General features: G+C 67.3%; 61 protein-coding genes, 3 tRNA genes and 1 pseudogene (2 of these 65 cut by a window edge). 42 read left to right on the top strand and 23 right to left on the bottom strand.

What is annotated here, in order from left to right; all coding sequences use genetic code 11:
* The 3 genes in view from AB0M48_RS08090 to AB0M48_RS08080 are tightly spaced (at most 11 nt apart) and all read left to right on the top strand, a layout consistent with a single transcriptional unit that may run on beyond the window.
* On the top strand, positions 1 to 236 hold the 3' portion of the coding sequence (locus tag AB0M48_RS08090; RefSeq protein ID WP_363837064.1) for a hypothetical protein. It extends 133 nt beyond the left edge of the window; 236 of the gene's 369 nt are visible here — the last part of the coding sequence; its start codon lies beyond the left edge, outside the window; the stop codon is at positions 234 to 236.
* Positions 233 to 667, top strand: a complete 435-nt coding sequence (locus AB0M48_RS08085; protein WP_363837061.1) for a minor capsid protein — start codon at positions 233 to 235, stop codon at positions 665 to 667. The genes AB0M48_RS08090 and AB0M48_RS08085 overlap by 4 nt, the downstream gene beginning before the upstream one ends.
* Positions 668 to 678: 11 nt before the next feature.
* Positions 679 to 1,188 (top strand): hypothetical protein, encoded by a 510-nt coding sequence (locus AB0M48_RS08080; RefSeq protein ID WP_363837058.1) that lies wholly within the window; start codon positions 679 to 681, stop codon positions 1,186 to 1,188.
* A gap of 39 nt (positions 1,189 to 1,227) precedes the next feature.
* On the opposite strand, the gene AB0M48_RS08075 is transcribed toward AB0M48_RS08080, so the two are convergent.
* The gene (locus tag AB0M48_RS08075) at positions 1,228 to 1,578 is read right to left on the bottom strand and encodes a hypothetical protein (protein WP_363837055.1); all 351 of its coding nucleotides are present in this window, start codon (positions 1,576 to 1,578) and stop codon (positions 1,228 to 1,230) included.
* A gap of 7 nt (positions 1,579 to 1,585) precedes the next feature.
* Positions 1,586 to 2,158: a hypothetical protein gene (locus AB0M48_RS08070; protein ID WP_363837052.1), complete on the bottom strand. Its 573-nt coding sequence runs from the start codon at positions 2,156 to 2,158 to the stop codon at positions 1,586 to 1,588.
* 111 nt (positions 2,159 to 2,269) lie between these two features.
* Between AB0M48_RS08070 and AB0M48_RS08065 the strand changes: the two genes are divergently transcribed.
* Positions 2,270 to 2,767 (top strand): hypothetical protein, encoded by a 498-nt coding sequence (locus AB0M48_RS08065; RefSeq protein WP_363837049.1) that lies wholly within the window; start codon positions 2,270 to 2,272, stop codon positions 2,765 to 2,767.
* A 37-nt stretch (positions 2,768 to 2,804) separates the two neighbouring features.
* On the opposite strand, the gene AB0M48_RS08060 is transcribed toward AB0M48_RS08065, so the two are convergent.
* The gene (locus AB0M48_RS08060) at positions 2,805 to 2,978 is read right to left on the bottom strand and encodes a hypothetical protein (RefSeq protein WP_363837047.1); all 174 of its coding nucleotides are present in this window, start codon (positions 2,976 to 2,978) and stop codon (positions 2,805 to 2,807) included.
* A 268-nt stretch (positions 2,979 to 3,246) separates the two neighbouring features.
* Here AB0M48_RS08060 and AB0M48_RS08055 point away from each other — a divergent pair, with 268 nt between their 5' ends.
* From AB0M48_RS08055 to AB0M48_RS08015, 9 genes are all read left to right on the top strand, one after another.
* The gene (locus AB0M48_RS08055; RefSeq protein ID WP_363837044.1) at positions 3,247 to 4,281 is read left to right on the top strand and encodes a hypothetical protein; all 1,035 of its coding nucleotides are present in this window, start codon (positions 3,247 to 3,249) and stop codon (positions 4,279 to 4,281) included.
* Between the two features lie 69 nt (positions 4,282 to 4,350).
* Positions 4,351 to 5,247 carry a hypothetical protein gene (locus AB0M48_RS08050; RefSeq protein ID WP_363837041.1) on the top strand — a complete coding sequence of 299 codons (897 nt, stop codon included), beginning with the start codon at positions 4,351 to 4,353 and terminating at the stop codon, positions 5,245 to 5,247.
* A gap of 58 nt (positions 5,248 to 5,305) precedes the next feature.
* Positions 5,306 to 6,118, top strand: coding sequence for a hypothetical protein (locus tag AB0M48_RS08045; RefSeq protein ID WP_363837037.1), 813 nt, complete (start codon positions 5,306 to 5,308; stop codon positions 6,116 to 6,118).
* The gene (locus AB0M48_RS08040) at positions 6,115 to 9,378 is read left to right on the top strand and encodes a hypothetical protein (RefSeq protein WP_363837034.1); all 3,264 of its coding nucleotides are present in this window, start codon (positions 6,115 to 6,117) and stop codon (positions 9,376 to 9,378) included. The genes AB0M48_RS08045 and AB0M48_RS08040 overlap by 4 nt, the downstream gene beginning before the upstream one ends.
* Complete coding sequence (locus tag AB0M48_RS08035; protein ID WP_363837031.1) at positions 9,379 to 9,951, top strand: hypothetical protein; 573 nt, start codon at positions 9,379 to 9,381, stop codon at positions 9,949 to 9,951.
* An 82-nt stretch (positions 9,952 to 10,033) separates the two neighbouring features.
* A complete protein-coding gene (locus tag AB0M48_RS08030; protein ID WP_363837028.1) occupies positions 10,034 to 10,174 on the top strand; it encodes a hypothetical protein in 141 nt (46 codons plus the stop codon).
* A gap of 2 nt (positions 10,175 to 10,176) precedes the next feature.
* Entirely contained in the window at positions 10,177 to 10,863 is a 687-nt protein-coding gene (locus AB0M48_RS08025) for a peptidoglycan-binding domain-containing protein (protein ID WP_363837024.1), read from the top strand.
* Positions 10,860 to 10,997: a hypothetical protein gene (locus AB0M48_RS08020; protein ID WP_363837021.1), complete on the top strand. Its 138-nt coding sequence runs from the start codon at positions 10,860 to 10,862 to the stop codon at positions 10,995 to 10,997. The genes AB0M48_RS08025 and AB0M48_RS08020 overlap by 4 nt, the downstream gene beginning before the upstream one ends.
* A 58-nt stretch (positions 10,998 to 11,055) precedes the next feature.
* Entirely contained in the window at positions 11,056 to 11,322 is a 267-nt protein-coding gene (locus tag AB0M48_RS08015) for a hypothetical protein (protein ID WP_363837018.1), read from the top strand.
* A gap of 54 nt (positions 11,323 to 11,376) precedes the next feature.
* Here the strand turns inward: AB0M48_RS08015 and AB0M48_RS08010 are convergent, their stop codons facing one another.
* The 5 genes from AB0M48_RS08010 to AB0M48_RS07990 form a co-directional block, all read right to left on the bottom strand.
* Positions 11,377 to 12,186, bottom strand: coding sequence for a phosphotransferase (locus AB0M48_RS08010; protein ID WP_363837014.1), 810 nt, complete (start codon positions 12,184 to 12,186; stop codon positions 11,377 to 11,379).
* Positions 12,187 to 12,294: 108 nt separating this feature from the next.
* Positions 12,295 to 12,486, bottom strand: coding sequence for a hypothetical protein (locus AB0M48_RS08005; RefSeq protein ID WP_363837011.1), 192 nt, complete (start codon positions 12,484 to 12,486; stop codon positions 12,295 to 12,297).
* Positions 12,487 to 12,492: 6 nt separating this feature from the next.
* The gene (locus tag AB0M48_RS08000) at positions 12,493 to 13,605 is read right to left on the bottom strand and encodes a radical SAM protein (RefSeq protein ID WP_363837008.1); all 1,113 of its coding nucleotides are present in this window, start codon (positions 13,603 to 13,605) and stop codon (positions 12,493 to 12,495) included.
* Between the two features lie 246 nt (positions 13,606 to 13,851).
* Positions 13,852 to 14,139 carry a hypothetical protein gene (locus tag AB0M48_RS07995; RefSeq protein WP_363837005.1) on the bottom strand — a complete coding sequence of 96 codons (288 nt, stop codon included), beginning with the start codon at positions 14,137 to 14,139 and terminating at the stop codon, positions 13,852 to 13,854.
* 40 nt (positions 14,140 to 14,179) lie between these two features.
* Positions 14,180 to 14,491, bottom strand: coding sequence for a hypothetical protein (locus AB0M48_RS07990; RefSeq protein WP_363837002.1), 312 nt, complete (start codon positions 14,489 to 14,491; stop codon positions 14,180 to 14,182).
* A 290-nt stretch (positions 14,492 to 14,781) separates the two neighbouring features.
* Between AB0M48_RS07990 and AB0M48_RS07985 the strand changes: the two genes are divergently transcribed.
* From AB0M48_RS07985 to AB0M48_RS07970, 4 genes are read left to right on the top strand one after another with little or no spacing between them, the layout of a single operon-like run.
* The gene (locus AB0M48_RS07985) at positions 14,782 to 14,994 is read left to right on the top strand and encodes a hypothetical protein (protein ID WP_363836999.1); all 213 of its coding nucleotides are present in this window, start codon (positions 14,782 to 14,784) and stop codon (positions 14,992 to 14,994) included.
* A complete protein-coding gene (locus tag AB0M48_RS07980) occupies positions 14,994 to 15,518 on the top strand; it encodes a DUF6879 family protein (protein WP_363836996.1) in 525 nt (174 codons plus the stop codon). Before AB0M48_RS07985 ends, AB0M48_RS07980 begins: the two co-directional genes overlap by 1 nt.
* 17 nt (positions 15,519 to 15,535) lie before the next feature.
* Positions 15,536 to 16,414 carry a helix-turn-helix transcriptional regulator gene (locus AB0M48_RS07975; protein WP_363836993.1) on the top strand — a complete coding sequence of 293 codons (879 nt, stop codon included), beginning with the start codon at positions 15,536 to 15,538 and terminating at the stop codon, positions 16,412 to 16,414.
* The gene (locus AB0M48_RS07970) at positions 16,415 to 16,612 is read left to right on the top strand and encodes a DUF397 domain-containing protein (RefSeq protein ID WP_363836990.1); all 198 of its coding nucleotides are present in this window, start codon (positions 16,415 to 16,417) and stop codon (positions 16,610 to 16,612) included.
* Positions 16,613 to 17,005: 393 nt separating this feature from the next.
* On the opposite strand, the gene AB0M48_RS07965 is transcribed toward AB0M48_RS07970, so the two are convergent.
* Complete coding sequence (locus AB0M48_RS07965; protein WP_363836987.1) at positions 17,006 to 17,941, bottom strand: tyrosine-type recombinase/integrase; 936 nt, start codon at positions 17,939 to 17,941, stop codon at positions 17,006 to 17,008.
* A gap of 119 nt (positions 17,942 to 18,060) precedes the next feature.
* Here AB0M48_RS07965 and AB0M48_RS07960 point away from each other — a divergent pair.
* Positions 18,061 to 18,145 (top strand) — tRNA-Ser (locus tag AB0M48_RS07960).
* Positions 18,146 to 18,203: 58 nt separating this feature from the next.
* Complete coding sequence (locus AB0M48_RS07955) at positions 18,204 to 18,848, top strand: GPP34 family phosphoprotein (protein ID WP_363836984.1); 645 nt, start codon at positions 18,204 to 18,206, stop codon at positions 18,846 to 18,848.
* 26 nt (positions 18,849 to 18,874) lie between these two features.
* Here AB0M48_RS07955 and AB0M48_RS07950 read toward each other — a convergent pair whose 3' ends face one another.
* Entirely contained in the window at positions 18,875 to 21,316 is a 2,442-nt protein-coding gene (locus tag AB0M48_RS07950; protein ID WP_363836980.1) for an endonuclease/exonuclease/phosphatase family protein, read from the bottom strand.
* A gap of 200 nt (positions 21,317 to 21,516) precedes the next feature.
* Here AB0M48_RS07950 and AB0M48_RS07945 point away from each other — a divergent pair, with 200 nt between their 5' ends.
* Positions 21,517 to 22,287 carry a maleylpyruvate isomerase family mycothiol-dependent enzyme gene (locus AB0M48_RS07945; RefSeq protein ID WP_363836977.1) on the top strand — a complete coding sequence of 257 codons (771 nt, stop codon included), beginning with the start codon at positions 21,517 to 21,519 and terminating at the stop codon, positions 22,285 to 22,287.
* Between the two features lie 60 nt (positions 22,288 to 22,347).
* Here AB0M48_RS07945 and AB0M48_RS07940 read toward each other — a convergent pair.
* Positions 22,348 to 22,431 (bottom strand) — tRNA-OTHER (locus tag AB0M48_RS07940).
* Between the two features lie 354 nt (positions 22,432 to 22,785).
* Between AB0M48_RS07940 and AB0M48_RS07935 the strand changes: the two genes are divergently transcribed.
* Together AB0M48_RS07935 and AB0M48_RS07930 are read left to right on the top strand one after the other, a co-directional pair.
* Entirely contained in the window at positions 22,786 to 23,007 is a 222-nt protein-coding gene (locus AB0M48_RS07935; protein WP_363836974.1) for a type II toxin-antitoxin system HicB family antitoxin, read from the top strand.
* Positions 23,004 to 23,225 (top strand): type II toxin-antitoxin system HicA family toxin, encoded by a 222-nt coding sequence (locus AB0M48_RS07930; protein WP_090097659.1) that lies wholly within the window; start codon positions 23,004 to 23,006, stop codon positions 23,223 to 23,225. Before AB0M48_RS07935 ends, AB0M48_RS07930 begins: the two co-directional genes overlap by 4 nt.
* Before the next feature lie 420 nt (positions 23,226 to 23,645).
* Here AB0M48_RS07930 and AB0M48_RS07925 read toward each other — a convergent pair whose 3' ends face one another.
* On the bottom strand, positions 23,646 to 24,572 hold the full coding sequence (locus AB0M48_RS07925; protein ID WP_363836969.1) for an NAD(P)-dependent oxidoreductase: 927 nt from the start codon (positions 24,570 to 24,572) through the stop codon (positions 23,646 to 23,648).
* A 43-nt stretch (positions 24,573 to 24,615) separates the two neighbouring features.
* Positions 24,616 to 25,413, bottom strand: a complete 798-nt coding sequence (locus AB0M48_RS07920) for a GntR family transcriptional regulator (protein WP_363836966.1) — start codon at positions 25,411 to 25,413, stop codon at positions 24,616 to 24,618.
* A 242-nt stretch (positions 25,414 to 25,655) separates the two neighbouring features.
* Between AB0M48_RS07920 and AB0M48_RS07915 the strand changes: the two genes are divergently transcribed.
* The 11 genes and pseudogenes from AB0M48_RS07915 to AB0M48_RS07865 all read left to right on the top strand — a co-directional run bounded on the left by AB0M48_RS07915 (position 25,656) and on the right by AB0M48_RS07865 (position 34,338).
* Positions 25,656 to 25,904 (top strand): hypothetical protein, encoded by a 249-nt coding sequence (locus AB0M48_RS07915; protein WP_363836963.1) that lies wholly within the window; start codon positions 25,656 to 25,658, stop codon positions 25,902 to 25,904.
* On the top strand, positions 25,904 to 26,323 hold the full coding sequence (locus tag AB0M48_RS07910) for an RRQRL motif-containing zinc-binding protein (RefSeq protein WP_363836960.1): 420 nt from the start codon (positions 25,904 to 25,906) through the stop codon (positions 26,321 to 26,323). The genes AB0M48_RS07915 and AB0M48_RS07910 overlap by 1 nt, the downstream gene beginning before the upstream one ends.
* Positions 26,323 to 26,739 carry an RNase adapter RapZ gene (locus AB0M48_RS07905; RefSeq protein WP_363836956.1) on the top strand — a complete coding sequence of 139 codons (417 nt, stop codon included), beginning with the start codon at positions 26,323 to 26,325 and terminating at the stop codon, positions 26,737 to 26,739. The genes AB0M48_RS07910 and AB0M48_RS07905 overlap by 1 nt, the downstream gene beginning before the upstream one ends.
* 54 nt (positions 26,740 to 26,793) lie before the next feature.
* The gene (locus tag AB0M48_RS07900) at positions 26,794 to 26,940 is read left to right on the top strand and encodes a hypothetical protein (protein WP_363836953.1); all 147 of its coding nucleotides are present in this window, start codon (positions 26,794 to 26,796) and stop codon (positions 26,938 to 26,940) included.
* Between the two features lie 89 nt (positions 26,941 to 27,029).
* Positions 27,030 to 27,371: a hypothetical protein gene (locus AB0M48_RS07895; protein ID WP_363836950.1), complete on the top strand. Its 342-nt coding sequence runs from the start codon at positions 27,030 to 27,032 to the stop codon at positions 27,369 to 27,371.
* Positions 27,368 to 28,216, top strand: coding sequence for an ABC transporter permease (locus AB0M48_RS07890; protein ID WP_363836947.1), 849 nt, complete (start codon positions 27,368 to 27,370; stop codon positions 28,214 to 28,216). The genes AB0M48_RS07895 and AB0M48_RS07890 overlap by 4 nt, the downstream gene beginning before the upstream one ends.
* Entirely contained in the window at positions 28,213 to 30,459 is a 2,247-nt protein-coding gene (locus AB0M48_RS07885) for an FtsK/SpoIIIE domain-containing protein (protein WP_363836944.1), read from the top strand. Before AB0M48_RS07890 ends, AB0M48_RS07885 begins: the two co-directional genes overlap by 4 nt.
* Positions 30,460 to 30,713: 254 nt before the next feature.
* Positions 30,714 to 31,724 (top strand): bifunctional DNA primase/polymerase, encoded by a 1,011-nt coding sequence (locus tag AB0M48_RS07880; protein WP_363836941.1) that lies wholly within the window; start codon positions 30,714 to 30,716, stop codon positions 31,722 to 31,724.
* Between the two features lie 17 nt (positions 31,725 to 31,741).
* Positions 31,742 to 32,842 (top strand): annotated as a pseudogene (locus AB0M48_RS07875) (DUF3631 domain-containing protein); the annotation flags it as partial.
* Complete coding sequence (locus AB0M48_RS07870; RefSeq protein ID WP_363836938.1) at positions 32,842 to 33,060, top strand: excisionase family DNA-binding protein; 219 nt, start codon at positions 32,842 to 32,844, stop codon at positions 33,058 to 33,060. The pseudogene AB0M48_RS07875 and the gene AB0M48_RS07870, both read left to right, overlap by 1 nt.
* A 9-nt stretch (positions 33,061 to 33,069) precedes the next feature.
* Positions 33,070 to 34,338, top strand: coding sequence for a site-specific integrase (locus AB0M48_RS07865; RefSeq protein ID WP_363836935.1), 1,269 nt, complete (start codon positions 33,070 to 33,072; stop codon positions 34,336 to 34,338).
* Positions 34,339 to 34,416: 78 nt separating this feature from the next.
* On the opposite strand, the gene AB0M48_RS07860 is transcribed toward AB0M48_RS07865, so the two are convergent.
* The 3 genes from AB0M48_RS07860 to AB0M48_RS07850 all read right to left on the bottom strand — a co-directional run bounded on the left by AB0M48_RS07860 (position 34,417) and on the right by AB0M48_RS07850 (position 35,468).
* Positions 34,417 to 34,501 (bottom strand) — tRNA-Ser (locus AB0M48_RS07860).
* A 32-nt stretch (positions 34,502 to 34,533) separates the two neighbouring features.
* Positions 34,534 to 34,965, bottom strand: a complete 432-nt coding sequence (locus AB0M48_RS07855) for a nucleoside deaminase (RefSeq protein WP_363838308.1) — start codon at positions 34,963 to 34,965, stop codon at positions 34,534 to 34,536.
* A gap of 14 nt (positions 34,966 to 34,979) precedes the next feature.
* On the bottom strand, positions 34,980 to 35,468 hold the full coding sequence (locus tag AB0M48_RS07850) for a tRNA adenosine deaminase-associated protein (RefSeq protein WP_363836932.1): 489 nt from the start codon (positions 35,466 to 35,468) through the stop codon (positions 34,980 to 34,982).
* Positions 35,469 to 35,528: 60 nt separating this feature from the next.
* On the opposite strand from AB0M48_RS07850, the gene AB0M48_RS07845 reads away from it, so the two are divergent.
* Genes AB0M48_RS07845 through AB0M48_RS07825 form a run of 5 tightly spaced genes read left to right on the top strand, consistent with a single transcriptional unit; the run spans position 35,529 to position 42,206 of the window.
* Positions 35,529 to 36,734, top strand: a complete 1,206-nt coding sequence (locus AB0M48_RS07845; protein WP_363836929.1) for a M20 family metallopeptidase — start codon at positions 35,529 to 35,531, stop codon at positions 36,732 to 36,734.
* Positions 36,735 to 36,759: 25 nt separating this feature from the next.
* On the top strand, positions 36,760 to 37,707 hold the full coding sequence (locus tag AB0M48_RS07840; RefSeq protein WP_363836927.1) for a prephenate dehydrogenase: 948 nt from the start codon (positions 36,760 to 36,762) through the stop codon (positions 37,705 to 37,707).
* Positions 37,708 to 37,716: 9 nt separating this feature from the next.
* On the top strand, positions 37,717 to 39,264 hold the full coding sequence (locus AB0M48_RS07835) for a hypothetical protein (RefSeq protein WP_363836925.1): 1,548 nt from the start codon (positions 37,717 to 37,719) through the stop codon (positions 39,262 to 39,264).
* Between the two features lie 19 nt (positions 39,265 to 39,283).
* Positions 39,284 to 41,002 (top strand): hypothetical protein, encoded by a 1,719-nt coding sequence (locus tag AB0M48_RS07830; protein ID WP_363836922.1) that lies wholly within the window; start codon positions 39,284 to 39,286, stop codon positions 41,000 to 41,002.
* A gap of 19 nt (positions 41,003 to 41,021) precedes the next feature.
* Complete coding sequence (locus tag AB0M48_RS07825; protein WP_363836919.1) at positions 41,022 to 42,206, top strand: thiolase family protein; 1,185 nt, start codon at positions 41,022 to 41,024, stop codon at positions 42,204 to 42,206.
* Here AB0M48_RS07825 and AB0M48_RS07820 read toward each other — a convergent pair.
* Positions 42,203 to 42,913, bottom strand: coding sequence for a helix-turn-helix domain-containing protein (locus AB0M48_RS07820; RefSeq protein ID WP_363836916.1), 711 nt, complete (start codon positions 42,911 to 42,913; stop codon positions 42,203 to 42,205). The two genes, AB0M48_RS07825 and AB0M48_RS07820, sit on opposite strands and share 4 nt — an antisense overlap.
* A 187-nt stretch (positions 42,914 to 43,100) precedes the next feature.
* On the opposite strand from AB0M48_RS07820, the gene AB0M48_RS07815 reads away from it, so the two are divergent.
* The gene (locus AB0M48_RS07815) at positions 43,101 to 43,700 is read left to right on the top strand and encodes a DUF4097 family beta strand repeat-containing protein (RefSeq protein WP_363836913.1); all 600 of its coding nucleotides are present in this window, start codon (positions 43,101 to 43,103) and stop codon (positions 43,698 to 43,700) included.
* A gap of 31 nt (positions 43,701 to 43,731) precedes the next feature.
* Positions 43,732 to 45,840: a prolyl oligopeptidase family serine peptidase gene (locus AB0M48_RS07810; protein WP_363836910.1), complete on the top strand. Its 2,109-nt coding sequence runs from the start codon at positions 43,732 to 43,734 to the stop codon at positions 45,838 to 45,840.
* Here the strand turns inward: AB0M48_RS07810 and AB0M48_RS07805 are convergent.
* From AB0M48_RS07805 to AB0M48_RS07790, 4 genes are all read right to left on the bottom strand, one after another.
* Positions 45,837 to 45,995 (bottom strand): DUF397 domain-containing protein, encoded by a 159-nt coding sequence (locus AB0M48_RS07805; protein ID WP_319990232.1) that lies wholly within the window; start codon positions 45,993 to 45,995, stop codon positions 45,837 to 45,839. The two genes, AB0M48_RS07810 and AB0M48_RS07805, sit on opposite strands and share 4 nt — an antisense overlap.
* A 13-nt stretch (positions 45,996 to 46,008) precedes the next feature.
* Positions 46,009 to 46,839, bottom strand: a complete 831-nt coding sequence (locus AB0M48_RS07800) for a DUF5753 domain-containing protein (protein ID WP_363836906.1) — start codon at positions 46,837 to 46,839, stop codon at positions 46,009 to 46,011.
* Between the two features lie 82 nt (positions 46,840 to 46,921).
* The gene (locus AB0M48_RS07795; RefSeq protein ID WP_363836902.1) at positions 46,922 to 47,563 is read right to left on the bottom strand and encodes a putative glycolipid-binding domain-containing protein; all 642 of its coding nucleotides are present in this window, start codon (positions 47,561 to 47,563) and stop codon (positions 46,922 to 46,924) included.
* Positions 47,564 to 47,734: an antitoxin gene (locus tag AB0M48_RS07790; RefSeq protein ID WP_363836899.1), complete on the bottom strand. Its 171-nt coding sequence runs from the start codon at positions 47,732 to 47,734 to the stop codon at positions 47,564 to 47,566. It abuts the gene before it with no gap.
* Positions 47,735 to 47,921: 187 nt separating this feature from the next.
* Here AB0M48_RS07790 and AB0M48_RS07785 point away from each other — a divergent pair, with 187 nt between their 5' ends.
* Positions 47,922 to 49,235, top strand: a complete 1,314-nt coding sequence (locus AB0M48_RS07785; protein WP_363836896.1) for a BNR-4 repeat-containing protein — start codon at positions 47,922 to 47,924, stop codon at positions 49,233 to 49,235.
* 78 nt (positions 49,236 to 49,313) lie between these two features.
* Here the strand turns inward: AB0M48_RS07785 and AB0M48_RS07780 are convergent, their stop codons facing one another.
* Together AB0M48_RS07780 and AB0M48_RS07775 are read right to left on the bottom strand one after the other, a co-directional pair.
* Positions 49,314 to 50,516, bottom strand: coding sequence for a thioester domain-containing protein (locus tag AB0M48_RS07780; RefSeq protein ID WP_363836893.1), 1,203 nt, complete (start codon positions 50,514 to 50,516; stop codon positions 49,314 to 49,316).
* Positions 50,517 to 50,827: 311 nt separating this feature from the next.
* The gene (locus AB0M48_RS07775; protein ID WP_363836890.1) at positions 50,828 to 52,033 is read right to left on the bottom strand and encodes a DNA cytosine methyltransferase; all 1,206 of its coding nucleotides are present in this window, start codon (positions 52,031 to 52,033) and stop codon (positions 50,828 to 50,830) included.
* A 62-nt stretch (positions 52,034 to 52,095) separates the two neighbouring features.
* On the opposite strand from AB0M48_RS07775, the gene AB0M48_RS07770 reads away from it, so the two are divergent.
* Positions 52,096 to 52,461, top strand: partial view of a hypothetical protein gene (locus AB0M48_RS07770; protein WP_363836887.1) — the 5' portion only. The gene runs 393 nt beyond the window's last position; 366 of the gene's 759 nt are visible here — the first part of the coding sequence; its start codon is at positions 52,096 to 52,098; its stop codon lies off the right edge, out of view.

Raw genomic sequence — 52,461 nt, 5'->3', positions numbered from 1 at the left:
ACCTGGCGCCGCTGGACACGGCGGCGTTGAGGAACTCGGCGACGGCAAGTCACGACCCCGAGGCGCTCACCGCGGCCGTTTCCTACGACACCCCTTATGCCGCAAGGCAACACGAGGAACTCGACTATCACCACCGCACCGGTGGGCCGAAGTACCTCGAACGCGCGCTCGTGTCCGAGGCCGACGTCGTCGCCCGCCTGGTGCAGTCGCAGATACGCAAGGCGCTCGGCACGTGAGCTGGACGCGCACTCTCGCGCACGGCCTCGCCGAGTACCTCGCAGCGGCGAGCATCGCCGTCTACCGGCCGACCGGCGTCTACCGCGACGACGAGGTCGGCATCGTCATCGGCACCGTGCCCGCCTCGCCGGCGCGCGTCCTGGTGCTCTCCCTCTATCCCCTGGTCGACGACGTCGACCAGGCCGACAGCGTGCTCGGCCTGCAAGTCCGCGCCCGCAGCGGCGGAGCGGACCCGCGCGAGGTCCTCGACCGGCTCGACGACGTGTTCGACGAGCTGCACGGCGCGACGCACCTCGACCTCGGCGGCGCCCTGGTCCACCTCGCGGTGCGCACCTCGTCGGTGCCGATGAGCCGCGACCAGCCCGGCCGCTACGAGCACGCTGACACCTACCAACTCACCGCCCACAGGCCCACACGACACCGCAGCTAGGAGGCCGCCTAGTGGCCCTACGTTCTTTGCTGGCAAAGGATTGGACGCTTGAAGTCGACACCCGTACCGCCGGCGCCACTGCCCCGCAGTGGACACGCGTTGGTGGCCTGACGAGCTTCACCGAGACCACCGACGACAACACCGAAGACGACGGCTCGTTCGATGATGACGGTTGGGGTAGTTCCGTTGTCACGCAACGAATCTGGTCAATTGAGGCCGAGGGCAAGCGCAAGCGCACTGACGCCCAAGCGTTCACCCCGGACCTCGGACAGGAAGCGATCCGCAAGGCCGCGCGCATCGTCGGGTTCGCCGCGAACCTGCGCGTCCGCTGGTACCGCAAGGACGGATCACCCGACGCCTACGAGGGCACGTCGACGGTGTCCGGGTTTACCAAGGGTGGCGGTAAAACCGACCTTGAGCCGTTCAACTTCACCCTGAACGGCCAAGGCGTACCGGTCGAGATCCCCAACCCTATCGCCACTCAGTCCGGCTTTCTCATCGAGCACAGCGAATCCGCCTGAGAGCATTCGATACCTGAGTCGACGGGATATGAGAGACAATCACTTGCGCGCAAGTTTGGCCAAAACGTCAGCTGTAATATTGCAGCGCTTCGCATTCGGGTCCGAGGAGAGCACCGAGGCGCCGCTATTTCCACCATGAACCAAGACGTCAAGCACTGCGGGGTTATCCTTGAGGGTCGCCTGGTAGTCCTTTAAAACGACGATGCAACTCGGCTGCTCCGGCGGCTTTACTGAAATTTTAGCTGCAACCTGAACCCCAATGAAACCCACGCCCGCTGCTGTGACAGCGCAGATCCCGGTGACCATTGCAGCCACCACGGCGGGCTCCTTGCGGACCGGCTTCTTCGCCTCCGGGACCGCAACTTTCGTGCGCGGCAGGATTCTGCGCATGGGCTGTTTACTCGGGGTCATGGCTGACCGCTTCGCCAATGCCAGAAGGACCTGTATAGCGGGCCATCCGCCCTGTTGCGTCGATCCCCAACAGCAAGTCCGTGTCAATGGAGGAACTGAGCTCAATCAGATTTCGACCAGCATTGCGAGCGCCGCCCGCTATTAGTCCATCGGCATACACCCTGGCGGTCGCAGCAATCTCCGTCATCTGATAGACGTAAGACCTACTAAAATCTCCGGAGCGCAACTTTTCGGACATGACTTCCAGTTGGTCAGTCAATCCATTGGCGGTCGCAAAGAACTCGACGTGCCGAAAATATGAGTAGGCAGCAAGCACCAGCGATGCGCCGGCGAGCACCAGAACGAAGGCGGCAAAGTAGAGCCAGTAGAGCGAGGCGCCAATAATAGGGACATATACAGCGAAGGCCGCCGAGACCAGCAGCCCAGCGAGACCAAGGATAAGCATCAATCGAAGCTCACCGCGACTCGCCGGAGCCTTCAGTGGCTTGACTACCACTTCCCGATAATCGTCGTCTCGCGCTTGGTCGCTAGCGACTTCAAAATTCTTGCCTATGGTCACGTCCCACCGCCCTTCGCCGTGTTGTCGTTCGGGCTCATGGGTCCGTTACCTCACAGGGATGACGGAGCCGCACGCCATCGATTGGCTTTCACGTAGACAGGGAGATTCTCAGTGGCGTTCATTGACTTGTCCGAGGTGCTCGACGCTGATCTGTCGTTGCCCTACAAGGGAAAGACCTACGTCGTGGCGCCGGTGGACGCCGAGACCGGTCTGCGGTTTCAGCGGCTCGCCGCCGTGGCGGCGCAGGCCGCGAAGGCAGCGGAGAACGGCGAGACGTTCAACCCGGACGACATCGCGCTCGACGACGACGAAGAGGCCGACCTGTTCGAGCGGGCGCTCGGCCCGGTATACGACGAAATGCTCGCCGACCGGGTGCCGTGGCCCGTGCTCAAGGTCGCGGGCATGACGGCGTGGCTCGATGCCGCGTTCAACCGGGAGACCGCAGAGGCCTACTGGAACGCGGCAGGCTCCCCAAACCAGACGGCCGGGAATCGGAAGACGCGACGCGCGGCGGACCGATCGACCCGGCGACAGGGCTCCGCGAGTGGTACGACCCGGACCCACTCGACCACGACGAAGGCGACGGCCACACGTGGGCGGAAGTCCTAGAACGCTGGCAGCTCGTCGAGGCCGACCTGCACCAGGTCTACGGCATCGACGTCGAGTCGGGCATCCTCGCCGCCCGGTCGTGGCGCTGGCTGCGGGTCCGCGTCGCCGGGCTGCTGTCCTGCGAGTCCCGGCTCGCCCGCGCGTTCGCACCACCTGAACGACAGCCGCGCCACCGGTAGGCGCCGACCAGCCGTCGGGGGTGATGCCCCATCGCGCTCACCATCGGCGAACTGGTCGGGTTCCTCCGGATCGACGGAAGCGGCTGGAATCGAGGCCTCGCGCAAAGTCGGGGCGACCTCGACAAGTTCAGCCGCGACGCCAACGGCCGTCTGCGCGACCTGCGCGGGCGGTTCGTCGCCGAGGGCGAGGCCTCGGGCAAGGGGTTCGGCGCCGGGCTGGGCAGGCTCGGCGAGTACGCCGGCAAGGTCGAGGACGTCGGCAACCGGGCGGGCGCGTCGTTCGGGCGCCTGGCGCTGTCGATGTCCAACGTCGCGACCGCGTCGTCGGTCGTGCACGGGGTCGTGCCGATCGTGGCCTCGCTCGGCGGCGCCCTGGCGCTGCTGCCCGCGATCGGTGTCGCGGTCGGTGTCGGCATGTTCGCGGCCAAGGTCGGCATGGACGGGTTCGGCGACGCCATGTCGTCAATGGACGACCCGGAGAAGTTCGCACAGAGCCTCGACAAGCTCTCGCCCGCCGCACGCTCGACCGCGCTCGCCGTGCGGGACCTCGCGCCGGCGTGGAAGGCCGTCAAGCAGGAGACGCAAGAGAACCTGTTCGCCGGGCTCGCCGACGATGTGCAGAAGCTCGGCACCGGCTACCTGCCCATGCTGAAAACGGGCCTCTCGGGGATCACCGCGGAGCTCAACACCGCCGCGCGTGGGACGGCCGGGTTCCTCGCCGAGGCCAACCAGGTGCAAACCGTCTCGGGGATCTTCGGGCAGGTCCGGACGTCGATTGGCAACACCACCACGGTGGTGCAGCCGCTCGTGTCGATCCTGCTCGACTTGGTCGCCGTCGGTACGACGTTCCTGCCGAGCATGACCGGCGGGTTCGGTTCGGCGGCACAGTCAGCGGCCGAGTTCGTAAGCGCGGCAAGGGAAAGCGGGCGTCTCGGCGAGTGGATCGCCGCCGGGTTGTCCACGCTGGATCAGCTCGGCGACGTGTTCGGCAACCTGTTCGGCATCGTGCGCGCCGTATACGGCGCGTTGGACACCGGCGGGGCGAGCCTGCTCGACACGCTCACGCGGGTCACCGGCATGGTGCGCGGGTTCCTGGAGTCGTTCGAGGGACAGCAGGCGCTCGCCTCGCTCGCGTCACTGCTCGGCACCGTCTCGGGCGTGGTCACCGGCGTGGTGATGACCGCCCTGCGGCAGCTCGCCCCGGTGGTCGTCGCGCTCGTGCCCGGTTTCGCGCAGCTCGCGACGCAGCTCGGTTCGGTGCTCACCGCAGCCCTGATCGTCGCTACTCCGCTGCTGCTGGACCTGGCGACGTTCCTCTCGGAAAACATGGTGTAGCTCGGCCCGCTCGCAATCGGGCTCTACGCTGCGGCACAAGCGTTTCAGGTCGTCGGTGTCGCCGTCCGCGTGCTGAACGTCCTCATGATGATCAACCCGTGGGCGTTGCTGATTGCCGCCACGATCGCACTCGTCGTGCTGATCGTGACCAACTGGGACACCATCGTTGCCGCCGTCGGCGCCGCCTGGGACTGGCTGGTTGCAGCCGGACGCACAGCGTGGGAATGGATCGTCAACGCGGTGCAGACGGCCGTCGACTTCCTGCTGTGGCTGTTCCTCAACTGGTCCCTGCCGGGCCTGATCATCAAGCACTGGGACACGATCGTCGCCGGGGTCCGGCTCGCCGTTCAGTGGGTGCTCGACGCGGTCGGCTGGCTCGGCTCCCTGCCCGGCAAGGTGGGCGCCTGGTTCGGGCAGGTCAAGGACTGGATCGTTCAGAAGTGGTCCGAGGCCGTCGACTGGCTGCGCGGCATCCCGCAGCGCATCCTCGGCGCGCTCGGCGACCTCGGCCGTCTGCTGCACGACACCGGCGTGAACATCATTCGAGGCCTGCTCAACGGCTTCTCCTCGATGGCGGGCGCCATCCGCGACAAGCTGCTCGGGATGGTCAAATCGGCGTGGGGCTCCGTGCTGGACTTCTTCGGCATCCGCTCACCGTCGCGCCTCGCCGCCGAGGCAGGCGTGCACGTCGGTGAAGGACTCGTCATCGGCCTAGGTCGCATGTCGGGTGCGGTGGACCGCGCTTTCCTTGACATGGCAGCGCTTCCACAGATTCCGAAGGTGGTCATTCCGGCGCCTCGGCTCGCTACGCCGAGCGGCCAGGGTTCGGGTTCGCTGGACCCGTTCGATGCTCGCCGCGCCTCGGGTCCGGTCGTGCACGTGACCAACCACTACCCACAGGCCGAACCGACCTCGACGACGGTCAACCGGTCGTTGCAGTACGCGGGTGCGCTGGGGGTGATCTGACCTGGCGACATACACAGTGGACGGTGTCCCGCTCGATCATCCTTCGGGCTGTTGGAAGTTGCTCACCGGGACGCAGGTCCGCCCGCTGCCCGGCGTGCGGGCCGCGTCCGTCGCGGTGCCCGGTCGGCCGGGTGTGCTGCCGATGGTCGGCGAGGACGTCGAGGCGACCACGATCGGCCTGCACCTCGGCGTGCGGGGCGTCGGCCCGGACGGCGTCGACCGTGGCGCCGCCGGGCTCGACGCCAACCTGCAAGCGCTGTACGCGCTGTTCGGTGTGCGGCACCGGCTGCTCGACGTCCGGTACAGGGCCGCGCCCGGGGTGGTCGAGGTCGCCGCCGAGGCCGCAGTGCTCACCGCGTCCGAACCGCAGGTGTGGATCGGCGCCGCCCGTGCCCGGCTCGCCGTGGTGCTGCGCGTGCCCGGCGTGTTCTGGCGCGATTCGACGCCGTCCGCCTGGTCCACGCGCACGGTCGGCGCAGTTCAGCGTGTTGACGTCCTCGACGGTGCGACCGCGCCCGTCGCCGACGCCGTCCTGCGGATCACCGGACCGGTGACCGATCTGCGGGTCACCGACACCGCTACCGGCGGTTGGGTCGGCTATCCCGGCGCGCTGCCGACCGGGCGGGCGCTGCGGGTGCACTGCGGGCGGATGGACGCGCACGAGGCGCCGTCGGTGTCGTTCGACGGCACCGAGGCGGGTGCGACTGGACGCGTCGTCACCGGTGGCCCTGGTTCGGGCTCGCGGTTCCTGGCGCTCACGCCGCGGGCGGTGACATCGGCGCACGACCGTGGTGTGCAGGTGCTCGTCGAGGGCACCGGCACCAGCGACACCACGCTCGTCGAGCTGCGAGCGAGAAGGGCGTACCTGTGAACTTCGACGTGCGTCTCGTCGCACACGCGCCGAACGGTCCGCGTCTCGGCGTGCTGCCGACGCCGCTCTCGCTCGACGTGGCCGTGCCGCTCGACGACGTCGGCTCGCTGCGGCTGTCCTACACGCTCGGCGCACCGGGCGCCGCACTGCTCGCGAACCCGGTCGAGGTCGCCGTCGAGGCCTACGACCCTTCTGCAGGAGGTTGGTCGGAGATCCTCGGCGGGCGGTTCCTGCGCATCAAGCGCACGGGCAACGTCGTCGACCCGACCGGCACGCGGTCGTTCGAGCTGCCCGCCTACGCGTGGATGCTGCGCAAGGCCCGGTTGTTCCCCTCCCAGCACGACAACGCCGAGGGCAAGCGCCCGTTCCTGTCGGCGACGGCGGGCACTGTGGTCGCGACGCTGCTCGGCGAGGCCAAAGCGCGTGGCGTGCTGCCTGGTCTGGCGGTCGACTTCACGCCGACCCTGGACAGCGCCGGGCAGCCGTGGGCGAAGGTGCTCACGATCGCGTACGAACCCGGTGTCGACGTGCTGACCGTGCTCGACAACCTCGCCGAGCAGGGCGTCATCGACTGGGTCATGACCGGCCGCACACTGCGGGTTTTCAACTCCGACACCGTGCTCGCCCGCGACCTCGCCGCCGGCGACACCCCTGTCGACCTGCGCCTCGGGCGCGACGTCACCGACGCCCCGGACGAGGGCACGTTCGAGGAACTCGCGTCCGCCGTCTACGTCAAGGGTGAGGGCACCGCCCGGCTCGAACTCACCAACCCGAACGCCCCAACCCCCTGGGGGCGTTGGGAATCGTTCATCACCCAAGGCGGTGTGCGCGATGAGGGCACGATGCAGCTGCTCGCGCAGGCCGAACTCGATCGCACCGGCCGTGAACGCGTGCAGATCACCCGCGCCGTGTCGTTCGGTGCCGCGAAGTGGTTGCCGCTACGGGATTACCGGCCCGGCGACTACGTGCTCGCGCCCGGCGACGGGGGCTCGCTCGCGTCGCTGCGGGTTCGGCAGATCACCCTCACCCGCGACCAGGCGGGCACGCTCGGCGGCAACCTCGTCTTGAACGACCGGTTCCTCGAACGCGAGCTACGGCTCGCCAAGCGCACCGCGGGCATCGTCGGAGGCTCGACGGCGAGCGGCGGCTCGGGCACCCGACCGGCACCGGAAGGACCGGACCCGCGCGACCCTGCCGCACCGGCCGGGCTGATCGTCGCGACGACCGCGTATCTCGACTCCGATGGCGCCGCACGCGGGCAGATCACCGCCACGTGGGGCACCGTCGACAAGGCCACCGACGGCACGGCGATCGAGGTCGCCCGCTACGAGCTGTACCAGCGGCCCAACGTCGCCGGGCTCACCTGGTCCAAGCTCACCGACACCCAGCACCCCGACAACACGGCGACCAGCTCGCCCTACGACGTCGGCACCGAATGGGCGTTCAAGGTCCGCGCCGTCAGCCGCGCCGGGGTCATCGGCCCGTGGTCGAACACCTACGCCGTGACCATCGCCGCCGATGCCGAGGCACCACCTCGGCCGTCGGCACCGCGCCTGTCGACCAGGCTCGGCGTGATCCATGTCGACTGGGACGGCAAGGGCGCCGCAGGCGAGGTCATGCCGCCCGACTTCTCCCACGTCGACGTGTGGATGCAGGCGAGCAGCGACGCCCCGATCTGGTCGGACACCTGGGCCTACAGCGGCAACAAGCTCGAACCGGCGCTGTGGACGGTCCTGCAATCGTCCAGTGGCGGAGCGCCCGCGTACACGGTGGCGGACAACAGGTTGACCATCACCGGCGGCTCGGACCTGTTGGCCACACGCGACACCGGCGCCCGTGACTACACGGTCACCGCCGCCGACCTGCGACTCGGGCAGCAGTACCGCGCCGGGGTCTACGCCCGATACGCGCCGGGACCATCGCAGGAATGGCCCTACAAGGAACGGGCCGTGTACGCGTTGGTGCGCCGCAGAGACGACGACCCGTTCACGCTCTACATCGACGCCGCGACCAGCAATCGCGAGGTACCGCTGACGCTGCCCGCCGGGGCGACGCCCGACTCGCTCACGCTCGCCCTGGCGGTGCGTGGCCGTGCCGTTGAGGTACTCGTCAACGGCGTCTCCGTGCACACCGACACGCTCACCGAGTCCGAGGTCGCCGAGCTAGACGGCACGGCCGCCGGGGTCTACCTCGAATGGCCGCAGTCCTCCGTCGGGCAGCTCACCGTCACCCCTCCCGCCGTCACCGCCCCGGCGAGGGTCGGGCAGTTGGAAGGCGCCGGGGGCATCGTCGTCACCGACCAGCCATACAACCAGGGCCGCCGCTTCCACCTCATCGCCGCCGACCGCAGCGGCAACACCTCGGCCGCCTCCGACCCGACGACGATCAGCACGCGCCCGCTCGTGCCGCCCGACCTCGTCGGCAAACCGATCTACGGCGACAAGATCGTCGCGAACAGCATCACCGCCGATCAGCTCGCCGTCGGCTCGGTCACCGCCGGAGCCATCCGCGCCGGGGCGATCACCGCGAGCAAGATCGCCGCCGATGCCATCGACGGCAAGACCATCACCGGCGCAACGATCCGCACCTCCGACGATGACCCGCGCGTGCAGCTCGACGAGGACGGCATTCACGCGTGGAACTCCGCGGGGACCCGAACCGTCGAGATTTCCGGGGCGACCGGCGCCGCCGACATCGCGGGCACCCTGCGCACCGGAACGACCGGCGTGCGGGCGATCGTCACGTCGAGCGCGTTCGGCGGCTATCCCGGCATCCACTTCACCGGCCTGTCTGGGACGCCGGGGTTCGAGCCCACCGTGCACGCCCGTGAAGACGGCACCCTGTGGGCGCTGTCCGCCGAGCAGACCGGTAACAGCTCGGGCCGCGTCGACCTGATCATGCGCAAGGGCGGCTCGTGGTTCCTGGGCAAGCAGTTCGGCGATGCGAACGCCTCGGCGAGCCTGAACGCCGAGGGCGGCGGAAAGCTGTTCATCGACGGCGTGATGCCGCGTGGCATGTCGGCAACGCGCATGATCGGCGTCGGTCTTCTGCACATCGCGCCGGGCGCCTTCTCTGTGCGGATCGACTACGGCGCAACGATCACCGTCGGCAGCCCGGTCCCGCACTGCTCCCTCATCACCGGCGCGCCGCAGGACGGCGTCACCTGGGGAGTCAGCCGCTACGACAACCGGGGTTTTCAGTTCAACTGGTCTCGCGGCGCCGAGATCGACATCCATTGGCTAGCCGTGAGGAGTGCCTGAATGCGCGTCGAGATCATCGGCACCGAGATCACCGACGAACCGGGCCTCGGCCCGTCCTACCGGATCACCCAGCGCACCGACCTCGGGATCGAGCTGTACGTGCTGCCACGTTCGGCCATCGCCGCCGACCTTGAGCTGTACGGCGTCGACGACCCGCTGCTCGTGCTCGACTGGCGCCTGCACGGCTACCGGGGCGAGCCGCTCCCGCCGGGCACGATCGAGGCCTCGCTCTACACGGCCGCCGAGGCGCAGCAGGCACGCGTGTTCGCCCTGTACGCGCGGGCGCATCTCGGAGGCGCCACGGCCGGCAGCGACACCGAAATCAGCTACGACCTGCGAGCGAAAATGACGCAGGAAATCGACCTCGCCGAGCAGGACGTCGAGGACCTCACCGCCAAGGCCCGCCGGATGCGCGCCGACGAGACCGACGCCATTCGCGCCACGGTGACCATCGTCGACGACCTCGGCCTCGCCGAGCTGCGCGCCCGCGTGCTCGCCGACGCCGCATACATCGACATCGACCGCGACATCGTGCGGCGGCAACTCGCGCCGAGCCTGCACACCGCCACCTAACCCGACCCCGCCGACCAGCCGACGCACGCCGTGCGTCGGCCGATGTCGCGCGCCTTCAGCAGTCCCGACCGGAGAGGAACTCATGACCGCACCGACCCCCGACACCGGCGACGTCGTCGGCCCCGACGCACCCGACGTCACGCCCGACCCGATCACCGACCCGGCTCACGCCGACTACGTCGAGCCGTTCGCCGACGCCACCCCCGCCACCGAGGAGGCCTGAGCATGGGCATCTACAGGGGATACGAGGGAGCGAAGTCCTGCACCGGCGGACCCACCAGCGGCGCACAGGCGCTCATGTCGTGGTTTCTCGGCGCCTACCGCGCGCAGGGCGGCTACAACCTCGGCATCTACAACTGCGCCATCATCCCCGGCAGCAACACGACCAGTCTGCATGGCGAGGGCCGAGCGACCGACCTCGGCGTGCCCGTCGGCGCCGGGTGGGCGCAGGTGCTCGCCGACAAACTGATCAACAGCTCGGCCGAGTTGGGCGTGCAGTGCGTCATCTACAACCGGCACATCTGGTCCGGCTCCTATCCCGACGCCGGGTGGCGCCCGTACAACGGCACCCACCCACACCACGATCACCTGCACGTCGAACTCTCGTGGAACTCGGCACGCACGCTCACGGCGCAACGCGTGCAGCAGGTCCTCGGTGGTGGTGGCGGCGGTGCGGCGACACCACCGGCGCCCGATCAGCGTCCGACGATCCGCCGAGGCTCGACCGGCCCGGCGGTGAGCGAGGTGCAGCGCATCCTCAACGTCTGGTACCCGGCACTGCCCGCGCTCACCGTCGACGGCGATTTCGGGCCGCTCACCGACGCTCGCGTGCGCTACATGCAAGGCCGCGCCGGGCTCGCCGTCGACGGCGTCGTCGGGCCGGCAACTTGGCGCCGCCTGCTCGGCGGATGACCGCCGTGCGCACCGCAGTCATTGCCGCTTTCGCCCTGGTCCTCGTGCTGCTCGGCGCGCACGTCTGGCGCCGTGTCGGCGAGATCGAGGAGTTGATTCGCGCGGCCGAGGAAGAACTCGCGCACCGCGACTGATCCGAAATCGCCGAGCTCACGTTCGCGCTCGGCAAAGCCCAACCGCAACAGGAGGACCATGTCCGACACCGTCATCGCGTGGCTTCGCACCGTCGTCCCCGGTGCCTGGGCCGCGCTCATCACGGGCCTGATGGGCCTTGGCGCGCCGGCGTACCTCACCGATGCTCTCGGTAATGCGACGAACCTCGTCGTACTGCCGATCGTGCTCGGCGTCGTGTACCCGCTACTGCGCAAGATCGAGGCGAACCTGCCCGACTGGCTGACCCACATCCTGCTCGGCTCCGCACAGCCGCCGACCTACCTCGGCAAGCACGAGACCCCGTAACGACGAACGCCCCGCGCCCATCATGGGCGCGGGGCGTTCTTCTCGTGTTCGAGATCAGGCAGAGGCGAGCTGTCCGTCTGCCCACTGACGGGCTGCGTCCGCCATGCGCTGCTTCCACGGCTTCGGGTCGCTGGTCGCGATGTCGGTCCACATGTCGACGTTGGCGCGGGCGAACACGCCTACCGCAGTACGGGGCGCAGACGCCCATGCGTGCGTGCGGCTCACGAGTTGCTCGGCCTGCGCGGCGGTGTGCCCGGCAGCGATCAGCCGCAGCGCGAGACAGCACGGGTCGATCCATGCGGCGCCACGCGTCGGCCATGCCCAGTCGATCATCCGGGCTGTGCCGTCCGGGGTGATCAGGATGTTGTCCGGGTTGTAGTCGGTGTGCAGCAACGTCTCGCCGCCGAGCAGCTCGGCCTCGGCGTCGTCGAGGTATCCGCGCCACCGTTGGCGTGCGTCCTTCAGCGGCAGTTCCGGCGCCGGAAGCGAGGCAAGGGTATCGACGGCCACGAGGACGGCGGAGAGGTCCGTCGAGCCGGGGGCATAGTCAGGGTGACGGCCCTCGACGTACTCAAACGCGAGCACGTCCCAGCCCTCGGCATCGTCGAGTCGCCACAACAGGGCGGGGGCCAGTGGCCGCACATGCGGGTTGATCGTCGCTTCACGTTGCTGCGCAACGACGCCAGGATGATCGGTGCGGATGCCTTTGACGAATACCTGCCCGCCGGGGGTGTCCAGCACGGCGGCGAGAGCGGAATTCATCCCCTGTGACAGGGTGCGTGCCGCCGTGATCTGCCCAACCTGCTCGCCGATTGCGTCGCGCAGCCCGGCGTCCAGGCTGTCCCACTCGATGCGTTCTTGCATGATCCTCAACCATCGTCGTTCACCCCTGAACGGGGCGAGGCTAGCCGACATGACAAAGGGTGGCCGGACGCGACGCGCGTCCGGCCACCCGGTTTGGCGACTACCCGATCAGTACGGGTTGTCGTCCGATGCTTCGCAGTTGCAGCGTGCGTAGGCGCCGAGCACCTCGACGTCGTCGAGCATCACGACGGCGTCAGGCGCGACGGTCATCTGCGCCGCCGCGTCCGTCTCCTCCGTCTCGTCGACCTCTCGGTCGGGAGCCGCCGAGGGAGGCAGCAGTTCCAGCATCACCACGGACATGTGTAATCACCTCCCCCCGTGTTGGCAGTAGCGCTCAAGGGGGGCGTTCGCCTGCTGGTACAGCTTCGCCAGAGGGCGACAGGTGAAACAGCTCCCCGACAACTTGCACCCCGAGCACCCGCCGGTGCGTCCCATCAGTGAGTCGGCGACTCCGGCGAGTTGGCGCAGCGCGTCGAGACCGTGTTCGACGAGCGAGAACTGTGCGTCGCGGCCGACCTTGCAAATGCTCGCCCGGCCGAACGGGTCCACGTGAAAGTGCGTGTGTCCGGCACCGCACCCGGTGAACGGCCTGCGAGTGCGCAGGAACTCGGATGACTGTGACGGCAGCGTTTCCGCGCCGCCGTAGATCGTGGGCGAGATGTTCGAGTACACGTGGTACGGGACGCCAAGGTCTCCGGCGAACGCCTTCATCTCGTCAAGTTCGTGGGCGTTCCGGTCCGTCATCACGAGGTTGAAGCGCAGCGGCAGCCCGTTTTCGTGGGCCGCCTTGATGCCCTTTGTGAACAGCTCGTGCGAGCCGGGCCGTTGAGTGACCTCGTCGTACACACTCGCGCTGGCACCGTAAACACTTACGGTGATCCGGTACGGACGTCGCTTGGTCAGCAGGTCGAGGATCGGGCGCGCGTGCAGGACAGACCCGTTCGTCGACAGGGTGATCATCATCCCGAAGTCCCATGCGGTCGTGTAGACCTGCGGGAACAGCTTGTCGACCGTCGGTTCGCCGCCGGTGATCTGAAACCACAGCGCCCCAGAGTCGCGGACCGTGTGCAGCATCTGCTCGCGCTCGGGCCAGTCGAGGCCCTCGAACGTCTTCGTTCCGAGGTAGCAGTGCGGGCACTTGTAGTTGCAGCCGAGGTTCACCTCGTACGACGCGCGGCCGTACCCGAGTGGCGATGGCTCGCGCACCTTGATTGTCTGCACGAGCGGCCTGCCCGTGATGTCGAGGTCCCAGCGGTCACGCGCTGCGTCTACAAGCCACTGTGGACATTCGGCATCCTCACGCGCCGAAGTAGCGAGCAACTCCTCAAACCTGGCAGAGCCAATCTTTATGGCTCGCTGGTCATCCGGTTTCAGCACTAGGTGGTCAGTCAGGAATGAACTTGCAATGAGTGCGTGCATCAACCTCTCCCGTGGTGGACGCTCGGCGTCCCGTGCACCTCAACCACCATTAGCAGCAAGGCAGGCGGGACAAGCATGTTCAGGATCGACCGGTCTCTTGGGCGAGTGGATCGGCACGAACGGTTCGCGGTCGCACAAAGGGGTGACTTCATTGCCAGCGATGGACCGTGCCCGATGTGAGTCGCCGTCGCGTATCGACGCGTTGTGCCACCGGTCGTCAGAGGCTTTGAGTGTGACGGCCATGCCTTAGGCCGCAACTAGTTCAGGCAGCGTCCACACAGATGCGGCCGGGTTGCTCGGAGGTGCAGGCGACCTAGGGAACGGCCTCTCCGGAGAGATCGGGCGAGTTGTCTCGACCAACGCCTCTACCTCGGCTTTGATCCGTTCCTCAAGGTCACCGACGGACATCGTTCCTTCCCCGGCTCCAGCGTGCTGCCCGTACGTCTTCGTGATGAACCACGACACCATCAGGGCAGCAACCGACAGCACTCCGAGCACGAAGACGGCCGTGAAGATCAGAGCGGTACCGAACACGTCGAAATCTCCTTATGTCCTAGGGACTGACTCATCGCGACTACTGCCGCAGGTGGTCGCCCGGCGGGGACCACTGGAAGCGCCGTTCAAACGCGACGGCGAGAGGTTCGAACGGCATCGGGCGGACCGCTGCCCCTGCCGTCGGCATCAGAGGGCTTTCCCACATCCGCTGAGGAGGCAATCGAGTCGCAACCGCGTAGTCCTCGTTGAAGACGGCGACAACGTCGAGGTACTGCCGGTCCGAGCCCCAGCGCCAGAACTGCAACGCGTGGTCCACACCGTCTCGATCGAGAAGGGGCAAGACGTCGAATCCGACGCGCAGAAGACGCTCGACATCTGGATGCGTGCTCACCGCGGTTCCCTTCGAGTGGCGTGCGTCATTGCCGGCGCAGACCGCTACGCCGGTGGAAGCGGAACTGGCGACCGCGTCCGTGTGCCCATCGCCAGTTCCGCCCGCTCACCATCCCGAACCCCAAGCGCGAAAGCAAGCAATCCGAGCAATCTTGCGCACACTTGCCCCAGTCGGCTTACGGGATGGCTACACAGAGCAGCATCAGAAGCCGCAGGTCACCCGGTGTGGCGTTGACTCGGGTAGCGATTGCGCAACAGGATGCTCCCAGTGCGCAATCCCTGGAGGAGATCATGAAACTGGAGTTCCTCGGCACGACCAGCAACAGCGGCTCGTGTCCGACCTTGTTCCTTACCGATCGTGGGACCTACGTAGTGCAGGGCTACCGCGTCACGGACCCCGAGGCGATCGCAGCCGCTGAAGCTCGCGAGGGCGGGTTGCCCGGCACCGAGACGCTCATCGAGATCCCCGTCGAGCTGCTGAAGTTCGCACCTCAGGGTGTGTGATGCCAGAGCTGATCAGCGGCGAAGCGTTTGGCGCCCTCTTCCGCGAGTTCGAGAGTTCGGCTTGGCGCTGGGAGGCGCAGGGCACCTACAACCAGCCTGACGAGGTCGAGCCGTGGCAACGATGGCGAGACGGCGTTCCTGTACTCGATGACCTCGCATGGTTGCGTTCCTGGCTTGACGACATCCGGGCCGCTACCGAGGTCGGCAAGGTATTCCAACGGGTTCGGTTGCTGACCGAGCCGTTGACCGAGTACCTGCGATGGCAGATGGAGGTGACACCGGCGAACATCGACGCCGGAGAGGAAATCCGCCTGCTCACACAGGCTGAGGCATCGAAGCTGGCTCTACCAGAGCATGACTTCTGGATCTTCGATCACGTCCGGGTCGCAGTACTCCACTACGGTCCCGGAGGCCTCACAGGTGCAGAGATCGTGACCGAACCCGCTACGGTGGCGCGGTACGAGCAATGGCGCAAGATTGCTTGGGCTGAGGCAGTCTCGTACGAGGATTTCGTCAAGACCTAGCCACCGACGAGGAGCCTGTGAGCACGCCAGAGGAGCGCCGCGCCGAGTTCGCCGACGAACTTCGGCGAGTCCGGCAAGACGTCGCCAAGTTGAACGGCAAAGACTTCGCCGCTCGGTGTGGTTGGCATGCTTCGAAGGTCTCGAAGATCGAAAATAAGCGTCAAGATCCCGATGACTCCGATGTCCTCGTGTGGATGACCACGGCGGGGGCATCGGAGTCTGAGATCGAGCGCATGCGCGCATGGCTGCGCGGGATCAACATCGACGCGGCCTCGTGGAAGCATCAGCTTCGCAAAGGGCACGGCGACCGCCAGACCTACAGCAAGCAGATCGAGGCGACGGCCAAACGCATCCGCGTGTTCGAGCTGATCATCGTTCCGGGGCTTGTCCAGATCGCCGACTATGCACGGTGGGTCTTCGACGCCGCCGCCAGATTCCAGCGAGTTCCGATCGACACCGAAGAGGCGCTGAGCATCCGCATGCAGCGGCAGCACGCCCTCTACGACAACGCCAAAGAGATCGAACTGCTCATTTGCGAGTCGGCGCTGCTCTATTACGTCTGCCCTCCCGACGTGATGGTCGCGCAGATCGACAGATTGCTCGCGCTGCTCGGACTTCGCGTGAGGTTCGGCATCATCCCGTTGGGCACCCGGCTTCCGGTAGTTCCGCCTAACGGCTTCTGGATCGTCGGCGAACGCGTGCTGATCGAGACCGTTGACACGGAGATCAACACGGAAACGCCCTCCGACATCGAGACCTACAACCGTCTGATGGACGAGTTGTGGAACGTGGCGGTGGTGGACAACGACGCTCGCAAGATCCTCGTTCGTTGCTCCGAGGCCGCTTCAGCCGCCGCCACGGCTGACAGAGTTCCGCCTCAGGAGGTAACCAGATAGATGGACCAGGTGCGCTTCAAGAAGTCGAGTTACAGCGGCGGCAGTCCCGAGGCCTGCGTCGAAGTCGGGTTGGCGCGCGAGAGTGTGCACGTGCGCGACTCCAAGAACACGGTGAACGCGGTAACGCTGACGTTCGGGCCTGCCGCGTGGGCTGCGTTCATGTCCTCTCCGAGTGTCGCGGCTTCAACGTCCGCCTGACGGGCTGCGCCGCGCTTGCGGAGGGTCGGCCCACGTTGGGTCGACCTTCCCCGTCTTGATGCGCCTGCTGACACCGCTACGTATCCGCACGGTCGGACCTCAGCCCGCGCGCCCGCGCTCGTGCGCTGCGCAGCGCCAAGCCTCGGAAGTACGCACGGCGGGCCAGCAGCGCCCGCCGTTCCCTCTCCTCGGGTTCAAGGGTTCTATGCGGATCGACTTGGCTCTCGAAACGCTGTAGGGCTGCGCGTCGAGCCGGTTCCGTTCGTGCTGCGGGATCTTCTGTATTCGCCCACGACGCCAACGCCGCCGCCGAGGAACGGAGTTTGCGTTGTGCTGGGGTGAGGTTCTTTGAAGCAGCCATACCCCGAGCACAACGCACTCTCGTCACCGCAACTACGAGACCAGACGATCAGCCAGCGAGAGACGCTCGTGCTCCGCCAATGCGCGATGGTTGGCCGCAATCTTTCCGTAGTGGCGCGGCATCCGCTCGGAGTCCCAGCCAGCAATAGCCATCAATCCGGCCTCGCTACCACCCGCATCCTGCCAACGGTGCGAGAAGTCGTGCCGGAAGCGGTGAGCGTGCAGAGAGTCGACGAGGCCCGATCTCTGACCAAGCCGGTTCAGCATCCTTTTAATACCGTTGATCGACAGCGGCTTGTCGGTCCTACGCGACAGCCAAAGGGCAGGATTGAAGTCGGCGAGCGGATGCTTAGCCCGTGCTTTGAGGTACTTCGCCAGAGCAAGACCCGTACTTGCACCGAACTGCACCCAACGAAGCTTCTTTCCCTTACCCCTGACCAAAAGCCGCTTGGTCTTGAAGTCAATGTCCTCGGCGAGCAGGGAATGAAGTTCCGAGACGCGCATCCCCGTGTCGATGAACAGAAGGACGATCGCCATATTGCGGAGCGCCTGGAGATCCGTACCCCTGCACGCCAATAGAATCGCCGCGTGGTCCTCATCGCTCAATAGCGGCGTGAGCTTATCTGGCACCTTCGGTGCCTCGGTCTCATCGAACGGGTTGCCGCCGGTGATCTGCTTCCGCTTCTTAAGCCAGGTGATGTAGACGCGCAGGTTGCGATAATGGTGCGCCGCGTTCGCGGGCGAGGACTTGTCGATGATGTCGACGATGAACTCGTCGATGTGGAACGACTCGACATCGTCCGGCTCGATGTTGTAGCCCTCGGTCTCAAGCCACTTCCGCCACCGCTGGGCGGTGTAGAGGTACCCCCTCAGCGTGTTGTCTGAGAGCCCTTGGGCCTTGAGTGACTTGCGCCACCTCTCGGCCTGCATGTCCCACACAGCCGCGCTTGTGCACGTGGTCGTCCCCATGTCTCAACCTCAGCAATCGTGTTGTCACCGAGCGCTGTGCAAGCCCACGGGTCCAGCCGTGCACCCCGTCTGACCCCCCGTTTTGGGTGGTCAGCACCCCATCCGGTATGGTTCTCCACGGAGGATTCGCATAGCGGCCTAGTGCGCACGACTGGAAATCGTGTTGGGTTCACCCCCTCACGGGTTCAAATCCCGTATCCTCCGCTCGCTGACAAGGGCGCCGAACGTTCAACGTTCGGCGCCCTTGGTGCATTGTGAGGGCATGCTGCCTGAAGACCTGATGCTGTTGTTCATCAACGAGCAGAACGGCAAGCTGCACACCGACTCCTCGTCGGTGGAGAACGCGCTCGCGGGCGCCGTGCTGATCGAGCTCGTGAACTCGGGGCGCGTCGCGTTCGATCCCAACGGCAAGAAGCTCCAGGTCGTCGATCCGACGCCGTTGAAGGACCCGTTGCTGCAGGAGTCGGTGGCGCGGTTCGACAAGCCGATGAAGCCGCAACGGGCCGTGGAACGTCTGCGCAAGAAGGTGCGCGACAACGTGGCCGCGCAACTCGAAGGCCGTGGTGTCGTGCGGGTCGAGTCGAGGAAGGTGCTCGGGATCTTCCCGGCGAAGAGCTACGTGATCACCGACGAGACCGCGGCCGGTGGCGTGCGCAAGGCGGTCGGCGAGGTCGCGCTCGGATATCGGGGCGCGGACGCGCGGACCGGTGCGTTGATCACGTTGCTGTACGCGGTGAAGTCCGTGCACAAGGTCGTCGCGGGCGACAAGCGCGACATGAACAAGCGGGCCAAGGACATCGCCGCCGGCAACTGGGCGGGTGACGCCGTGCGCCGGGCGGTCGAGGCGATCCAGGCCGGTGTGGTGGCCGCGACGGCCGCTGCCGCCGCCGCGTCCCAGGGTGGATGACGCGGCGACGGCAGCGGTGGAAGCGGTTACTTCTTCAGGCAGTCGATGAGGTCCTCGAGCGCGAACACGATCCTGTCGACGTTCGCGTCACCCGTGGACGGGCGGGCGCGGACGATCTGCGGGTCGTGGTCGCTCGCCTGGTCGGCGAACTCGGCGTTGATGTGGACGACGTCGTAGCTGAAGCGCGTGATGTTCTTGCTCATCACGAGGTGGTCGAGCGTCTGCGAGTTGCCCTCGAAGACGTAGCTGTACCGCTCGGCGGCGGGCAGCGACTCGATCAGCGCCTTGAGGTTGCCGTCACCGGTCAGCGTCTTGAGCGCGGGCGAGAACTGGTAGTCGTTCAGGTCGCCGGCGAGGACGACGTTGGCGCCCTTGTCGACCGCGCGGAGCTGCTCCGTGAACGCCTTCAGCGCCGTGGCCTGCTTGGCCCGCTGCACCTCGGACGTCCGGTTCGGCGGCTGGTTGCGGCCGTGGACGGCCTCGTCGCCGCCCTTGGAGTTGAAGTGGTTCGCGACCACGAAGACCGTGCGGCCGCGGAACTTGAACTCACCGGCGAGCGGCTTGCGGCTGTTCGCCCACGCGTCGTTCAGCGGGTCGATCCGGCCCGGCGACACGGAAAGCGCCGCACGGCCGTTCTTCTTCACGACCTGGACGGGCGTGGAGAAGTCGCCGCCCGGACGGTCCACGAAGGACACCCGCTCCGGGTTGAAGAAGAAGCCGACGCGGATGTTGCCGCCGGGCTCCCCGCCGTCCTTGAGGTTCTCCGGGTCGATCTGACGCCACTGGTAGCGCGGGCCGCCCTTGGCGACGATCGCGTCGGAGAACTTCTGCAGCGTCTGGTCCGCCGCGACGACACCGTCGTTGGTCGCGCCGTTGTTGTCCTGGATCTCCTCCAGCACGACGACGTCGGGGCTGCGCAGGTTCGTCGTGACGCCCTCGGCGAGCCGGTCGAACTTCGTCTGCGGGTCGGACGGGTCGAGGTTCTCGACGTTGTAGGTCGCGACCGAGAGCTCGGCCTCCTTCTGCTGCGCGGTGATCTCGCGCTGCAGGTTGGACGACGTGTGCGCGCCGAGCGTCAGAGCGGCCAGCGTGTAGCCGCCGAAGTTCGTGTACTCGATGGCACCCACGGTCGCGCCGGCGAACACGTCACCGACGTCGGCGGCGGGCAGCCCGCCGACGGTCTTGATCTTCAAGCGACCGCTGTTGGCCTGGTCGTAGGCGGTGTAGGTGGTGCCGCCGCGCTGGTTGCGGTTCTGGTCGAGGTTGACCGTCACCCAGACCTCGCCGAAGTTGTTGCTCGGGCCCACGACGCGGGCGTCGTCGACCTGGACCAGCGTGCCCTCGAGCGACTCGAAGTAGTCGAGACCGTACTTCGCGGGCTCCAGCGGGAGCTGCTCGATGCTGCCGCCCGGCGCGGGCAGGTAGCCGGCCGGGATGTTCTTCACGACGACCGGCGCCGGGACGGGGTTGCCCTTGGAGACGGTGATCGTGGTCGGCGCGGTGATCTCGGTGAGGGTCTGGTTGGACCCCGTCTCGCCGCCCGGCCGGTACTCCGCGATCGTGCCGCTGACCAGCACGCTGTCGCCGACCGCGACGGTCGGCGCGCTGCCCGCGGTGTAGACGAAGACGCCCTCGCTGGTGCGCGGGTCGGCGTCGGCGCCGGTCGTGTCCTGGATCCAGAAGCCGCGGTCACCCGTGGCGCGCGTGCCGGTGACGACGCCGGGGACGTTGGTGACCTTCTGGCCGTTGAGCGGCGAGATGCGCGTGACGCCCTGGATGTCGTGGATGCGCTTGTCGCCGGGGGTGGGGTCCGGGTCGGGCTCGGGATCCGGGTCGCCGCCGCCCGGGGTCTCGCCCTTGGAGTTGGTCGGGGTCGGGTTGCCGACGGTGAAGTCGGCGGAGTTGTCGTCAGTGTCGGGGAGCCCGGTCTTGCGCGCCGCCGAGCTGGTGTTGCTCAGCGCGCCCGTCGCGGTGCCCTCGCGCACGACCGCCGTGCCGTAGCCGACGAGGTCCTTGACCCGCGCGTCCGCGGCGCAGTCGGCGGCCGTCTTGCAGGTCAGCGCCGTGGTGCCGGAGACCAGCGCGATGGTGCCGTTGGTGCCGCTCATGGCGATCGTGCCGGTGGCGTCCGGGGCCGGCAGCTCGACGGTGCCGCCGGTGCCCTTGGCCTCGGCGACGAGGAACGTCTTGCCGGGCGCGATCGAGCCGGTCAGCGGGGTGACGCCCCACTGCGTGGTCGCACCGGGGGTGGCCGAGATGTACTGGACGCTGTAGCCGTCCAGGCTGACCGCGCTCGTGCCCTTGTTGGCGAGCTCGACGAAGTCCTGCGTCAGCGTGGCGCCGGAGTTGCCGCCGCCTCCGTAGACCTCGGAGATCAGCGCGTCGGAGCTGGGTGCGGCGACGGCGGGGACGGCGGCGAGCACGAGTGCCGCCACCGCTGTCCCGACGACGGGCAGGGTGGGTCTCAAAACTTCCTCCAGGGGATGCGGCGGACCGACGCATCTTTCCCCGATCGGGTGAGCTTTGGTAGCCGTTGTTACTAACGGTTAACCGGTTGGCCCATCAATGATCACTCGAACAAGTGTTCGATCATGGTGTATGCTCACTCTCGGAACGCCGGCCGGTGGGCCCCTCCCAGGCACAGGCCGGCGTCCCTACATTCAGACGTGTGGGGATTCTGAGCTACGAGCGCCGCTGCGCCGAGATCATCAACCAGACCAACCTGCTGGTCTCTACCCTGAACGACGCTGACCTGGGCATACAGGTCCCGTCGACTCCGGACTGGACCCTCAACCAACTGCTGCGCCACGTCGGCCACGCACACCGCTGGGCCGACTCGATGCTTCGCGACAGACTTCCGGAGATCGACTTCTCGCGCAACGGCGCGCAACTCCTGTCGTCGTATGAGGGTGAACGCGCGTCCGTGCTGATCCCCTGGCTGCGAGAGGGCGCGGCGTCGCTCGCGGAGGTGCTGCGAGAGGTCGACCCGGACGAGATGATCGCGCCGCTGAACGGCTACCCCGGTCCACGGGTGTGGTCGCGGCGGATGACGCACGAGACAGTGATCCACAGGTGGGACGTGTGCAACGCCCTGGGCGTGCCGTTCGAGCTGGACCCCGAGATCGCCCAGGACACGCTGCGCGAGTGGACCGGTCTGGCACTGCCCTACGCGTTCCAGCGGTGGCCTTCCGAGACCGCCGCCCTCGCCGGTTCCGGGACCGTGCACCTGCACGCCACGGACGTCGAGGCGGAGTTCGTGATCGATCTCACCGGTCCCGCGCCGGTGGTGCAGGAGGGCCACGCGAAGGCGTCCGTGGCGTTGCGCGGCCCCGTCGTCGACCTGGTGCTGGCCGTGTACCGGCGTCGGGCGCTGGACGGGCTGGAGGTGTTCGGGGACGCGGACCTGCTCTCGCTGCTGCTGGAACGCGTACGTTTTTGACCATGGCCAGAGTCTGAGAACGCAAGAAGGGCCCCGGATCGCTCCGGGGCCCTTCAACAGCGGTGGCGGTGGGATTTGAACCCACGGAGGCTTTCACCTCACACGCTTTCGAGGTCTGCGAACGTCTGTCCGGCCAGACTCACCGAGGTGCATCTGTGCTGGTCAAGTCGCTACTTAGAAGTTCTACGGACGTCCGTGAACGGTGGCGAACAGTGCCGTACGAACGACAATTGAGACGGAAACTGAGACGGAGCCATCCACTGTGGACACTGCCTGAGCGCACTTCCGCGTCCTCTCGGCACCCAACACAGCGGGCCTCTCGAACTGTCCCGCCTGCGTCGCTCTCAGAGCCGCCTCAGAGCGTCCACGCCGACAACAGCCGCGTCTGACCGTCACTCTCCCGCCTCGTTCCACACGTGCCTCCTGCTAGCACTGAGCAGCCGGACAGGAGCTATCGAGGGAAGACACGAGATGTCCCACAGTGGGACACTAACGGGCATGAGCGAACAGCGGACGCTGACCGCAGCGGTACACCAGGAAGAGGATTGGTACATCGCTCAGTGCCTTGAGATCGACGTGGCCAGTCAGGGTCAGTCGATCGAGGAAGCGCTGAGCAACCTCCGCGAAGCAGTCGAGCTGTACCTGTCCGAGGTGCCTGAACCTCCGGTCACCTCGACGCCGTTGGTGACCTCGTTCCAGGTGCCGGGCACGGCCGCGTGAGTCCTGCACTGTCGGACGTTGCCGTCCGCAAGGTCACCCGCGTCTTGGAATCTCTCGGATTCGAGCACACCCGCACCAAAGGCAGCCACGCCGTCTACCGACACGAGGACGGCCGCACGGTCATCGTGCCCATGCACGGCACCGTAAAGCGCGGAACGCTCGCCTCGATCATCCGACAGGCAGGCCTGACACCCGCCGAGTTCCTCGCGCTGCTGTAGCCGCTCCACTGCCTCTCAGATATCGGTAACTGCGGTGACATCGGTAACAGTGCAGGTCAGACGATTACCACAAGGGGCGCTGTTACCGATCGGCTCGGTAACCCGGTCGCCGCTGCGACGAGCACTCAAAGGCAGAGACGCTGTAGCCGGAGGGGGTGAACCATTGGCGATGTTTGGCGACCGCCGTCGCGCGGCCAACAAGGCTCTTACCAGCGCAAACACCGACGCCGGCAAAACGAACTCCACGCCCTCTTGCAAGTACCAATGCCGTACCACCGAGCGACGGCCTCGCGCGTCCTGTGGGCTCAGAGTTACCGCAACGATCGGTAACAGCATCCCTTGCGGTAACGGTCTGACCTGCACTGTTACCGATGTCACCGCAGTTACCGATCCCAGAGACCCCTCCCGGCTACAGCCGTCCTAGAGGTAGGCCGCGTTTGACGGCGTGCCGCCTGATAGGAACGTCGCGATTTGCCCCGCTGCCACCTGGTAACAAAGCCGATTGGTGCCAGGGACGGTACGAGCAGCGTGCGGGCTGACAATCGCTCCTGCGCAGTCCCACATTGGGTGCTCGGAAGGCAACGGCTCTGGGTCGGTCACGTCTAGCGCCGCGCGGAGACGACCGCTCTGCAACTCACGGACCAGGGCGTCCGTGTCGACGACTTGCCCACGTCCAGCGTTTACGAGCAGCGCGCCATCATCCATAGCAGCCAGGAATTTAGCATTAACAAGGCCCAAAGTCGTCTCCGTTAGCGGTGTCGTAACAACCACGACAGCGTGCCCCGGTATCAGGTGCGGTAGTTCGTCGGGGCCGTGGACACCGTGTCGAGCAGAGCTGGCTACCAGCGTCGACTCAGCGTCAAAAGCCTCAAGCTTTCGCGCAACCGCCATTCCAATACTTCCTGCACCGACAATGAGCACACGCCTTCCAGCAAGTGTGTCAGCGTCGAACTGACGGTGAGCCCATATGTGCCGATCCTGAAACCTCACCAGTGCAGGCCATTGACGCACCTGCGTCAAAATCGCCGACAGCACCCACTCAGAGACCGGTCCGGCGTGCGCTCCGCGTGCACTAGCCACTGTCACGTCTTTCGGCACGTGAGGTCTCCACTCGTCTACGCCTGCCGAGAGGAGCTGCACCATGCGAAGATTAGGTAGAGCCTCAATCAAACCAAGAGTTCGATGACTCCCCCGATATGGCGGCATAAGCAGTTGAACCGAGCGCTGCAACTCATCCAAGACGAGATTATCTGGGTCGTACTCGACGATTTCTAGCCCTGCAATATCCTTCAGGTACTCATGTCCAGCCCTGTCGTCTTCCTCATTACTCACAAGAATCTTGGCCACGGTCATAGATTATGCCCCTCATCAGCTAGCAACACGACTCAAGTCAGCGCTGCTCCGCGACTTGCGCAATCAAATCGCGCGCTTGCGTTTGCAGCGGCACCCCGGATGCACTGTTATCGATGACCTTATGCGGCACAGGCGGCCGAAAGTCGACATCAATCACATCTAGGTAGTCGGACCAGTTCTCAATCTTGGATGCGTCCCTAGCCGCACCACGATGCCGAATATAGGTGTGCATGGTCGCGGGGTCGCAGTACACCCAGACAACCGTCATGTCAGCGTTCATGTCGGCACAACTAGCCGCCATGCGATTCAGCCACGCCATGTCTTTGAATTCTTTGATAAACGGCGCTGTGACTATCGCACTGCTTCCGCACTGAACGTTCTCGGTCATAGCGTTGATCAGCGCTTCATACTCACGAGGGCGCACTTTCGATAGATAAGCCTCCGACTCTCGATCATTCGGCGAGAGCCCCAGAGTTTCCAGCACAGCCTCAACAACAGGGCGAGTCAGCGTGTCTTTGTCCAGAATAGGCCAGCCGGTAGCGCGGGCGAGAATTCTCCCCAACTCAGTTTTTCCACTGCCCGCATAGCCGCCAATTAGGAATACGTGCGGCGCTACCGTACGCATCTCGGTGCGGTACACCTGATCCGGCGCGTTTACCACGCGACCAGAACGCTCCTTACTGATAACCAAGCCCTCTTTTATCAGAAGCTCCATCGCCTTGTTGATAGTGAAGACACTGACACCCCACTCCTCCCCCAGTTCACGCGTGGATGGCAACGCCTGCCCGTCGCGCAACAGGCCAGCAGCGATCTGGTTGCGGATGTTGCGGGCCACCTGCTGATACCCAGCCTCGGGCTTCGTGACGCGAGGTCCCTCGCCTGACATGCATCCTCCGACCACTAGACCGCTGTTAGGTCGGAGCATACCAGCAACCAAACAGGATGCTGACCAGCGTTTGCGCTGGTAGAGGGCATTTTCTAGGCAAATCACCACCAAACAGTTGACCTGCTCACATAACAACTGTTAGCGTCCTTCCTGTCGCCAATGTGGCGGCGACCACATGGGAGGAAGCACCGATGCGCACCACGGAAGACCAGCGCAACTACAGCCCGGACGGGCTGGACGAAGCGTCGATTGACCTGCTGATCGCCGACGTTGAGGACGAGTTGGCGGAACTGCCGTTCGTCCCGACGTCCGCGTTGCTGGACGGCACGGCCCGTACGCAGAGGTACCGCCGCATCGAGAGCCGCGTTCTGGGTGGCACGGTGCGCGTTCTGCGCGTTCAGGCCACCACGTCCACGCCGTTCGGGACGGAGGCAGCCTGATGGCGCGCCGGTTCCCGTGGGTGTTGGCCGCCGTGGCGTGGTCAGACGCTCCGCAGTTCACGCGTGGCATGCACGACGGTTTGCCGTTGCTGTCCTACGGGTGCGCCCCTCGGGACAAGCTCGCCACCTTCCGCCAGTTGCGGGCGATGGGGTTGCGCCCCAACGGAAACGACCCCGTGGCCGTGATGTACGTGCGGCACAACGGATCAGGTAAGACGTCGTTCGCGTCGCTGTACCTGATCGAGACGGCCGCGCCGGTCCGGCCGATGACCCCGGCCAAGTGGACCGCGCTCGCGAAGGCCAACCTCGCGCGGCGCATCTGCGCCGAGTGCGGCCACGACCGTCTCTACGTCGTGCCGACGAGCACCCGTCAGTGCTGGACGTGCTTCGAGGCCGCAGAGACGACGGAGGCCGCGTGATGGCGACCAACCTGTTCTCTGGTGACTTCGAGATCGTCTCGTTCGGCTACCTGCACGGCACCGCGCCGGAAGCAGACGCCACCTACGACGTGCGCCGCTACCTCCGCGACCCCGCCGCTGTGCGAGCCGCTGGACTACTCGACTCCGACGGCCGCGACCCCGTGGTGCAACAGGTGGTCCTCGACACGCCTGGAGCGTCGGAGACGATCGCCGCCGCGCTTAAGTTCGCGTTCGGCTTTCCGCAGGCACGGCGCTGTGTCATCGCGTTCGGCTGCGCAGGCGGGCGTCACCGCTCAGCCGCGCTTGCCGAAGTCATGGCGGATGACCTGCGGCACCTCGGTTTCACCGTGACCGTGCGGCACCAGCACATCCACCTCCCCCGTGTCGTCTGCCCCGCCGACGACACGAACTCGTGACCGCCCCGAACGCCGGTTCCCGACTGTCCACATCTGACACGAATCGAGTGCGTCATGTCCAAGTACGTCATCCACATCGAGAAGTCACGCAGTTGGTGGAACGGGTCCTCGAAGACCCTGTGCGGCTTGACGATCACGCAGGTGAAGGTGTCGGGCTGGTTCCTCAGCGTGACCTGCCCCGCCTGCAAGTCGCTCAGGTGATCAGCCCGGACCGGCAGTCCTTCCGGCCAAGAAACGCCTGCCGATCCGGGTCTCCCTCAACCCAGCAAGTGAGTCAGGAGAACACCAGCATGTCGGAAACGACGCCACACATCCAAGCGGGCAGCCACCGCGCCGCGCAGGTCGCGGCTGACTCGGTCACCGCCCTGCACAACCTCAGCCCGTGGGTGATGGGCCTCGCGGTCGTCGCGTTCATCGGCCTGTGCTTCGTGGCCTACCGGATGCTCCGGGTGCTCGTCACCACGGCGCTCATCGGCGGCACGCAGTGGGCGTTGCTCGCCACCAGCACCGATTGGCGGCTCTGGGCGTTCGCCCTGGGCGTGCCCGCGTTCATCGCAGCCGCCCTGTTCGGCCGGATGCGTTCGGCCACCACCTCGATCGAGCACGGCCATGTGAAGGGCGGCAAGCGATGACCAGCGCGTACCCGATCGAGATCGACACGCTCGCCGCACAGGTCAAGGCCCGCGCGATCGAGCTGGGTCAGATGCCCTCCCGCAACCGGATCAAGACCGAGTTCAAGGTGGGCGCGCCGAAGGCGACCGCTGTGCTCGCCGCGCTGAACGCGGCCGGATTCGACCCCACCCGTCCGGACGCGGCTGAGGTCGAGAGCCCGCGTCGACTGCACGCGGTCCCAGTCGCTGAGGCCCAGGACCCCGAGCCCGCGCCCGTGGTCGAGCCGGTCCCGGCGACGGTGGTCGAGGTCGAGCCGACGAGGGCTGAAGTCGAGGTCACCGAGGTCGCAGACCCGGTCCCCGCCCCGGACACGTCGCCGGTCACCAGCACGCCGGTTACCGACGCCACCAATTCGGCCGGCAAAAAGTCGCGGGTCCAATCGTGGCCGCTGCTGTTGCTCGCCGCAGGCGCGTTCGTCGCCATCTGGGGTGGCTGGGTAGGACTCGGTGAGCTGACCGGGTTCGGGCCGATCCGGCTGTTGCCCGGCATCGCCGACGAGTTCGTCATCAACTCCGCGATCACCCTGCCGATCGGTGTCGAGGCCTACGCCGCGTACGCCCTGCGGGTCTGGCTGTCCGGTGGCACCCGCTCGGCCAAAGCACGCCGGTTCGCCCGCTGGTCCGCGATCGGCTCGCTCGTTCTCGGTGCGGCCGGACAGGTCGCTTACCACCTGATGGTCGCGGCCGGAGTCACCTCGGCCCCGTGGTGGATCACCACGTTCGTGTCCTGCCTTCCCGTGGTCGTGCTCGGCTGCGGCGCGGCGCTGACCCACCTGCTGCACGACGAGACGGAGGCGCAGCGATGAGCACCCCCACCAAGCTCGGCACGCCTGACCCGGACGGCGAGAACTTCGACAACGTCGTGCCCTTGCGCCGCACCGTGACCACCGAAGACAGCGCCACCGAGGTCACCGCGGCTTCCTCCGCTCCGGGCGCTGAGATCGAGCGGAAGGTGTTCGACGGCGAGATCGTCGCGCCGCAGGACAGCGCCGCGCTGGACCGTCGTCTCTCCGCTCAGCGGGTGCGTGCGATGGGCGGTCAGGTCGTCCGGGTCATCCGCACCTCGGACCAGACGGCGCGGCTGCGCTACCGGCTGCGGCAGTCACCGCGTGACGCTCGAACGCTGCTCTGGTACTCGCTGCGTGGCCACTGGCGGTTCGTGGTCAAGGCCTGGACGTGGGCCACCTACGGCGACTTGCGTGCCGACGTGCGCGCCGCTCGTCTCGCCGGAGACGTCGAGGCTCGCCGTACCGCTCAGGAGATGCTGCGAGCCGACGCGCACGCCCGATGGGCACGGTTGGCCATCGTGCTGCGTCGGCTGCTGGTGACGGCCGCTGTGCTCGCACCGATCGCGCTCGTGCTCGTCATCGCCGGGGTCCTGTTCGAGCGCTCGGAGATGTGGGCGTGGCTCGCGTCGGTCTACGACGTGCTCGACATCGTCGGCGCAGTACTCAGCACCGTGTGGTCTGCGTTGCTGGTCGCGGTCCCGGTGGGCGTGCTGGTCGCGTCGGTGTTCGAGGGCCGCGACCGCAAGCCGGGTGCGGGTTTCCTCGTGCAGCCCAACAGGGATGACGCTGACTCCTACGTGGATGAGCGGATGATCTCGCAGGCTCTCGCGCACCTCGGTATCGCTCCGCTGGACAAGTTCTTCAAGTCTGGTGGTCAGCTCCACTACTCGGTTGGGGCTCGTGTGGACGGTGACGGCACCTACGCTCAGATTCGCCTGCCGATGGGTGTCACGGCGGAAATGGTTGCAGGGCAACGTAAGAAGCTCGCCGGAAACCTCGGCCGTGCGTCGCTGGAGACGTGGCCGACCGAGGGCGACGAAGACGCCATCCTTGATCTGTGGGTCGCGGACAAGGGCAAGCTCGGTCGCGGTGCTGGTGAGTGGCCGATGTTGCACGACGGACAGGTGGACCTGTTCGAGGGTGTCCCGTTCGGACTGACGCAGCGCGGTCTGCTGATCAACGCGCCCTTGTTCGAGGCGAACTGGCTGGTCGGTGGCCGTCCTGGTCAGGGCAAGTCGGCTGCGCTGCGCACGGCGATGCTCGGTGCCGCACTCGACCCGACTGCCGAGTTGTGGGCGTTCGTGATGGGCGAGTCGCCGGACTTCGACCCGTTCCGGCCGCGCCTCACCCGCTACGCGATGGGCATGGACGACAGCGTCGCTGAGGCCGCGTTGCAGGCCCTGCGGGACATGCTCGCCGAGATGGAGCGACGCGGGAAGGTGTTGGGGGAGATGGGAACCCCGAAGACCTCGCGCAAGCTCGCCGACAAGCGCGGGCTCGGTTTGCACCCGCTCGTCTGTGCGATCGACGAGGTACACGAGCTGTTCCAGCACCCGACCTACGGTGAGGAAGCGGGCAAGCTCGCCATCCGGCTGATCAAGCGTGGCCGCAAGTACGGCGTGATCCTGCTGCTGGCGACGCAGTCGCCTACCAAGGACTCGATCCCGCGTGAGGTCACCCGCAACATCTCGGTCGGCATCGCGTTCGCCGTCGCCGACCACGTCGCCAACGACGGTCTTCTCGGTGCTGGCAAGTACAAGCAGGGCATCCGGGCGACCGACCTGCGGATGAAGACCGACCGGGGCACGGCCGTCGCCGTAGGACTGACCGACAACGTCTTCGAGCTGGTCCGGGTGTTCTACATCGCGTTCGAGGACGGCCGCGACGACGTCACCCCCGTGATCAACCGGGCGATGCAGCTCATCGCCGACGCGGGACGCGACGTCCCCGTGGCCGCCGAGATCGAGGCCGCGCCCGAGCTCGTCGACCACCTCGCCGACATCGCGACCGTGCTGCGTGAGGACAAGCGCGTCCGCACTCAGGTACTGCTCGCCCGGCTCGCCGAACACCGCGCCAACGAGTATGAGGACTGGACGTTCCAGGACCTCAAGGCCGCACTCGCCGACGCGGGCGTGGAGGTCGCGAAGTCCAACGGACATAGCGTCGTACGCGCTGACGACATCGCCGCTGCGATCGCAGAGCGTGACGAAGACGGAGCCGACGACGAGGACACCGACGGCGACGAGGACGCGGGGAAGTGATCCACGGGCGGTCAGGGAGGCGGGGAAACTTCCCCACCCGCTTCCCTGCCCCCGCCTCCCTGATCTGACCAGCACGGACAGACCTCAGGGAAGCGCCTCGACCACAACCGGCTGACCTCGAAAAACAGCCCATATCGAGGGTCTTCGACCCACTGAACCACTTCCCTCCCCGCCCTGACGGTGCCCGCTTCAGGTCGCCGTCACGGCACCCCCTTGCCTTCTGACGAACACACACAGTCACCTCGGGAGATGTGATGAGCAGCGCTTCACGAGACCGCGACAGGCTCATGCACCACGCACTCACCGCAGCACAGATGGGGTTCTACGTCTTCCCTCTGCGCCCTGGCACCAAGCGCCCTGCCCTGCACAGCGCGGAGCGTTGCCCCCGCACCGGAGCGTGCCGTCCTGGTCACCTGGGATGGGAGCAGCGCGCCACCGTCGACCTGGAAGTGATCGAGCGCTGCTGGTCGGCAGGGCCGTTCAACATCGGCATCGCCACCGGACGGAGCGGCCTGGTGGTGGTCGACCTCGACACCCGCAAGTCGCCCGCCGACGTTCCCCCGCCACGCTGGAGCCGGGAGGGGGTTCGCGACGGCCACGACGTGTTCGCCGCACTCTGCGCGGAGGCAGGCGAAGACGTCCCGTGGGAGACCCGCACCGTTCGCACCGCCCGTGCAGGAACGCACCTGTACTTCCGTGAGCCGTCCACTGTGGAGCTGCGCAACACCGAGGGCGAGCACGGCAGCGGCCTCGGATGGAAGGTCGACACCCGCGCGCACGGCGGCTACGTCGTCGCTCCCGGCTCGATCACCTCGGACGGCGAGTACTGCCTCACCGAGGACGTCTCTCCGCTGTCCCTGCCGGTGTGGTTGATCCACTGCCTCACTCCTAGGCCGCGTACGGCTGTCTCAGCGCCCGTTGTAGTGCCCTCACAGCGTTTGCCCCGCTACGTGAAGGCCGCTGTCGACGGTGAGTGCCGCAAGCTCTCTACGGCCACCTCAGGCAGCCACGACAGGGCCGCGTACGTCGCGGGCATCGCCCTCGGGCAGCTCGTCGGCGCGGGCGTTCTCCCTGCGGCTACAGCAGAAGCCCATCTCATGGCAGCCGCCGCGCCCCTGATCAACGGGGGGTGCGACTGCACCGAGGCCAAGGTGCGCCGGACCGTCCGCAACGGCATCACCGCAGGTACGGAGCGTCCGCGAACTATGCCGGCCGAATCCCTCGACACGACCGCGCCCCTGTTCACCGAGCGAGGTGCCGCATGACCACGACCACCCTCAACGGCGCGCAGATCCTCGACGACGTCCAGGCGTTCCTGTCGCGGTTCAACGCCTTCCCCGACGAGCACTGCGCCCCCATGCTGGCGCTCTGGTACGCCCACACCTGGGCAGCCGAACAGTTCTACGTCACGCCCCGGCTCGTGCTGTCCAGCGTCGAACCGGGATCGGGAAAGACGCGGGCGCTGGAGGTCGCGCAGTACCTCGTGAAGGCGCCCGAGATGACGTTCTCCGCGACGTCGGCCGCCCTGTTCCGCATGGTCGGCGCAGGTCCGATCTCCATTCTCTTCGACGAGGTTGACGCCATCTTCGACAGCAAAGGCGCGGGTAACGAGGACCTGCGAGCGTTGCTGAACGCCGGGTACAAGCGCTCCGCGACCGTGGCACGCTGCAAGGGCGACGCGGGAAACATGGTGGTCGAGCGGTTCCCCGTCTACGCGCCTGCCGCATTGGCAGGCATCGCCGGACGGATGCCTGACACCATCACCACTCGCGCGATCACGGTTCACATGCGCCGCCGTCGTCCCGACGAAAAGGTGCAGGCATTCCGCGAACGGCTCGTAGAAGCACAGTCCGCGCCGATCCGCGAAGCGCTCGCGACGTGGATGGAGGTAGTTGCCGAGCGCGTCGGCACGGCCTACCCGGAGATGCCCGAGGGCGTCGCCGACCGTGCGGCCGAAATCTGGGAACCGCTGCTCGCTATCGCCGACGAGGCGGGTGGAGAGTGGCCCGAACGCGCCCGTAAAGCCTGCGTGCACTTCGTGACCGCAGCACAGAGCAACCCGACCTCGGACCGAATCCGGCTGCTCTCCGACCTCCGGACCGTGTTCAGCGACCGTGGCGTGAACCGCATGAGCACCGTAGAAATCCTCGCCGTCCTGCACAGCATGGACGAAGCACCGTGGGGCGACTTCTACGGCAAGCCCATCAACGCCCGCCAACTGGCGAATGAACTCAGTGCCTACGGAGTGAAGGTCACCTCCTACAGGAACGGCGGGAAAACCTTCAAGGGCTACGTGGTCGACGGCCCCAACGGACTCAGTGACGCATGGGCGCGCTACCTGCCCAAGCCGAAAGAAGACGACAACTCGGAAGGTGAGCAGTGATGAGCGAGAACATCGAAACGCCTGTCGAGCACATCGTCTTGACGGTAGAGCAGGCGGCAAAGCGGCTGAACATCGGACGCACGCTCATGTACGAACTCGTCAGCTCAGGCGAGGTGGAGTCCGTTCACATCGGCCGCTTGCGCCGAGTCCCTTTGCAGGCACTCACGAACTACGTCAACAAGCTCATGACCAGCACGCCAAACCCGGAAGCCGCGTAGGGGGACAAAATGGGACGCAAGTCGAACGGTGAATCGAGCATCTACGAAGGCTCTGACGGCTACTGGCACGGACGCGTGACGGTTGGCACGAAGGACGATGGAAGCCCGGACAGGCGGCACGTCCAGGCCAAGACGCGACCCGAGGTCGCGAGGAAGGTCGCGAAGCTCGAACAGGAACGTGACGCGGGCAAGGTGCGTAAGACCGGTAAGGCTTGGACGGTCGAGAAGTGGCTGAATCACTGGCTGGAGAACATCGTCGCTCCGCCCGCAATCACGGAGAACGCATTCAGCGCGTACGAGGTAGCGGCACGCGTGCACCTCATTCCTGGTGTCGGCAAGCATCGAATCGACAAGCTCGAACCGGAGCATCTGGAAAAGCTCTACCGGAAGATGATCCGGCAAGGCGCGAAGTCATCGCGTGCACATCAGGTTCACCGCACCATTCGTGCGGCATTGAACATTGCCGTGCGGCGCAAGTACATCACCGAGAACCCCGCGATGATCGCGCGTGCTCCGAAGATTGAGGACTTCGAGGTTGAGCCGTACTCGGTGGACGAGGTCAAAAGGCTCATGGAGACCGCGCAGAAGCGGCGTAACAGTGCCCGATGGGCAATCGCTCTCGCGCTTGGCCTGCGGCAGGGTGAGGCGTTGGGCCTGCGATGGGCAGACGTCGATCTCGGACTCGGCACACTGACCGTACGACGTAGCCGCCTGCGCCCTCGGTGGAAGCACGGGTGCGACGACCAGCCGTGCGGGCGCAAGCTCGGTGGACACTGCCCGGATCGGGTGGCGCTGCGACAGGAGACGGCCGGTACGAAGTCGAAGGCAGGCACGCGAGGGATCGGCCTGCCTGACGAGTTGGTGGCACTACTGAAGAAGCACAAGGCCACCCAGGACGCAGAGCGGCGGAAGGCTGCGCAGCTCTGGACGGAGACCGGCTACGTGTTCACTACGACGACCGGTGGTCCACTGAATCCGCGCACGGACTACACCGAGTGGAAGAACCTCTTGAAGGCGGCCAAGGTGCCGGACGGGCGGCTACACGACGCGCGCCACACGGCGGCAACGGTGCTGCTGCTGCTCGGTGTGGCCGAGCGGACGGTGATGGGGATCATGGGCTGGTCCAACACGGCCATGGCTGCCAAGTACCAGCACATCACCGCCTCCATCCGGCGGGACGTCGCTCAGCGGGTCGGTGGGCTGCTCTGGGAGCCTGCCGAAACGACCGACGAGAGCGACGACGAGGACGGCGCGGCAGGGGTGCCGATTCCGGCCTAGCAGCCACAACTGAGACGAGAACTGAGACTAAACGTCAGAGCCCCGATCACCGAAACTGGTGATCGGGGCTCTGACCTGCGGTGGCGGTGGGATTTGAACCCACGGAGGCTTTCACCTCACACGCTTTCGAGGCGTGCTCCTTCGGCCGCTCGGACACGCCACCGATAAGAACAATACACAGCCCGCGCGACTGGCTTAACGCTGGGTCCGGAAGAAGCGTTCGAGCAGGTCAGCGCACTCCTGCTCCAGCACGCCGCCCTGCACCTCCGGCCGGTGGTTGAGCCGGCGGTCGCGCACGACGTCCCACAGCGAGGACACGGCGCCGGTCTTGGGCTCCCAGGCTCCGAAGACGAGGCGCGACACGCGGGCGAGCACCAGGGCGCCTGCGCACATCGTGCAGGGTTCCAAGGTCACCGCGAGGGTGCAGCCGTCGAGGCGCCAGCCGTCGCCGTACCTGGACGCGGCGGCACGCAGGGCCAGGATCTCGGCGTGTGCCGTCGGGTCGCCCAGCGTCTCGCGGGCGTTGCAGGCCTCGGCCAGCACGGTGCCGTCCGGTGCGTAGACGACGGCGCCGATCGGGACGTCCGCGCCTGCTTTTGCGGCCGCTTTCAGGGCGGCTCGGACCATGTCCTCTGAGGAGATCACGCCTGGATCGTGTCGAGCAGCTTCGTGAACTCGTCGATGAAGCCGATGCGCTGGGCGATCATCTGGAGCTGCTCGTCCGGGTAGAGGTCGACCTCGTCGACGACGATCTGGAGTTCGTGCGCGGGCATGCCGAGGTCGGTCAGGACGCCGAGGTCGCCTTCCGGCCAGAGCTCGTTGTCCTCCTCGTCCGGCGGGTCGACGCGCAGGAGGTCGAGGACGTCGGCCGCGATGTCGTAGTCGAGGGCCGCGGCCGCGTCGGACAGCAGCAGCGCGACGCCACCCGGCACGGGTCGCAGGATGATGAAGAACTCGTCGTCGACGGCGAGGAGACCGAACACGGCTCCGGTCGACCTCAGTTGGCGCAGCTCCGTGATCGCCGCGTCCAGCTCCGACAGCGCGGAGCTGTCCATCCTGCTGCACCGCCAGCGGCCGTCCTCTCGGACGACCGCGACCGCGAAGCCGTTGACCGGCTCCTGCTGTGTCATGTGCACACCGTAGGGCCCAGACGACCTTCCCGGTAGCCGAGGTGGTGGCACCATCGGGAGATGAGCACAACTACGCCGGACCCGCGTCTCGCCGGACTGCTCGAAGGGGCTCGCTCGCTGCAGCCCCGCACGGTGGCGCTGCGTCGTCAGATCCACCGGCACCCTGAACAGGGACTTCAGCTCCCCAAGACGCAGGCCGCGATCCTGCACGCGCTGGAGGGGTTGCCTGTCAAGGTCACGAAGGGCGAGTCGACGACCTCGGTCGTGGCGGTCCTCGAGGGCGACCGGCCGGGGCCGACGGTGCTGCTGCGCGGCGACATGGACGGCCTGCCGCTCCAGGAGGAGACGGGGCTGCCGTTCGCGTCCGAAGTGGACGGCAACATGCACGCCTGCGGTCACGACACGCACGTGGCGATGCTGGCCGCCTCCGCCCGGCTGCTGTCGGACCGGCGTGATGCGCTCAGGGGCCGCGTGCTGTTCATGTTCCAGCCGGGCGAGGAGGGCCACCACGGCGCCCGGTACATGATCGAGGAGGGGCTGCTCGACGACGGCGTGGAGAAGGCGTTCGCGCTGCACATCACGTCCACGATGAAGTCGGGCGTGGTGACCTGCCGGCCGGGGCCGATGATGGCGTCCGCGGACTCGTTCCACGTGCACGTGAAGGGCCGCGGCGGGCACGGCGCGATGCCGCACAACGCGCTGGACCCGGTGCCCGCGGCCGCGGCGATGGTGGGGGCGATCCAGACGATGCTCGGACGGCGGGTGAGCGTTCACCAGCCCGCGGTGGTGACGGTCGCGCAGATCAACGCCGGTACGACGACGAACATCATCCCCGAGGTCGCGACCCTCGACGGGACGATCCGGACGTTGTCGGAGGAGACGCGGACCCTGGTCCACAAGGAGCTCAAGCAGGCCGTCAAGCACACCGCCGCCGCCTACGGGTGCCACGCCGAGGTCAACATCGTGCCGGGGTACCCGGTGACGGTGAACGACGCCGTCGTCGGCCAGCACGTGGTGGACCTGGCGGCCACGGCGATGGGTGCTTCGTGGAGTGAGCCGATGCAGGACCCGCTGATGGGCGCGGAGGACTTCTCGTACGTGCTGCAGCGGGTGCCCGGGGCGTTGGCGTTCCTCGGGGCGTGCCCTCGCGGCATCGACCTGGAGGAGGCCGCGCCGAACCACTCGAACCGGGTGCTGTTCGACGAGGCCGCCATGGAGCACGGGGTCGCGATGTACGCGGCGTTCGCGCTGGACGCCCTCCGGTAGTTGCAGGTACGCCTCGCACGGAATGATGGACGCCGTGCGAGACGTGTGCGTGATCGGACTGGGACTGATCGGCGGCTCCGTGCTGCGAGCCGCCAAGGCTGCCGGACGCACGGTGTGGGGTGCGACGGCGAGCAAAGAGGACGCGGACAAGGCACGCGCTGAGGGCTTCGACGTCGTGAGCGTGGACGAGGCCCTCAGCCGGAGCCCCGAGGCGCTCGTCGTTCTCGCCGTGCCGCTGCCCGCGTTGCCCGACCTGCTGCGCAAGATCCCGTCGGGCACGAGACTCACGGACGTCACGAGCGTCAAAGGGCCCGTGCACGACGCTGTGCACCGATACGCGCCGCACGCGCGCTTCGTCGGCGGGCACCCGATGGCCGGCACGAGCAGGAGCGGGTGGGACGCGGGCGGCGCCGGCCTCTTCGAGAACGCCGCCTGGGTCGTCACGCCCGAGGAGGCGGACGACCACCTCAACGACGTCATCCGGCTCGCGCTCGACCTGAAGGCGCACGTGGTGCCGACGACGCCCGAGGAACACGACGAGGCCGTGGCGCGGATCAGCCACCTCCCGCACATCATGGCGGCGATCCTCGCGGCGGTCGGGGCCGACGGCGGACCGCTCGCCATGGCACTCGCGGCCGGCAGCTTCGGCGACGGCACGAGGGTCGCGGGCAGCCGTCCCGAGCTCGTCAGGGCGATGTGCGAGGGGAACCGGGACGCGCTGCTGATGGCGGTCGACGACGCGCTGGGCAGGCTCGGCGCGGCCAGGGGGTCGCTGGCGTCCACCGGAGGCCTCGCCAAGACGATCGAGGCCGGTCACGAGGGCCGGAACGCGCTGGTCAGCCAGCCGGACCGCACCCCGATCACGATCGACCTGACCAAGCCGGGAGCACTCGCCGCACTGCGCAACCTCGGCTCTCGTGGCGGACGTGTGGTTGGTCTGAACGGCAGCACCGCCCAAGCGGAAACGTCGTAGGGTCGCCGGGTGGATCGACGGACACTCGCCGGTGGGCTCGGTGGTCTCGCTCTCGTCGTCGCCGCCGTCGTGGCGCTCCGCAACGGTGACGCGCCGGACACCCTGAAGAAGGAAGTCGCGGACGGCGTCGAGGTCGTCGCGCTCCAGGAGCCGGTGAAGCCCGCGAACCCGAGGGCCCAGGCGCTCGACGCCGACGCGGTGCAGATCGCGTGGAACGGCTCGGCGTCCGCCTACGAGGTGCGCTGGAACGGCAACGAGCAGCTGGTGCCCACCCCCGAGGTCGAACTGGCTGGGCTCGACCCCGAGCAGGAGACCCAGGTCGAGATCCGGGCGGTGAGCGCCACCGGCAAGCGCAGCGAGCCGCTCAAGATCGCCGCGAAGCCCCAGGACCTCTACAACGGCAAGTGGGACGACCAGCTCGTCGGCCAGCCTGACAAGTTCGGCGGCCCGGAAGCGCTCGACCCGCGCAAGTGGCGGGTCGAGGCGGAACCGGACTGCCTGGGCCTCAGGCCGTTCGGGCCGGGCAAGCGCATCGACGTCGACTGCCCGATGGCGGCCTTCCAGTCGAACACGCCCATCCGCTTCGGCGTGCCGGCGAACGACGGCGCGACCGGCCGGGCGATCATCAGCGTCGCGGGCGCGGTCGAGTCGAGTCACGTGCGGCTGACGTTGCTGCCCGACCCGTGGCAGTACCTGCCGGAGACCGAGACGCAGCCCAGGGGTGCGGTCAGCCTCGACATCACGACGCAGGGCACGCGGATCATCGCGGACCCCGAACTGCCCCGCACCGGCAAGCAGGTCACCCTCGGCGACTCGCCCATGACCGGGCTCGTCGCGGGCGTGCGGCACCGCTGGGAGATGCGGGTGCTGCCGGACGCGGTGGTCGCGCTGCGGGACGGCGTCGTGGTCGCCTACGAACCCGTCGCGATCGCGGAACGGGTGGTGCACCCGCGGATCCGCATCGAGGGCGGCGGTTTCCTGGACGCGTTCGGCGTCGGGGGCGTGCCGGAACGCGTCGTGCCCACCGAGGTCATCCCGCTCGACCAGGACGTCGCACTGCCGCAGGACGTCGTCGCCGTGAAGCTCGTCAGGGCCGGTCAGGACAAGCAGGTCACGATCACCGACGTGCCTCTCGACGCCGGGAGGGTCGGCGCCCAGGACGCGCGGCTCGTCGTCATCCGCAAGCCCGAGAGCCGCCCCGGCGCGCTCCCCCGGCTCGCCGACCGGCCCGGCGGCATCAAGACGGGCGCCCCCAGGCTGCACGTCATGCACGAGGACGGCGCGAAGCCACCGCAGCCGTTGCCCGGCAAGGGACGCGTCCTCGTGACGGCCGAGGTCAACGACATCGGGCACCGCGGCATCGAGCTCGAACTGGACGGCAAGCGGATCGTCGCGCTGCCCACCGACGAGCAGGGTCCTGGCGTTCCCGGCAGGCACGAGTTCTGGCTCGACACCGAGAACCTGACCCCTGGTGCGCTCGCTCGGCTCAAGCTCAGCGTCCTTCCGGCGGACGGTGGCGAACCCGTTATCGCGGAAACCGTGTTCGAGCTGGGGTGAACGCCTTAGCGTGACCGCTATGAAGCGGGTCGTCCTCGTTGCCGCGGGACTCGCGCTGGTGGCCGGCGTGATCGTCCTGCGCGACACCGGCGGGGGCGACCTGCCCACGGCTCCCCCGCCGCCGACGAGGCTCAAGGCGTACGCGGCGGAGAAGATCCTGGTGCCGGGTCCGCAGAACCGCCCGGCCACCCCGGCCGGCGTCGTCGCGCGGGCCGGCCACCACAAGATCCAGCTCAACTGGACCGGCGACGCGCCCGCGTACGAGGTGCGGTGGGGCGAGCAGGTCAGGCTCGTCACCCGGCCCGGCACCCAGCTCAACGGCCTGGAGAACGAGCGCGAGCAGCAGATCGACATCCGCGCGGTCGACGCGTTCGGCCAGCGCTCGCAGCCCGTCACGACCAGGGCGACCCCGCGCGCCGACACCGCCCCGTACACGTTCGCCGACCGCTTCGACAGCCGGACCGAGCCCGATCCGCAGCGTTGGAGGCTCTCCAAGCGCACCGACTGCGCCCGCGCCACCGCGGGCGACGGGGACGACGACGACCGGCTCGTGATCAGCAGCAGCTGCGGCACCCGCGCGGTGACGCTGAGGTCGCGCACGCCGTTCGTCCGCAACGACGACGAGAGCCGCCTCGTGATCGAGACCGACGCCCCGAGCACCGGCGGCAAGCTGCTGCTCGACCTCGTGCCGGGCCCGGTCAGCGTGCAGGGCGAACCGGTGCCGCCGAACACCGTCCGCGCCACGGTCTCCACGGACAACTCCGGCAACTCGATCGTCGAGCTGGTGCCGGACGGCACGCCGGTCAAGCCGATCCCGGCCGCGGTGCCGGGCGTGACGGTGCGCTGGGAGGTCGTGCTGACGCCCGCCGGTGTCCAGGTCGTGCGCGACGGCGACGTCGTCGCCACCTCGCCGTTCGTACCGCAGTGGCGCGAGGCGACGGCCCTGGTCGGCGTCGCGGCGCTGGCGGGCGACCGGATCCGCGCCGGCGTCGACCTGATCGGCTACCGCACCGCCAAGGCCGACGTCCCGCTCACCGGTCCGGCACCGCACGTGCGCGTGGACGGTCCGGCCAGCACCAGCAACAGTCCCATCGCGGACGTCACCGCAGGTCAGCTGCGCATCGCCATGATCCCGTCGCGCGAGAGCGCCCCCATCACCGCGGTCAAGGTCAACGGCATCGAGGTGCCGCTCAGGCCGGCCGTCGAAGGCTCGCCGTGGAAGCCTGGCGCGGAGTACCCGGCCGTCGCCGACCTGCCGGCCGAGGCCTTCACCGACAACCTGAACGTCCAGCTGGTCACCGAGGAACGCGTCCAGATCACCCACACCGACGTCGAGCTGACCGGTCCCAAGAGCAGCGCCCGGCGCGAGTCCGAGACACCGCTGGTGGACGCGAAACCGACGCTCGCCGACCCGGTCCCCGAGGTCCTGGACGCCGGTGGCCAGCCCATCGAGAACGGCGCCGCCTTCAACCGCGGCCGCGTGGTCCTGGAGGTCCGCGTCAACGCCCTCGACGCGTCCGTGGCGGGGCTCGCCGGGTTCGAGATCAGGCTCGACGGCAACCACGTCGCAACCATCCCGACCACGGCGGACGGACCTGCGGCGGCGGGCCGGTGGCGGATTTCACTCAACACGGGCGCGCTGACCGCCGGGGCGCACGCCATCGAGGTGAAGGCCTTCAGCACCGATTCAGAAGTGCACCCCGAAACGGGCTACGTTCCTTTTTTGCTCAAGGCCTGATTGCTCCAAGATGGAGTGCATGGCACGCGCACTGATCATCGACGCCGCCCGCACGCCGTTCGGCAGGTACCGGGGAGGTCTGTCCGGCATCCGGGTGGACGACCTCGCGGCGCTGCCCATCGTCGACCTGCTGCGCCGCTACCCGTCGCTCGACCTGGCGCGCATCGACGACGTGCTGCTGGGTGACGCGAACGGCGCCGGCGAGGACAACCGCAACGTCGCCCGCATGGCCGCGTTGCTGGCGGGCCTGCCGGTCTCGGTGCCGGGCGTGACGCTGAACCGGCTGTGCGCCTCGGGCGGCGAGTCGATCATCCAGGGCGCTCGGGCGCTGATCACCGGGGATGCCGACCTGATCGTCGCCGGTGGTGTCGAGGGGATGTCGCGGGCGCCGTTCGTGACGGCCCGCCCGGACAAGGCCTTCCCGGACCGGCTGGAGACGGTGTCGACGGCGCTGGGCTGGCGGCTCGTGAACCCGCGCATGCCCAAGCACTACACCATTCCGCTAGGACTGGCCGCCGAGAACGTGGCTCACGAACTCGGGATCACGCGCGAGCAGATGGACAACTTCGCCCTCCGCTCGCATCGTCGTGCCGCCGCTGCCTGGGACGCGGGCGTGCACGAGGGGTTCGCGTTCCCCGTGCAGCTGCCGGACGGAACGGCGATCCGGCGCGACGAGAACGTCCGCGCGGACACCAGTCTGGAGAAGCTCGCGAAGCTGAAGCCCGCGTTCTCGGAGAACGGATCGGTGACGGCGGGCAACGCGTCTCCGCTGAACGACGGCGCACTCGCTGCTTTGCTCGGCACGGAAGCGATTGCGTCCGAACTGGGCGTGGAGCCGCTGGGTGAGGTGCTGGGGTCGGCGACGACCGGCGAGGAACCGCACCGGTTCACGATCGCGCCCGTCTCGGCGATCCGGAAGCTGGTGAAGCGCCTGCACCTCGAGGCCGACCAGATCGACCTGTGGGAGATCAACGAGGCCTTCGCGGCGATGGCCCTGTCCGTGGTGCACCACCTTCCCGAGATCGACAAGGAGAAGGTCAACGTCCACGGCGGCGCGATCGCCTACGGACACCCGCTCGGCGCCTCGATGCCGCGCGTGATCATCGACCTGTGCCGCCACCTGCGGGCTCGTGGTGGCGGCGTCGGCATCGCGGCGGCGTGCGTCGGTGTCGGCCAGGGTGTGGCCGTGGCGGTGCGGGTCTAGGGCTTGGAGTGCAGGATGTCGCGCGCCTGTTCGGCCGCGCGGACGATGCTCTCGCTGACGAAGTCGAGGAACCGCGCGATGTTCTCCAGCCGGACGGCCGCGGGCGTGCCCGGGCCGAGGCTGCTGACGCCCTGGCGCGCGGCCTCGGCCAGCGTGGTCGTGCCGGCCGCGCTCGTGATCATCGACTGGTACCAGATGTCGCCGTCGTCGACGACGTAACGCTCGCGACGGCGTTCGTCGCGCTCGCGCCCGATCAGGCCCTGGCTTTCCAGGTAGGACATGGCTTTCGAGACGGACGCCGGACTGACTCCCAAATGCCCCACCAGTTCTGACGCGGTCAGGCTGCCGGAGTCGGTGGCGTAGAGGCTCGCGAGCGCCCTCGCCGTCATCTTCGGCAGCCCCTGGCCGATGAAGATGCCCGAGAACACCTCCTCGAACTCCCGCACGGCCTCCGGATCGCGTCCGTCCGCGCGGTCGACCACCTGGCGCCGGGGTGCGCCCTGCTTGCGGCGCTGCGCGCGGCGTTCGGTGGCGAGGTGGGCGATGTCGGCCTTGTAGCCGGCCGGGCCTCCGTTGCGCATCACCTCGCGCGTGATCGTCGAGGTCGGCCGGTCGAGGCTCCTCGCGATCTCCGCGTACGCGAGGCCGTCGGCCAGGCCGATGGCGATCTGGCGACGTTCCTGCTGGGTGAGTCGACCTCCTGGCATGAGCCGATCATAGCGTTCACCAACACCTCATTGCAATGATCGTTGCATTAGATCTACAACCGATTGCAACGATATCGCGGCTCTAAGCTGGTTAAACTCATTTTCTGCGCAACGATCTCGTTGCTGACATCTGGAAACGCAACGTAGCGTTTCGGTCATCAGAAACAACGAGCTACAGGAGCCCGAGATGCAGACCTTCGCCACCCCCGCCCCCATCGCCGCCGTTCTCGACATCCCCGCGGGCCGCGTCCAGTTCATCGCCGCGGACCGCTCCGACACCGCCGTCGAGGTCCTGCCGGCCAACGCCTCGCAGAGCCGCGACGTGAAGGCCGCCGAGAAGATCGCGGTCGACTTCGCCGACGGCGTCCTGCGCATCAGGGCCGAGGCCGGCAGCAAGATCCTCGGCTCGTCCGGGGCCGTCGAGATCACCGTCCAGCTGCCCGCCGGTTCCCGCGTCGAGGCGAAGGCCGCCAGCGCCGAGTTCCGCGGCGTCGGCCGGCTCGGTGACGTCGACCTCGAGGCCGCGCAGAGCGACGTCAAGATCGACGAGGCCTCGAACGTCCACGTGCAGACGCAGGCCGGTGACGTCACGGTCGGCCGCCTCAACGGTTCCGCCGAGATCAGCACCTCGAAGGGCGACATCACCGTCGCCTCCGGACTCTCGGCCTCGCTGGACGCCGACACCTCCTACGGCCGCGTCACCAACTCGCTGCGCAACGACGGCACGGCCGGCATCACCATCCGCGCCACCACGTCGTACGGCGACATCACCGCCCGCAGCCTCTGACCGCACACTTCTGACGCACTGGGGAGAGACCATGACCACCGCTGCCAACTACCAAGCCGCAGAACAACTCCTCCGCCGCCTCGCCGCTCCCGGCGAACTCGTCGTCGGTGACAAAGTCCGTCCACAGTGGATCGAGGACGGCAAGCGCTTCTGGTACCAGGTCCGCGATGGCGACACCAGGCAGTTCATCGTCGTCGACCCGGCCGCGGGCACCCGCACGCCGGACTTCGACCCGATGCCGTTCATCGCAGCGCCGGGCAACCCGCTGGAGGTCTCCTCCCCCGATGGCGAGGTCGCGGTCTCGCGGCGGGGCCAGGACCTGTGGGCCCGCTCCGGCAAGCGCGAGTGGGCGCTGACGACCGACGGCGAGGAGGACCACGGCTACGGCTACGGCCCGGACGCCCTGAGCTACGGCACGCTGATGCGCAAGTTCGGCCTGCCGCACATGCCGCCGGCCCTGGCCTGGTCGCCCGACTCGACGAAGGTGCTCGCGCACCGCACCGACCAGCGAGAGGTTCGCCAGACCCACCTGATCGAATCGCGCCCGGCCGACGGCGGCGTCCCGGTGACGCACACCCAGCGATACGCCTACCCCGGCGACGCGAACCTGCCGTTGGCCGAACTGGTCGTGTTCGACGTGGCTGCGGGCACGACGGTCCGCGCCCAGTGCGAACCGCTGCTCATGCCGGAGCTCTCGCCGATCTCGAACGGCTGGGCGTGGTGGTCCGAGGACAGCTCGACCGTCTACTTCCTGAGCCGCCCGCGCGACCAGCACACCCTGACCCTGAACCGGATGGATGCATCGTCCGGCGAGGTCAGCGTCGTGCTCAGCGAGACGGGCACGAACCGCGTCGGCCCCAACCAGCTGATCTACGGCATGCCCATCGTCCGGGTGCTCGCCGACGAGGTGTTGTGGTTCTCGCAGCGCGACGGCTGGGGCCACCTCTACCGCTACGACCTGCACACCGGCGCGTTGCTGAACCAGGTCACCACCGGCCAGTGGCTGGTCCGCGAGATCCTGCACGTGTCCGGCGACGTCGTGCGCTTCACCGCGTCCGGGTTGGTCGCGGAAGACCCGTACCGGCGCACGGTATGCCAGGTCGGGCTGGACGGCACCGGCTTCACGGTCGTCACGGACGACTCACTGGACCACGTCGTCACGGTGGCCCCGAACGGCGAGTACTTCGTCGACTCGGCGTCCACTGTGGACACACCACCGGTGACGACCGTGCGCTCGTGGACGGGTGAAGTGCTGGTCTCGCTGGAGAAGGCGGACATCAGCAGGATGCTCGCCACGGGCTGGACCGCGCCGGAACGGTTCCGCGCCAAGGCGGCCGACGGCACCACGGACATCTACGGCGTGCTCTACAAGCCGCGAGGGTTCGACCCGACGCAGAGCTATGCCGTGGTGGACAGCGTTTATCCCGGCCCGCAGGTCACGAGGGTCGAGCCGTGCTTCGACCCCGGCGGCATGGGTATGGACGGAGAACCGTTGGCAGCAGTCGGTTTCGTGGTGGTCGCGCTGGACGGACGCGGCACGCCGGGCCGTTCGAAGGCCTTCCACGACGCCTCGTACGGCCGCCTTGCCGACGCGGGCAGCTTGGAGGACCACGTCGCGGCGCTGCACCAGCTGGCGGAGTCGCGGCCGTGGATGGACCTCTCACGTGTGGGCGTGATGGGCCACTCCGGCGGCGGATTCGCCGCGGCACGGGCGATGCTCGCCTACCCGGAGACCTTCAAGGCCGGCGTCTCGTTGTCCGGCTCGCACGACGCCACGTGCTTCGCGCAGGGCTGGGCGGAGACCGTCGACGGGCCGGACAACCCCGAGGCCTGGACGCGGGCGTCGAACGTCCTGATCGCGGACAGGCTGGAAGGAAAGTTGCTGCTCATCCACGGTGAACTGGACGACACCGTGCACCCGGACCAGTCGCTGCGGCTGGCCGACGCGCTCATCGCCGCCGGCAAGGACTTCGAACTGCTGATCGTGCCGGGGGCCGAGCACCTGCTCCTCGACCGGCTCGCCTACGTGCGGACGCAGGCCTGGGACTTCCTGGTGCGCACGTTGATGGGCGTCGAGCCTCCGGCTTACCGGCCGGCGTCGATCGTCATCGATCCCGAGGTGCTGGGAGAGATGCTCTAGCGAGCGGACTTCACCTCGGTCAGGAACGCCGACCACGCCTTGTCCGACACGGGCAGGTGCGTGGTCGGCGCCTTGCTGTCCCGGATGCCGACGCCACGACCGACCTCGACGCAGTCGTTCACCGGGCTGTAGCTGCTCTTGCGCCACATCGACATGCCGAGGGCCTCCTCAAGCCAAGATGCTGGTGATCAGCCCCTTCGATTCTTCCGCATCGAGCGCTTGGAGGTCGAGCAACTTGATCACTTCGGCGTATTTGGCGAGGGATGTCTTGTCTTCGACGAAGAGGCTCGTGTTCTCGGTCTCGGTGAAGACCACGGGCTCGTACTTCTCGTAGCTGAGGTGTTGGAAGGAGCCCGACAGACCCGCGTGCGCTCCGAACTCGACCGGCACGACCCTGATGGTGATGTAGTTCCGGTTGTTCATCGCCAGAACGTGAAGCAGCTGGTCTTGCATCAGCCTGAGACCGCCCACTGGCAGTCGCAGCGCCTGTTCGTGGATGTAGAAGACGAACTGCCTGCTGTAGTGGAAGATCGCTTGCCGCGCCGTCTTCGCGGCGAGGACCTCTGCGATGTTAATGGTCTTCGCACGGGCGGAGCGCTCGATGAGGGCGGTGACGTACTCCGGAGTCTGGAGCGGGCCGGGAATCAGGTTCATCGACCACATGGTGATCTTGTTGGCGAGGCGCTCCTGGTCGATCAGGGAGCGCACCTGATCCGGGATTCCGTCCTCGGGGAAGACGAGGAAGCCCCTCTCCCGCGACTCCCTGAACAGTGCGAGCAGGTAGCGAGCGTCTTCGGCGGGAACCCGGCAGAGACCGAGGAGCATTGCGAGCTCGACCTCTGTGACCCCGCCCTTGCCTTTGACGAGGTCGGAGACCTTGGCCTCTTCCCAGTCGAGCAACTCGGCGATCTGCCGCTGGGTCATCCCCGTGGACCGGATGGCGTCACGGACGCCATCACCGAACGAGCGACCGACCACGCTCGAAAATCGTTTCGGCATGGTCGGAAGCTAGAAGGTCGAACCGCCGCCTTCCATCGTTCGGATGCGACTCGCCACGAAGGAAGTACTTCTTGGAGCGGTTCTAAATCCGCTTCGAGATCAGCGGGTACTCGACGACCAGGCCGTTGGGGTCGACCTTGATGTTCTGCTCGAACCCGCCGCTCTTGAACCGCACCACCGAGACCTCGTCCCCCACGGACACGGTCTTGTAGGTCTGGGTGACGGCCTTCACCGTCAGGTCCGGCAGCGACACGCGCACGACGGGCAGTGCGTGCTCGCCCGGTTCGCGGTGCAGCCCCAGGCGCCGGATCGGGATGGCGTTGAACAGCACGGCGAACTGGACGTCGACGTCCAGGGCGTCGTTGAACGTCTCGCGCTTGCTGCCCTGGCCGTGGTCGACCAGCCAGGCGCCGTCCTCGGTGCGGGAAAGAGAGCACTGGCGCTCTTCCAGCACTGTCGCCGTGCGCAGCAGCAGCCGGTTGACCTGGCCGCTCTCGCCCACGGAGACCTCGAAGGAGGCGTTGAACTGCTCGTCGGGGCCGGCGGCGACGAGACGGCCCGACGCGCGGAGGCGCTGGTCGCTCGACAGGAGCAGGCGGACCTGCTCGAGGCGCGGCTCGTGGATGCCCTGCCAGGTGAACATCTCTGGCCGGCGCGCAGAAGGAGAGCGGGTCTCTCCGGTGGAGGTGACCCGCCCGGCGTCAGTGGCGTTGAAGGAGTTCACTCATCCACCTGGAAGGATGTCCTTGATCTTCTCGGCAACCGAGTCGACCTGGGCTTCGTGACCGAACTTGCCTGCGACGAAGTCCGCCGCGGCGTCGATGCCCTGGTCGACCTTCTCGTGGTTCTGCTCGGCCAGGTCCAGGGCCTTGTTCTTGATCTCGTCGAAGTTCATGTGGTGCTCCTTCGTCCTGACGCAGGGTACCCGAGTAGGCCCCGCGTGTTGATAGCCGCGATCACGCTAACTGCGCCTGGACAAGTCAGCTCGGTGACAACGAAGATGTCGTCACCGCCGCCTGGGTCGGCCGCTGTCGCGGTCAGAACCAGGAGGAAGTTCCATGACACGGCTCCTGCGTGGAGTTATGTCCGCAGTACTGCTGTTGCCGCTCGTCGCGGTCTCCTCGGCCAACGCCACGGCCGATGTTCAGGGGAAAGCGAAGTTCACGGTGACGACGACGGCCACGAGCGTCGCGGCCCGCAGTGACCGGCGTCCGGTCGCGGGTGGCGTCTACGACAAGAAGGCGCAGAAGACGTTCATCTCGTGGGCCGGTCAGTACGAGGACAGCTACGTCCAGTCGTACGACCACCGCAAGTCCACCTGGTCCGCTCCGAACCGGATCGCGGACGGTGCGTCGGACGCGCACAACTACCCGACCATGGTTCAGGCCAAGGACGGGCACCTGCTCATCTTCCGCGGCATGCACAACATCGAGTTGCGCATGTCCCGCTCGCCCCGGCCGAACTCGGCCGACGGCGTCTGGGAAGAGACGCTGATCTCGAAGAACGCGGCCACGTACCCGATGCCGTTCGTCACGCGCGACGGCACGATCTACGTCTTCTACCGCGAGACGACCCGCGACCTCGACGGCACCACGCCGACGGACACGCGTCCGATGCTCTACGTGGTGTCCAAGGACAACGGCAGGACGTGGAAGACCTCCACGGAGCTGACCGGGGACCGCTTCGCGATCGGCTCGACCGCCCGCGCGGACAACATGAACGAGATCTACATCGGCCAGCTCCGCCAGGAGGAGAACGGCCGCGTGCGGATCGTCTACACGCTCGCCGGCGGTGGCCCCGAGGGCAACAAGCACGACCGCTACCACCGCAACATCTACTACACGTGGTTCGACCCGCAGAACCGGCACTTCTACTCGGCGGGCGGCTTGGACCTGGGCACCCAGATCGACGACGCCGACCAGGAGAAGCATCTGTTGGTCGCGGAGACCCCGCTGACCCTGCCGAACAACGTGAAGTCGCCCGACTACATCCAGCAGGTCGGCACGATCCTGGGCCGGCCGTTCCTGTTGTGGTTCATGGGCGACGAGGCCGGTGGCCCGCTGCGCAACTACCTGTCCACCTGGAACGGTCGCGGCTGGGAGACCAAGGAGGTCGCACGGGGCCTGCGCACCCGTGAGGTCGAGAAGGTGGACCCGTTCACCTGGCGCGTCTACGCCACCGAGGACGGCAAGCCGAACGTGAACACGTACCTGGTGCGGCTGGGTCGTTTCTGGTCGCCGGAGACCGTCATCCCGACGGCCAAGCCGGTGCAGCGCGTCGAGATCGTGGAGAACTTCCGCGATCCCGCCCGCGCGATCTTCTCGGGGGCTTCGTCCAACCGGGACGTCGCCATCGCTGACGGCGACATCTACGTGGCGGGCATCAGCCGCCGGTAAGCCGTTCTGAGAAAAGGCAAACGCCCCCTGCTCCGGCGCGGAACCAGGGGGCGTTCGTCTTGGAGGCTAGCGGCTGGATCAGGCGCCGGCCTTCTTGCGACGGACCACGAACAGCGCACCGACACCGGCGCCGACGAGAACCAGACCGCCGAGCAGCGGCCACAGGATCGACGCACCGGTCGACGCGAGGTCGTCCTCGCCGCCACCCGGAGCCGGGTTGGCCGGGGTGGTGGAGGTGGTCGGAGTGGTGGTCTCCGGCGTGGTGGTGGTCGTGGTGGCGGTCGTCGTGGTCGTCGTGGTGGGCGGCACGACGCCGGCCTTCCAGTCGGCCTTGACTTCCTTCTCGACCTTGACCTTCTGCGGCTGCGCGACGACGAGCGACTGCGCCACGCCGTCGTTGCCGGCCTGGCCGGCCTTCGCGACGAACAGGCGGCCTTCCTGCAGCTTGGCCTCGGCGGAGAGCTTGACCTTCGCCTCGCCGTCCGGCGTACCGGCCGCGACGTTCACGTAGAAGTCGGCGATCTTGTTGCCCTCGACCGGGAGCTTGTCGTTCTTCTTCTGCACGTCGAGCGGCTGGCCATCGATGTTGGTGAGGGTGACGCCTGCGGGCAGGTTCGCCGTCAGCTTGACCTCTGCGGCCGTGGTGGTGACGGTGAACGGGCCGATCTTCTGACCGGGCGCGCCGGACTGCGTCTCAGGCTTGATCTCCAGCGTCGGGATCGGCTCGGTCTCCGCGGCGGCCTCCGCGACGAAGCGCTTGTAGAGCGCGACCATCTCGGCGTCGTTGTCCTTGGTGTCGGCGAGCTCGGCGCCGTCCGAGAAGTGCCAGATCGCCGCCTGCGTGGCCGCGATGACGTCTTGCTTGTCAAGCTTGTCGATCTTGAACGTCTCCTTGACGTTCTGCACCGACTGGGTCGGGTACGAGCGCTTCAGGATCCAGAGGACCTTGCCCGCGATGTCGTTGAACTTCTTGTTGGGGTGGTCGGTCCACTTCACCTCCCTGAGGACGTCGTAGTCCTGGAGCTTGGTCGGCAGCTCGACGCAGTACGCGAAGACGTTGGTGCGGTCGTTCTCGTCGTTGATGCGGAGCTTGATGACCGAGGTGAACTCCTTGATCGGCTCCTCAGTCGCCTTCTTGGGCTTGAGGTACACGTGGTGACCTCCCTCCGAGCCCTCGCGGTCCGGCGTGATCTGCACTTCGGCGCTGGCCGGGAGGGCCGAGAACGCGAGGGCGGCGGTGGCGCCGAGCAGCGCCGTACCGATCCTGAACCGGGAAGCCATGGGTCTCCTCTTGCTCACTGAAGTTAGCCCGAACGCGGCGGGAAGTCGTCATCCGTCGGGACGGTCGGCACGTCGTCATCGACACTGAACCGACAGGAAGCGAGCGGGACGTTAGCCGATGGGGTGACACACGTATGAGTGAGGTAAGGAGAGGGTGTCGCACAGCCAGTGAGCAGCGAAAACATACTCAGGATGTCCACAGTGGATAGGCCTGTGATGCATTCATTCCGTCAGGTGACGTTAAATTCGTTGCCGAACAGTTATCTGTCGCCGCGTTTCGCTACGGATGATCACTGCGACCGGTTCAACACCTAGGCCACCAATTCGGTAACTTCTGCCGGACGAATGTCGCCGGGACGCAGCGAGGTGCCGCGCAGGCACATCTCGCGGGGCTCCGGGCGGTCGCCGGTGAGAATCCACCTGGTCAGCCCGGCCAACTGGTAGGCGATCAGCGGCGGAACGGCGTCGCCCACGTGCCGGTAGGCGTTGCCGAGAATCGAGACGTCGAACTTGAACTGGCGCGGGAACCCTTGCAGCAGAGCCATCTCGCGGACCGTGCACAGGCGGTGCTGGACCGGGTGGGCATAACGCCCGTTGCCGACGTGGCCGCATTCCCGCTTGATCGTCCTGGCCGGTTCGTCCCACCACAACCGGCCGTAGACATCGGGGTGGGAACCCCAGTTCTGCTGCTCGACGATCTTGCGTTGTGCAGGATTCAACAACTCCGCGGTCTCCGGTGAGCGGAGCAGATCAGCCCACGATCCGCCGTTCGCCGGAATCGCGCGCATTCTTTCGAGACTGCGGTCCTGGGAAAAGGTCGGCGAGACGTGAATGGGGTCTTCCGGGTCCGCGACGCCGGCCTCGACCACGGGCAGCTTGCCGATCGCGCGCCGGACCGTGACGGCGGACGGGCGGATGACCCGGCCCGCCCACAGGTCGTCCAGCGTGAGCAGCGGCAGGCCGCCGTCCACGGCCACCATCAGCGTCCGCTCGCGCAGCTGCGGCAGGCCGAACCTGGACAGCATGTGCGTGCCGCCCCAGACGGAGTACCCGATTCGGGTGAGTTCCTCGGCGAGGCTGTCGAAGTGGTGGCGCTGCTTGCCCTTGACGAGCTCGCGAGCGTTCTCCATCAGGACGACCTTCGGGCGCAGCTCCTGCGCGTACACCGCGATGCGGCCGACCAGCGAGTTCCTCGGGTCGTCGCGCAGGTGGTTCTGCGAGGTGATGCGGCTGAAGCCCGAACACGGCGGGCACGCGAGCAGCACGTCCAGTTCGCCGCGCTGCAGGCCCCAGACCTCGCGCAACGCCGCGGGCGAGACCTTCGCGAGGTCGACCTCCAGCGGGTCGACGCCGATGTTCGCGCGGTAGGTGTCGTTGCAGCGCAACGAACCCAGCTTCGAGCTGGGCTTGCCGATCTGCGCGTCGGCGGCACCGACGACCCGGAAGTCGCGGTGGGCGTGGAAGCCGAAGCTCATGCCGCCCGCACCCGAGAAGATGTCGGCCACCGAGAAGGACACGGCGAGATCGTACGGGCGAGGCGCCGAGGACCTTTCCCTGACATCCCGTACCTTTCCCGCCTATGGAGCTGCCGCGCGCCTGGCAACGGCCTGACCCGTTGCGCGGACTCGACAGGATTTCCTGGGGCGAGGTCTACGACGGCCGGGGTGGCGCCGGTCGCGTGCCCCGTCTGCTGAGCTCCCTCATGGACCCCAGCGAGGACGTGCGGCAGAGCGCGCTCTCACAGCTCGCTGATCGCATCCTCACCGACGACACGGTGTCCGAGGCCTCGTTCTGCACCGTGCCGTTCCTGGTGGAACTGGGAGCCTCGTACAAGGTCGCCGGGGACGTGCGGGACCGGGTGATCTTCCTGCTGGCTGCCGTGGCGTTGGCGGGCAAGGGGTTCACCGAGGACGGACGCCGCACGCACCGCAGGTGGAACGCCCTC

The sequence above is a fragment of the Lentzea sp. NPDC051208 genome (assembly GCF_040682435.1).
Taxonomy (GTDB): domain Bacteria; phylum Actinomycetota; class Actinomycetes; order Mycobacteriales; family Pseudonocardiaceae; genus Lentzea; species Lentzea kristufekii.
Note: the sequence above shows the minus strand (reverse complement) of the source record. Positions and strands in the feature narration are given on the sequence as shown.

What these genes read in the sequence shown, in the direction of transcription:
- AB0M48_RS08075 (WP_363837055.1), bottom strand. Translation starts at nt 1,578, where the DNA reads ATGCGCAGAATCCTGCCGCGCACGAAAGTTGCGGTCCCGGAGGCGAAG.
- AB0M48_RS08060 (WP_363837047.1), bottom strand. Translation starts at nt 2,978, where the DNA reads ATGGGGCATCACCCCCGACGGCTGGTCGGCGCCTACCGGTGGCGCGGC.
- AB0M48_RS08055 (WP_363837044.1), top strand. Translation starts at nt 3,247, where the DNA reads ATGTCCAACGTCGCGACCGCGTCGTCGGTCGTGCACGGGGTCGTGCCG.
- AB0M48_RS08035 (WP_363837031.1), top strand. Translation starts at nt 9,379, where the DNA reads ATGCGCGTCGAGATCATCGGCACCGAGATCACCGACGAACCGGGCCTC.
- AB0M48_RS08030 (WP_363837028.1), top strand. Translation starts at nt 10,034, where the DNA reads ATGACCGCACCGACCCCCGACACCGGCGACGTCGTCGGCCCCGACGCA.
- AB0M48_RS08025 (WP_363837024.1), top strand. Translation starts at nt 10,177, where the DNA reads ATGGGCATCTACAGGGGATACGAGGGAGCGAAGTCCTGCACCGGCGGA.
- AB0M48_RS08020 (WP_363837021.1), top strand. Translation starts at nt 10,860, where the DNA reads ATGACCGCCGTGCGCACCGCAGTCATTGCCGCTTTCGCCCTGGTCCTC.
- AB0M48_RS08015 (WP_363837018.1), top strand. Translation starts at nt 11,056, where the DNA reads ATGTCCGACACCGTCATCGCGTGGCTTCGCACCGTCGTCCCCGGTGCC.
- AB0M48_RS08010 (WP_363837014.1), bottom strand. Translation starts at nt 12,186, where the DNA reads ATGCAAGAACGCATCGAGTGGGACAGCCTGGACGCCGGGCTGCGCGAC.
- AB0M48_RS08005 (WP_363837011.1), bottom strand. Translation starts at nt 12,486, where the DNA reads ATGTCCGTGGTGATGCTGGAACTGCTGCCTCCCTCGGCGGCTCCCGAC.
- AB0M48_RS08000 (WP_363837008.1), bottom strand. Translation starts at nt 13,605, where the DNA reads ATGCACGCACTCATTGCAAGTTCATTCCTGACTGACCACCTAGTGCTG.
- AB0M48_RS07985 (WP_363836999.1), top strand. Translation starts at nt 14,782, where the DNA reads ATGAAACTGGAGTTCCTCGGCACGACCAGCAACAGCGGCTCGTGTCCG.
- AB0M48_RS07980 (WP_363836996.1), top strand. Translation starts at nt 14,994, where the DNA reads ATGCCAGAGCTGATCAGCGGCGAAGCGTTTGGCGCCCTCTTCCGCGAG.
- AB0M48_RS07970 (WP_363836990.1), top strand. Translation starts at nt 16,415, where the DNA reads ATGGACCAGGTGCGCTTCAAGAAGTCGAGTTACAGCGGCGGCAGTCCC.
- AB0M48_RS07965 (WP_363836987.1), bottom strand. Translation starts at nt 17,941, where the DNA reads ATGGGGACGACCACGTGCACAAGCGCGGCTGTGTGGGACATGCAGGCC.
- AB0M48_RS07955 (WP_363836984.1), top strand. Translation starts at nt 18,204, where the DNA reads ATGCTGCCTGAAGACCTGATGCTGTTGTTCATCAACGAGCAGAACGGC.
- AB0M48_RS07935 (WP_363836974.1), top strand. Translation starts at nt 22,786, where the DNA reads ATGAGCGAACAGCGGACGCTGACCGCAGCGGTACACCAGGAAGAGGAT.
- AB0M48_RS07915 (WP_363836963.1), top strand. Translation starts at nt 25,656, where the DNA reads ATGCGCACCACGGAAGACCAGCGCAACTACAGCCCGGACGGGCTGGAC.
- AB0M48_RS07910 (WP_363836960.1), top strand. Translation starts at nt 25,904, where the DNA reads ATGGCGCGCCGGTTCCCGTGGGTGTTGGCCGCCGTGGCGTGGTCAGAC.
- AB0M48_RS07905 (WP_363836956.1), top strand. Translation starts at nt 26,323, where the DNA reads ATGGCGACCAACCTGTTCTCTGGTGACTTCGAGATCGTCTCGTTCGGC.
- AB0M48_RS07900 (WP_363836953.1), top strand. Translation starts at nt 26,794, where the DNA reads ATGTCCAAGTACGTCATCCACATCGAGAAGTCACGCAGTTGGTGGAAC.
- AB0M48_RS07895 (WP_363836950.1), top strand. Translation starts at nt 27,030, where the DNA reads ATGTCGGAAACGACGCCACACATCCAAGCGGGCAGCCACCGCGCCGCG.
- AB0M48_RS07890 (WP_363836947.1), top strand. Translation starts at nt 27,368, where the DNA reads ATGACCAGCGCGTACCCGATCGAGATCGACACGCTCGCCGCACAGGTC.
- AB0M48_RS07885 (WP_363836944.1), top strand. Translation starts at nt 28,213, where the DNA reads ATGAGCACCCCCACCAAGCTCGGCACGCCTGACCCGGACGGCGAGAAC.
- AB0M48_RS07880 (WP_363836941.1), top strand. Translation starts at nt 30,714, where the DNA reads ATGAGCAGCGCTTCACGAGACCGCGACAGGCTCATGCACCACGCACTC.
- AB0M48_RS07870 (WP_363836938.1), top strand. Translation starts at nt 32,842, where the DNA reads ATGAGCGAGAACATCGAAACGCCTGTCGAGCACATCGTCTTGACGGTA.
- AB0M48_RS07865 (WP_363836935.1), top strand. Translation starts at nt 33,070, where the DNA reads ATGGGACGCAAGTCGAACGGTGAATCGAGCATCTACGAAGGCTCTGAC.
- AB0M48_RS07855 (WP_363838308.1), bottom strand. Translation starts at nt 34,965, where the DNA reads ATGGTCCGAGCCGCCCTGAAAGCGGCCGCAAAAGCAGGCGCGGACGTC.
- AB0M48_RS07850 (WP_363836932.1), bottom strand. Translation starts at nt 35,468, where the DNA reads ATGACACAGCAGGAGCCGGTCAACGGCTTCGCGGTCGCGGTCGTCCGA.
- AB0M48_RS07845 (WP_363836929.1), top strand. Translation starts at nt 35,529, where the DNA reads ATGAGCACAACTACGCCGGACCCGCGTCTCGCCGGACTGCTCGAAGGG.
- AB0M48_RS07840 (WP_363836927.1), top strand. Translation starts at nt 36,760, where the DNA reads ATGGACGCCGTGCGAGACGTGTGCGTGATCGGACTGGGACTGATCGGC.
- AB0M48_RS07830 (WP_363836922.1), top strand. Translation starts at nt 39,284, where the DNA reads ATGAAGCGGGTCGTCCTCGTTGCCGCGGGACTCGCGCTGGTGGCCGGC.
- AB0M48_RS07825 (WP_363836919.1), top strand. Translation starts at nt 41,022, where the DNA reads ATGGCACGCGCACTGATCATCGACGCCGCCCGCACGCCGTTCGGCAGG.
- AB0M48_RS07820 (WP_363836916.1), bottom strand. Translation starts at nt 42,913, where the DNA reads ATGCCAGGAGGTCGACTCACCCAGCAGGAACGTCGCCAGATCGCCATC.
- AB0M48_RS07815 (WP_363836913.1), top strand. Translation starts at nt 43,101, where the DNA reads ATGCAGACCTTCGCCACCCCCGCCCCCATCGCCGCCGTTCTCGACATC.
- AB0M48_RS07810 (WP_363836910.1), top strand. Translation starts at nt 43,732, where the DNA reads ATGACCACCGCTGCCAACTACCAAGCCGCAGAACAACTCCTCCGCCGC.
- AB0M48_RS07805 (WP_319990232.1), bottom strand. Translation starts at nt 45,995, where the DNA reads ATGTCGATGTGGCGCAAGAGCAGCTACAGCCCGGTGAACGACTGCGTC.
- AB0M48_RS07800 (WP_363836906.1), bottom strand. Translation starts at nt 46,839, where the DNA reads ATGCCGAAACGATTTTCGAGCGTGGTCGGTCGCTCGTTCGGTGATGGC.
- AB0M48_RS07790 (WP_363836899.1), bottom strand. Translation starts at nt 47,734, where the DNA reads ATGAACTTCGACGAGATCAAGAACAAGGCCCTGGACCTGGCCGAGCAG.
- AB0M48_RS07785 (WP_363836896.1), top strand. Translation starts at nt 47,922, where the DNA reads ATGTCCGCAGTACTGCTGTTGCCGCTCGTCGCGGTCTCCTCGGCCAAC.
- AB0M48_RS07780 (WP_363836893.1), bottom strand. Translation starts at nt 50,516, where the DNA reads ATGGCTTCCCGGTTCAGGATCGGTACGGCGCTGCTCGGCGCCACCGCC.